Source organism: Streptomyces sp. NPDC059499 (assembly GCF_042749285.1).
Classification (GTDB): domain Bacteria; phylum Actinomycetota; class Actinomycetes; order Streptomycetales; family Streptomycetaceae; genus Streptomyces.
On sequence record NZ_JBHYTT010000006.1, the window covers coordinates 137,559 to 195,229 of the forward strand.

The window sequence follows — 57,671 nt, forward strand, 5'->3', positions numbered from 1 at the left end:
CCTCGGCCTGCGCGAGCAGCTCCGTGATCCGCAGCCCGAACCGTACGTCGCAGGGGTGTGCCACTCCCGTACGCGCCGCCTCCGCCAGTGCGTCCACGGCCGCCCGGAACCCACCGAGCGCGTCGTCGAACCCCGGAGGCAGGGCGGCCGTTCCGTGCTCGCCCCTGAACTCGACGTCCGTCCCCGCCGCACCCACCGGTGCGTCCAGTGCGAGCGTCACCGTGCTGGACGCACCGGAGGTGTGCCGGAGCAGCAGGTGTGTGGTGTCGGCCGGTCCGCGTGCCGCAACGAGCTCCGTCACATCCCCCAGCACCGGGATCAGCACCGAGAGGGCGTGCGGGCCGACGTCCCACAGGGCGCCCTTCTCGCGGCGCCAGGCCGAAGCGGCGAACTCGTTGCTCGTCCCCGGGGCGTAGAGCGCACCGATCCACTGGGCCCGGGCCGTGAACCAGCCGCCCGCCGCCGCCTGTTCGCCGATCCAGCGGGCCGTTCCGGTGGCGAACCGGAGGGTGCAGAAGACCACCGAGGCGACCTGGGCCCGCTCCGCGGCCTCGGCGACCTCGCGCGCGCCCGCCACGGTCGTGGCGACCGGCTTGTCCATCAGCAGGTGGCAGCCGGCGGCCGCGGCGCGGGCCGCCAGGGGTGCCTGGATGTCGGGCGGTACGGCGAAGGCGACCGCGTCGCTCACGGCCAGGAGCGCGTCGATGCCCTCGTCACCGGTGTACGCCTCGGTGCCGTGGGCGGCGGCGAGCGCCTCCGCCGCCTCGGCCCGGCGGCCCCACACGCCGCTCAGTACGACGCCGGGGTGTTCGGCGAGGGCGGGGGCATGGGTCATGCGGGCCCAGGGGCCCGCGCCGACGAGGCCGATCCGCATCGGGGTGCCCGGGGCGGGGCGGGGCGGTGTGGACGCAGATGGTGTGGTCATGCAGCCAGTGTGCCCGGCCCCTCATGAGCCGCGGACGGAGGCCTTACCGCGGCGTGGACCGTATCCAGTACGCCGTACGGTGAGACGCCTCAGGGCCCGGGGCACCTGCTGCAGGGCATTCACAGGAAACCTCGGTAACACGTGGTTCACATTCGGGCAACGGACGGGAAATCGCGCCTTGCCAAGCTGCGCACCATAGACCGCAGCACCCGCAAAGGATGGCGTCCGTGACGTTCAAGGCTGAGTACATCTGGATCGACGGCACCGAGCCGACCGCCAAGCTTCGTTCCAAGACGAAGATAATGACCGATGGCGCGGAGCTGCCCATCTGGGGCTTCGACGGTTCGAGTACCAACCAGGCCGAGGGGCACGCCTCCGACCGGGTTCTGAAGCCGGTCTTCTCGTGTCCGGACCCGATCCGCGGCGGTGACGACGTACTCGTCCTGTGCGAGGTCTTCAACATCGACATGACGCCGCACGAGTCCAACACCCGCGCCGAGCTGCGCCCGGTCGCCGAGCGGTTCGCGGGCCAGGAGCCGATCTTCGGCATCGAGCAGGAGTACACGTTCTTCGACGGCCACCGTCCGCTCGGTTTCCCCGAGGGCGGTTTCCCGGCGGCTCAGGGCGGCTACTACTGCGGTGTCGGCTCGGACGAGATCTTCGGCCGCGACATCGTCGAGAAGCACCTCGACAACTGCCTGAAGGCGGGCCTCGCGATCTCCGGCATCAACGCCGAGGTCATGCCGGGCCAGTGGGAGTTCCAGGTCGGTCCGGTCTCCCCGCTGGAGGTCTCCGACCACCTGTGGATCGCCCGCTGGCTGCTGTACCGCACCGCCGAGGACTTCAACGTCTCCGCCACCCTCGACCCGAAGCCGGTCAAGGGCGACTGGAACGGCGCGGGCGCGCACACCAACTTCTCCACGAAGGCGATGCGCGAGGGCTACGAGGCGATCATCACCGCCGCCGAGTCGCTCGGTGAGGGCTCGAAGCCGATGGACCACGTCAAGAACTACGGCGCGGGCATCGACGACCGTCTGACCGGCCTGCACGAGACCGCCCCGTGGAACGAGTACAGCTACGGCGTTTCCAACCGCGGCGCCTCGGTGCGTATCCCGTGGCAGGTCGAGCAGGACCAGAAGGGCTACATCGAGGACCGTCGCCCGAACGCGAACGTCGACCCGTACGTCGTCACGCGGCTGATCGTCGACACCTGCTGCACCGCGCTGGAGAAGGCCGACCAGGTCTGATCCGCACGGCATGATTCCACCGGCGAGGGCGCCCACCGACTGCGGTGGGCGCCCTCGCTGTCGGTGCGCTGTGCCAGAGTTCCGCCCATGCTCGACATCGCGGTGGAGACCGAGAACCAGCAGAGGCACCTGCGCGTCACCGAACAGGCCCTGAGCGCCCTGGTGCACCGGATCGGCGGGGAGCGCGACCGTTTCCTGGTGGTGCAGCGTGTTCCCGACCTGCCGGGCTTCTTCGTGCAGACGTGGCACGAGGAGGGCGGGAGCTACCGGCTGGAGTGCCGCGCCGGGAACGCCGCGAGTCATGTAGGGGTCGATCTCGATTCGCCGGACGAGGTGGCCGGGGTGATGGCCCGGTGGGCGCGCCAGGAGCCGGACTGGGATGCCGGGATCGGCTGGAAGAGCGCCGGAATGCCTCCGGAGGAAGAGGTGCCCGAGCCTGCCCGGGAGATACGCGAGCAGTTGGAGGCGCGGATCCGGCTGTCGCTGCGCGGCGGATACGGCACCGTGAAGTCGCTGACCGAGACGGCCGAGGATCATCTGGTCAAGGACGGCGTCCGGCCGGTCACCATGGCGCAGGCGCGCAAGCTCGTGGAGCGGCTGTGGCTGGAGCGGGTGGAGGAGCAGGCGGGGTGGACGGATGTGACCGGCGCGGACCGCGTCGAGCGCGCCTTCGCCGCGCTGGACGGACGCGGGATCACCGCACGGGAGAACTTCACCTGTTGCCGCTCCTGCGGGACGGGGGAGATCCGCTCCGAGGGGAGTGAGGGCGCCCGCGGTTTCGTCTTCTTCCATTCCCAGGGCACGGATGCCGTCGCCGAGGGCCATGGACTCGCGTTGTACTACGGGGGCTTCGACGGCTCGGCGGAGACCACCGCGGCGGTGGGCCGTGAGGTCGCCGAGTCCCTGCGCGCGTCGGGGCTCCCGGTGGAGTGGGACGGTTCGCCGGACTCGTCGATCCTGCTGCCCGTCGAGGACTGGCGTAAGCGCCTCGTGGGTTGAGGTGCCGGTGGGGCGGAAGTCGCAGGTGAGGAAGGTAACCCGGCGGGACCGTATCGACGGGTGAGAGGGCCCTGCTACACAGCCGCAATCTCTGCTTCAATGGGGGCATGGCCAGCTTCCAGTACACCTCGTCGGGTCGCAGCGACCTCGAGCCGTTCTGGCCCTCTCGTCAGCATCATGACTTCGACCGGGTGTGTTGCCGCGCGTGGAACGCGCAGGCCCTCTAAAGCCGCTCACCCCGGTCTTCGGCCCGCGCGCACGACGTACGTCCCTCGACGACTCCTCGCGCGAAAGAGCTGACCCTCATGGCGAACACTCGTACCCTCTCCACCGCTTCGGCTGCCACCGCGGCCTCTGCGGTGTCCGCTGCGGCCACCACCACCGCCCGCAACACCCTCTCCCCCAACCGCCACCGGCTGCGTGCCGTCGACCGTGACGAGGTCGTGGAGCTCGCCGATGTCGCCGGTTTCCTGCCGCCGGGCGCGACCTGGCTGCCCGCTCCGCAGCACACGCTTCCGGCACTGCCCGGCCGGCCGCCGATGATCGGCTACCTGGTGCTCGTCCCCGCGGACCAGCAGCCGGCGCTCGCCGGGGCCGTCGCCTCCTCCCAGCACCGGCAGTTCGTGCCGGAGCCGGTCTCCGAGGCTCCGGCCGGCGGGCCCGTCCGGATCGACTCCACGCGGCGCACCGCGGCCGTGGACGGGGTCACCCTCGACCTCACGTACCTCGAGTTCGAGCTGCTGGCGCACCTGGTGGCGCACCCGCACCGGGTGCACACCCGCGATCAGCTCGTGACGACGGTCTGGGGTTACGGACACGTGGGCGACGGGCGCACCGTCGATGTCCATGTCGCCCGGCTGCGCCGCAAGCTGGGTGCCGAGCACCGGCGCTCGATCCAGACCGTCCGGCGCGTGGGCTACAAGTACGCACCCTGACGGGCGGGAAGGAGGCCCCGGGTTCCGGGGCCTCCTTCTCCTCCTCCTGGAGCGGGGTCAGCCACGCGCTCCCGCCGTCATCTGGCCGGGGGTGGGCTCGGCGGGCTCGCTGTGCTCCAGGCTCGGCAGCCGGGAGAGTCCGCGCGGAACCCGCCAGTTCCGCTCGCCCAGCAGCAGCATGACCGAGGGCAGCAGGACCATCCGTACGACGGTGGCGTCCAGCAGTACCGCGACGGCGAGGCCGACGCCCATCTGCTGCATGTCCTGCATGGACAGGGTTCCGAAGACGGCGAAGACAGCCACCATGATCGCCGCGGCGCCCGTCACCGCTCCCGCGGTGCGCCGGATGCCCACGTCGATCGAGGCGCGGGTGTCCAGCCCGCTGTCACGGGCTTCACGGATCCGTGAGACGACGAACACGTGGTAGTCCATCGAGAGGCCGAACAGGACCACCAGGACGAACAGCGGCATCCAGGACTCGATCGCGCCGACACCCTCCGAGCCGATCAGTTCGGCGCCCCAGCCGTGCTGGAAGACGGCGGTCATAACCCCGTAGGCGGCGCCGACGGAGAGCAGGTTGAGCAGGATCGACGTCACCGCGATGACGTAGCTGCGGAAGCAGAAGAGCATCAGGAGGAAGGTGACGGCGGTGATGAAGGCGAAGACCGGGACGATGCCGCGCTTCAACTGGTCGTTGAAGTCGGCGGACGAGGCGACCTCACCGGTGACGTAGGCCTCGGCGCCCGTCCCGTCGAAGGCGTCCGGCACCCGCCGGTCACGCAGTTCGGCGAGGTCGTCCTTGCCGCCGGGCAGCGGGACCTCGATCTCCGCGACGTTCTGCTCCTTGTGGACGGTTACCTTGTCGAAGGACGCGAGTGCGGTACGGACCTCCGGTGCGCCGATGTCGTCGGCCCTGACGACGACGAGGGCGGGGTCCGGGCCGCCCGGGAAGCTGTCGGAGATGCGCCCGTAGTCGATCGCCAGCTGTGAGTCCGAACCGAACTGCTTCTCCAGGCCGAGCTGTTCGGTCTTCATGCCGACCGCGGGCGCGGCCAGGGCGAGGAGGACGAGGATCGCCGCCACGGCGAAGACCTTCGGTGCGGCCAGGACCGGTCCCAGCACCCTGCCCGCGATGCCGCCGCTCGCCTTCGCGCCCCGCTTGCCGCGCCGGTTGAGGAGCGGTACGCGTCCTGCGTCGATCCGGTCGCCGAGCCACGACAGCAGCGCGGGCAGCACGGTCACGGAGCCGAGCATCGCGATGAACACGACGATGATCGTGGCGAGCGCGAAGCCCTTGAACAGCAGCAGACCGGACAGGAACATGCCGGCCATCGCGACCATGACGGTCAGCCCGGAGACGAGGACGGCCCGCCCGCTGGTGGCGGCGGCGATGCGCAGCGCCGTCTCGGCGTCGCGTCCCGCGGCCCGCTCGTCGCGTTCGCGCCGCAGGTAGAAGAGGCAGTAGTCGACGCCGACGGCGAAGCCCATCAGGAACATCACGGAGTACGTGGTCTGGAAGAGGTGCAGTTGGTGGCTGGCGAGCGACAGCAGCCCGAACGCGGCCATGCAGGCGGTCAGCGCGAGGCCGACCGGCAGCAGCGCGGCCACAACGGCGCCGAAGGCGACCAGCAGGATGCCCAAAGCCAGTGGTACGGCGGTGAATTCGGCCTTGCGGAAGTCCTCGGAGAGCAGATCGCCGAGCCACTTCCCCGCACTGGCCTCGCCGAACTGGTGGATCGCGACATCGCTGTGGCGCTCACGTACACCGGACACCGCGTCCAGTACCGGCTGCACCCGGTCGGCGGAGGTCGCCGCGTCACCCCTCATCTCGAAGGTGATCAGCGCGTCCTTCCCGTCCTTCGAGGGAACCGGAGCCGCGAGGTTGCGGATCTCTCCGGTCGCGCTCAGAGCGGCGGAGATCTCACCGGCCGCCGTGCGCCAGTCACCGGCACCGGCCGCGGACACCATGACCAGCTCCCCGGCGGGGTGGCCGAGGCCCGCGTCGTCGAGGATCCGCTCGGCCCGGGCGGAGTCGCCGGCACCGTTCTCCGACTCGGACATCTCGACCATGCCGGACGCACCGCCGATCCCGGCGGCGAGCACGACGAAGAGCAACCAGCCGAGAACGGCCGTCTTACGGTGGTGTGCGCTCCACACACCGATGCTTGCCGCGAGGTTGCGCCTCATGCGGTTTCGCCCCCAGAAGTAACGTCGGACAGGATGCATCCGAATCTAGGAACGGAAGCTCCGCCGCCCCAGCCGCCGAGGCCCCCACTCGCGGAGCCGTAGCACCAGGTCGTGAGGGTGGTGCTGGGTACACCCCGACCGGGTGGTGGAACGGCTGACCTCCTCATGGGATGCGGGCGAGACTGTTCTGCGAACGGGGTCCGTCCGGGCCCCGGCGAGGGGAGAGCACGATGTACGCGTCACGCAGCCGGATCAGGGGCTCGATGCTTGCGGCCGGGCGGTCGTTCGTCCTGGGGTTCGCAGCGACGGCGGGGTCGATCACGCTCTTCGTGCTGTCGGTGCTCTCCATCGCCTTCGTCCTGCTGGGCATCGGGCTGATCACCACCCCGTATGTGCTGCATCTGGTGCGCAGGCACGCCAACCAGCGCCGGCTGCTGGCGGTGACCTGGTCCGACGTCCGCATCCCGGTCCCGTATCGGCGGTTCCCGCCGGACCTGCGCACCGGCTTCACCGGGCAGGTGGAGCGCACCCTGTTCATGCTGAAGGACCCGGCGACCTGGCGGGACCTGCGGTGGCTGCTGGTCGACATGACGGCCGGCTATACGCTGCTGGCCGTGTCGTTCGCGCTGATGGTCTACCCGGTGGAGGGGATCGTCCTGGCGGCGGGCCTGTGGCGGGTGTTCGAGGACAGCACGTACTGGTACGGATTCGTGCCGGTCAGCAGCCAGGCGACGGGGCTGGCGGCCGCGGCGCTCGGCATCGCGGTCTTCCACCTCGGCCTGTGGGCGAGCCGGCCCCTGCTGCGTCTGCACTTCGTCCTCACCCGGTCGGTGCTGGCGCCCACCCACGAGCAGGAGATGGCTCTGCGGATCGACCGGCTCACCGAGACCCGGCACGAGGCCGTGGACACGGCGGCGTCCGAACTGCGGCGCATCGAGCGGGACCTGCACGACGGGGCACAGGCCAGGCTGGTCGCCATGGGCATGAATCTGGGCACCATCGAGGCACTCGTCGAGAAGGACCCGGCGCAGGCGAAGAAGCTGCTGGCGATGGCCCGCGCGTCCTCCGCGGAGGCCCTCACCGAGCTGCGTGACCTCGTACGGGGAATCCACCCGCCGGTCCTCGCCGAACGGGGGCTCGGGGACGCGGTGAAGGCCCTGGCCCTGCGACTGCCGGTCGAGTCCGAGGTGACCGTGGAGCTCACGGGGCGGGCCGAGGCACCCGTCGAGTCCGCCGCGTACTTCGCGGTCAGCGAGGCCCTCACCAACGCGGTGAAGCACTCCGGCGCCGAACGCATCTGGGTGGACATGCACCACGCCGAGGGCATGCTGCGGATATCCGTCACGGACAGCGGCAAGGGCGGCGCGGCGATCGGAACCGGCTCGGGACTGAGCGGAATCGAACGCCGACTGGGTACATTCGACGGCGTACTGGCCGTCAGCAGCCCTGCGGGCGGCCCCACCATGGTGACCATGGAGATCCCTTGCGCGTTGTCCTAGCCGAAGATCTCTTCCTGCTCCGCGACGGCCTGGTGCGCATGCTCGAGGCCTACGACTTCGAGATCGCCGCAGCCGTGGAGACCGGGCCCGAACTGAGCAAGGCCCTGGCCGAGTTGGAGCCGGACGTCGCCGTCGTCGACGTCCGGCTCCCGCCGTCGCACACGGACGAGGGCCTGCAGTGCGCACTGGCCGCCCGCCGCAGTCGGCCGGGCCTGCCGGTCCTGGTGCTCTCGCAGCATGTGGAGCAGCTGTACGCACGGGAGTTGCTCGCCGACGGCAACGGCGGCATCGGCTACCTCTTGAAGGACCGGGTCTTCGACGCGGACCAGTTCATCGACGCGGTCCGCCGGGTGGCGGCGGGCGGCACGGCGATGGATCCGCAGGTCATCTCGCAGCTGCTGTCGCGGCGGTCCCAGGACAAGCCGATCGGCGGCCTCACTCCCCGGGAGCGCGAGGTCATGGAGCTGATGGCGCAGGGCCGTTCGAACGCGGCGATCGCGGGGCAGATGGTGATCACGGAGCGGGCGGTGGCCAAGCACACCTCGAACATCTTCGGAAAGCTCGGCCTGCCGCCGTCGGACGACGACAACCGCCGGGTGCTTGCGGTGCTCGCCTATCTGGACCGCGGCTGACCCCGCGACCGCGACCGCGCGAGCCGATCGCGCGAATCGACCGGCCGTCGTTCAGCCCGCGAACCACCTCTCCGCGTCCAGCCGGAACGCGTGCGCGGGCGCCATGGTGCGCAGGTCGGCCTCCAGCGCCCGCACCCGCTCCGCGCCCAGCGTCCGGACCCACTCGGCGCGGAGCCGGTCGAAGCCCTCGGCGGACCTGGCCAGCATGTCGATGCCGCGGGCGGTGAGCCTGACCAGTTTGCGCCGGCCGTCCTCGGGATCGTCGACCCGTTCCACGTAGCCGAAGCCCTCCAGCTTCTCGACGGTCTTGCCCGCGGCCTGCTTGGAGACCCCCAGCCGTCGGCCGATCTCGCTGGCACTCGCCCCGTCGAGCCCCACGGCCTGGAGTGCGAAGCCGTAGGCGGGACGTACGTCCGGGTGTCCGTGCGCGGCCAGCTCGCGGTGCAACTCGTCGATGATCGAACGGAATCCGGCGAACAACAGCATCGGCAGTTCGAAACCGGCTCCCGCCCTCTCCTCCTCCGGCTCAGCCATTGCGCACTTCGACAACGTGGTTTACCTTTTCGTCAATCACGTTGTCGAGTTTACCGCGAGAGGACCGTCATGCCCGTACCCGCGTTCCCCGACCACACCCTCCACTCCGCACCGCCCGCCGCCCGGCGCACGATGGAGGCCGTGGCGAAGAAGCAGGGCGGCCACCTCCCGTCCGCCGTCGCCCGCCTCGCCACCTCGCCGGAGCTGCTCAACGGCTTCCTCCAGGCGAGCGCGACCTTCGAGGCGAGCACGCTGGATCCGCTGGCGCGCGAGGTCGTCGTCATGACGATGGCCACCCGCAACGCGTGCCACATCTGCGTGGCCATGCACACGGCGAGGCTCACAGCGCTCGGCGCCGCCCCGGAACTCGTGGCGGCCCTGCGCGCCGCCGAGCCGCAGACCCTGCCGGACGAACGACTGGAAGGAGTACGCCGGTTCACCCTCGCCGTCCTCGCGACAGCGGGCGCGGTCGACGAGGACGCGCTGCAGGACTTCCTGTCGCTGGGCCACACCCCCCGCAACGCCCTGGAAGTGGTCCTCGGCATCGGCACCTACACGATGTCCACGCTGGCCAACCGGATGACGGGAGCACCGGTGGATGACCGATTGGCCGCCTTCGCCTGAGAGTCGAGTATTGACCGTTCCGGGCGTTCGGGTCGTTTTGGGCATGGAGATTCCCACGAATTCCCCGGCGTTCTGAACGGGCCGGGTGCCCGCTCCGTATGGGACGTCACGCTTCTCCCTCGAAGCAGAGGAGTTCCATGGGACGCACATCGCGCAAGAAACGTTCGACACTCGCCAACCGGGCGATTGTCGCTTCGGTCGCTCTCGTTCTGGGCGGAGGTGGGTTGGTCGCCGTCAATGTCTACGCAAGCGCGGGAGAAGGGTCGTGGGGCTCGCCCCCCGACCGCACCCGGAACGCCGGCCGGCAGATGTCCACCATCGACTGCCCCGACGCGGGAATCGCCCTCCCCGACGTGCCCGAACAGGCACGCCCGGAGGTCGACCGCGAACTCGCGGCAATGGATACGCAGATCACTGACGCGTACAGGCAATTCGCGGACCGGAAGGAGAAGATCGCACAGGACCCGAACCTTGCCGAGAATTCGGTGCTCGGCCCGCTGAGGAACAAGCGGGCAGCCAGTCTCGACCGGATCGGCATCGCCATCGAACGCAATGCGGCACAGCGGCCGCAAGGCCTGAACGGCCTCGCACCGTGCAGTCTGCGCGCCGATGACGACGACAACCAGGGCGACGGTCAGGGCAACGGCCAGGGCGACGGCCAAGGGGGTGAGGACGGCGCGGACCAGGGTCAGGACGGCGGCCAGGACGGCGGTCAGGACCAGGGCGGCGGCGACCAGGGAGCCGATCAGGGGGCCGACCAGGGCCAGGACGGCGGCGACGACCAGGGCGGGGACGGCGGCCAGCAAGGAAATGGCCCCGAAGCCTCCGACTTTGTCGACATCCAGTCCATCCAGCCCAATGTCGCCAGGCCACAAAACCGCCGGGGCGCCTCCCGCGGTACGTTCACCACCGACTGCGGCACGAACGAGAACGGCAAATTCAACCCTGACAACGTCATTGCCGCACCCGGAGTGAGCAACGGTGCTCACCACATGCACGATTACGTCGGAAATCAGGCCACGGATGCCTTCTCCAGCGATGACGATCTGGCCGGCGGTGAATCGACCTGCCGCAATCAGGGCGACAAATCCACGTACTACTGGCCGGTCCTGCGCCTGCAGAACGGACAGGACGAGAACGACGTGGGCGCCGACGGCGGCGGCAAGGACCAGAACATCGGAGAGATTCAGACCCCGTCACAGGTCACGCTGAAATTTGTGGGTTCCCCGGCCGGGAAGGTCACGGCAATGCCGCGCTTCCTGCGGATCATCACCGGGGACGCCAAGGCATTCGTCAACGGCGACGCCAACGCCAACGCGTCCTGGAGCTGCACCGGATTCGAGGACAGGCAGCTCAAGGACAAGTATCCGATCTGCCCGGAAGGCAGTCAGGTCGTGCGTTCCTTCGCCTTCCAGAGCTGCTGGGACGGCCAGAACACCGACAGTGCGAACCACCGCACCCATGTGGCGTTCGCCCAGGACGACGGGCGGTGCCCGAACGGCTTCCGGGCCATTCCGCAGCTGGTGCAGCGCATCGTGTACGACGTGCCGCCGGGCCCGGGCTTCGCCGTCGACTCCTTCCCGGAGCAGCTGCACAAGCCCGTCACCGATCACGGTGACTTCATCAACGTGTTCGACGACCAGCTGATGAAGAAGGTGGTGAGCTGCGTCAACGGCGGGCGCAAGTGCCGCTGACGCGGCCCTGACGCCCCCCGTTCCCCCCACACGCAGCGGCACCTTCCCCGTTCCTGCGCGGTCAGCTCCCGTGGTGACCGGAGTGCCCGCCCTCGCTCCCCCCATTGCCACTGCTCCCCGAGTGGTGAGGCGAGGCGGTCTCCACAGTCCCCCCGAGCCGGCCGCGCAGTGCTGCGACCACCTCCGCGTCACCGACCGCGACCCACCTGCGGCCGACCAGGTACGAACCGCCGTAGTCGTTGGCCTCGTTGATCCACTCCCGCTGGCCGCGGTCGGTCGCGAAGGTCGCCAGCACATAACGCCCGTCACCGGTGGTGCAGTTGGCCTGCCGGATCTCCTGGGCATCGGTCTGCAGGTTCGGCTCGCAGCGCGCCTTCGTCGCCAGCTGCTCCAACGTCCCGGTAGCGGTCGGCGGCACGGCGGGCTTGTCGTCGCCGTCCGCTCCCCCGCCGCAGGCGGCAAGCAGGGCAACCCCCGCAAGTACGGCCGCTGCGGCCCGGGGGCCCCGGCCTCGTCCTCGTCGCCACTCAAGCTGCTTCACCATCCGGCCATCGTGCCCCGGTGTTCCCTCGCGGTGCGGCGGAACTACGGATTGAGGCCAAGGGCACAACAGCGTGCGACGAACGGCCGGGCGTGCGCCCCCGGGCGTACCGGAGTGACCATCGCACCATTCGCTCGTTCTGCTGAACGTGCCCCCACTACGCGCAGTACCGTCGCCGGCCGCCCGCCCCTGCGCGGAACAGGCCGATACGGACCGGGCCGAGGCCGCGCTCGTCGAGCACTACGCGCGGCTGGTCAGGATCGGATATCTCGTGCTGCCGCCCTCGTTCGGCCGCAACCGCCGGGTACTGACGGCGCACTGGCTCGCCCAGCGCTCCCTGCCCCGGTCACGCAGCGCGCCTCCGGAGGCGGCTCTGCCGAGGCCGCGGCATGCCGCCGGAGCCGCCTCGGCCGAGCGGGGTTACGCCTATCTGCGGCTCCGGGTGGTGCGCTCCGCGCTGGAGGCGGGACAGCCGCTGCGGCGTTTCGCGCGGCCCCGGCGCGTGCAGCTGCCTCCCCTGCTGCCGCAGGTGTGGGGGCTGCGGCTCTTCCCGCACTCCTGCGGTGCGGAGGAACTGGCCCTGGAGCAGTCCCTGGCAGACGTCTCGGGACCCTGCCGGGCCGCCCATGTGCTGCGCGGCCTGGAAGGGCTCGCGGACGCGGAGGTGTGCCGGGTCCTCGGTGCGGCGGGGGTCGCCGACCCCCCGGCCGCCCTGCTGGAGGCGGACGCGCTCGCGGGGTCGCCCGCACTGCTCGCCTCGCCCGAGTTCGACCCGTGCTCCCTGCAGGCCCGGCCGACGGATCTGCCGCGCCGCCGACGGCGCGGGCGGGCCGTCGCGGCCGGGCTCGGCGCGCTGCTGGTGTGCGGGACGCTGCTGCTGATGCCGGGCGACGGCCTGGGTCCGGGCTCCGTCTCCGCGCCGCCCTACTCCCTCAACGCCGCCGCCGAACAGGCTCTGGATCCGGCCGCGTTGCGGCGGGTGCCCGCCGGGTTCTGGCGGAGCTCGGCCCGAAGGGACTTCACGGCCTGGCCGGCCCGGGGCGACCGGACCGATGACACCCGGCTGCTGGGCCGCGCCCTCGCCGCCTGGGCGCGGCCCGGCCGTGCGGTGGCCTCGTCGGCGACGCCCGGGACACCTGTCGGCCCGCCCATGGGCCCCCCGCAACTCCTGTACGCGGGCGAGGTCGACGCGGCGGCGGTGGTGCTGTTCCACGACGGGCTGCGGATCGTGCGCTACGCCGAGCCGCGCAACGCCGATCCGGCCGGGGGTGCCGCGCTCGACTTCGCCCGGGTGGACGGTGCCGACTCGGTGACCGCGGGCGCCCTCGTCGTGCAGCGCCGCGAGGGCCGGATCCGCTATCTGACGGCGCCCTGGGTGCGTGAGGCCGCCGTACGGGATCTGCTCGCGCCGCACGGCTCCGCGCGGCCCCTGCGCCGCGACCGGCACGGGGTGACGGCTGCGCTGGCCGGCCCCGCGGCCTCGGCGGGCTGCCACTCCTGGGACGCCCTGGAGGTGCGGGAGGGCACAGCGGTCCGGCTGTTGACGGATCTCGGCGAGCTCACACCGGTCCGCCTCACCTCGGGTGCGCCGTCGGCTCCCCACGATGTGTCGGGCCGGTCCGAACGGGAGAGCTGGGCACGCACTGCCTGTCTGCTGCCGGACGTGCGTTCGCACGGGGTCCGGTCGGTGAACTCCTGGCCGTACGCGAGACAGCCGCTGCCCGAGGGCGAGGGGGCGGCCCTGTGGCTCTGCACCCGGGCGGAGACCTGGCGGGGCACGGGCAGCAGGGTGCTGGCCCAGTTCCAGGCGCCGCCCGGGCCTTCGGGCGGGACCGGTACGCCCGGCGCGGTCGCGGCGCGCTCCGAGGACTCCCCCGACTGCGGAGTGCGCAGACCGCAGGTCCTCGCGGGCGTGCTGTGGAAGTCGGACGGCGGGCGCTGGTACGTACTGGCGGCCGGTTCCCGGCAGTTCGCGTCCCTGTCCGCGACGGGCGGGGTCAGGGGCCGGGCGGACGGGCGTCTGCTGGCCGTGCGGGCCCGGGCGGGCGACCGGGCGCGGCTCGACGGGCTGCTGACGGACGGCAGCCGGGTGAGGGCCCTGCGCTGAGCGGACGTGGTCCGGCCCCCGTTAGGCTGTGGGTATGACGACCGGTGTGCGGCGCAGGATGGGCGTCGACGAGCGCAGACAGCAGTTGATCGGTGTCGCGCTGGAGTTGTTCAGCCACCGCTCCCCCGACGACGTGTCGATCGACGAGATCGCGGCTGCGGCCGGCATCTCGCGTCCGCTCGTCTACCACTACTTCCCCGGCAAGCAGAGCCTGTACGAGGCGGCGCTGGGGCGTGCCGCCGACGAGTTGGCCGGCCGGTTCCTGGAGGCGCACGAAGGGCCTCTGGGAGCAAGGCTGCTGCGGGTGATGGGCCGGTTCTTCGACTTCGTCGAGGAGCACGGGCCGGGCTTCGCCGCGCTGATGCGGGGCGGCCCGGCAGGCGGCTCGTCGACGGCCGACGTCCTGATCGACGGGGTGCGGCAGGCGGCGTACGAGCAGATCATCGCGCACCTCGGCGTCAAGGCCCCGCCCGCCCGGCTCGAGCTCGTGGTGCGGTCCTGGGTGTCGCTGGCCGAATCGACGGCCCTGCTCTGGCTGGACGGGCGGCGCATTCCGCGCGCCGAACTGGAGTTGCAGCTGGTGCACGACTTCGCGGCACTGGCCGCGGTGAGCGCCGCGTACGACCAGGAGATGGCGGGCATCGTGCTGCGGGTGTTCGCGCAGGAGCCGGCGGACGGCCCCTTCGGAGATCTGCTGACGCGGCTCTCCGTCCTGGCGCCCGCCGCACCCGCCGTCCCGCCGCAGCGGCCGCAGCAGAGCTAGTACCTGCAGAAGGACGCGTCCAGCTCCCGGACCTCGACCGAGGGGTGGACGGTGAGGCCGTCGACGGGCTTCAGATGCCCGGTCAGCAACTCCAGTGCGGCTGCCGTCAGCTGTGCCTTGATCTCGGGGGTGCGGCCGGGCAGTATCGCGATCGAGACGTTCACGATGGCGTAGCCCGTCACGGCGTCGCCCACGACGGAGTCATCGGCCCGGAGGAACCGGGTCTTGCAGCCGTGGGCCTTGGTGGTCACGGTCTCCGCGATGAGCGGGTGAAGGGCCAGCGCGAAGCCGCGGCGGTCGAAGCTGTCGTCGAGCTCGGCGGAGTAGTCGACGGTGATCTGTGGCATCAAGCGCTCCTGGGTGCGGGTGCGGGCGTGTGCGCATACATGGACAGCGTACATACACATGCACGCATCAGCTTCGCGTGATCACGCCGTCCGCACAAGGGAGTCCCCCTGACGCGAAGCGGCCGGCCTCCTGCTCCGCGCCGATGGGGCGCGGAGCCGGAGACCGGCCGGGGGAAAGCGGGGGCGTCAGCGCAGCGAGAACACGGCGACCGTGCGTCCCGGGACGGTGAAGCTGCCCGACTTCCCTTCGTACGAGGACTTCTTGACCTCGGCGTCCGCGCCCGCCGCCTGGACGGGGTGCAGCGTGTACGCCTTGCCGGCCAGCTCGGGGATGTCCTGGCTCTGCGTCGCCGGGGTGGCGTTCATGACGACGAGCAGCTTGCCCAGGCGCATCGTGATCACCCCGGGTGTCTCGTCCTTCCCGGAGAGCGGGAAGGACAGGGCGCCCTGCACCTGTTCGGTGGTGGCGAGGTCGAACTCCTTCTCGGTCGTGCGGATGGTGAGCAGGTCCTGGTACGCGGCGGAGGCGCCGGTGATCTGCGCGCACCCGGGGGTGAGCGCGGCGGCGGTCAGCAGCGGCTTCCCGTAGGACCACTTGTCCTTGTTGTCGGCGGCGGGCGGCAGCCCGCGGCCGAAGCCGTTGCCCTTGCGGCAGTCCCAGTGCAGCGCGTTGAACCAGTCGCCGCTGTCGTACGAGTTGCGGTCGAGCGACTTGGAGCGCAGCAGGTCGGTGCCGGCCTGGGAGAGCGAGGGGCCCTGCGAGAGTGCGGCGGTCGCCATCGCGAGGACCTGCATGCGGGCCCGGTCGGCGGCCGGGGTGTCCGCGGGGAGCTTGAAGGCGAGGGCGTCGTACAGCGACTCGTTGTCGTGGGCGTCGGCGTAGGCGAGTGCGTCGCCGGGCACCGCCGCGTATCCGGCGGGGGCACCGTTGTAGTCGACGGCCGAGCCCTTGACCGTGCGGCCCTGGGTGTCGGTGAAGGTGTAGTCGGCGAGGTTGCCTGTCAGGCCGACCTTGATCAGGTCCTGGTAGTGGAGCAGCCGGGCCTTCTGCTCGGCCTCGGTGCCGTTGGCGGGTGAGGTGTTGGGGTCGGTGTAGAGGCCGGAGGCGAAGCCCTGGACACGGGGGTCCTCGTCGAAGGGGCCGCCGCCGCGAACGGCGTCGCGGGCCCGGTCGGAGAAGGTGGCGATGCCGGTGCCGGCCATGTTCTTCTGCGTGGCCTGGACGAAGCGGGCGTCATCGGCGATCTCGCCGAAGTTCCAGCCCTCCCCGTACAGGATGATCTTCTTCCCGTCGACACCGTCCTCGGCGACGGTCAGCTCGTCGAGTGCCTTGCGGACCGCGAGGATGTTGGCCTTCGGGTGGTGTCCCATCAGGTCGAAGCGGAAGCCGTCGACCTTGTACTCCTTGGCCCACGTGACGATCGAGTCGACGACGAGCTTGCCCATCATCGTGTTCTCGGGCGCGGTGTTGGCGCAGCACGTCGAGGTGGCGACGGTGCCGTCCTCCAGGAGCCGCTGGTAGTAGCCGGGCACGATCCGGTCGAGTACGGACTTGTCGTCCTGGCCGGAGGCGACGGTGTGGTTGTAGACGACGTCCATGACGGTCCGCAGGCCGGCGCCATTGAGGCCCTGCACCATCTGCCGGAACTCGACGGTGCGCTTCGTACCGTCGGGGTCGGAGGCGTAGCTGCCCTCGGGGACCGTGTAGTGCAGCGGGTCGTAGCCCCAGTTGAAGCCGTCCTTGGCGGCGGCCTTCGCCACACAGGCCTGCTGCTCCTCGGAGTCGGGGGCGTACACGGACAGGTCGCAGGCGGGCTTGTCCTGGTCGGACTTCTTCTCCGGGATGGTCCCGATGTCGAAGGCGGGCAGCAGGTGGACGTAGCCGGTGCCGGAGTCCGCGAGCTCCTTGAGGTGCTTCATCCCGTCGGATCGGGTGTCGGTGAAGGCCAGGTACTCGCCGGGGTGCTTCGACGTCCCGTCCGCGATCGAGAAGTCGCGGATGTGCAGTTCCTGGATCTGGGCGTCGCGCAGCGGGGCCGCGGCGGGCTTCTTCAGGCCGGACCAGCCGCTCGGGGCCAGCTTCGGGTCGTCGAGGTCGACGACGAGGCTGCGGGCGGAGTCGGCGGTCAGGGCGGTGGAGTAGGGGTCGGTGACCTTGTTGGTGACCATTTTCTGGACGGTGGGCGCCCAGACGTCCACGGCGTACCGGTAGGGCTTGCCGTTCCAGCTCCTGTTCCCGGCGGCCGACCAGACGCCGGTGCGGTCGTCGCGCCGCATCGGGACGCTCTTGCCGTCGAGTTCGAGCGAGACCTTACGTGCGGTGGGGGCCCAGACGGAGAGCGTGGGGCTGCCCTTGCGGAACACCGGGCCGAGGTCGGCGCCCTTGGCGGCGTTCCCGTACAGGCCGTCCAGGATTCCGGCGGTCTGCACCCCGGTGGCTGCGAGCAGGGCACCGTTGGCGGCGCGCTGGGTGGCGACGAGCTGGCCGCGCAGGGACTCCCGGACCCTGTCCCGGTCGCGGACGTCGACGGTGAAGGCCGGGAAGTCCTTGAGGTGCGGGTACTTCGCCTTCTGCGCGTCGGTGAGCTCGGCGGAGTTGAGCCGGAGCCACTGGCCCTCGTCGGTCAGGGCGCCGTCGACGACGGAGATCCCGCCGTTCTTCGCGTACACGAGCTGCTGGCTGGTGGCGTCGGTGGCCTTCACCTTCCAGACGACGGTGTCCGCGTCGATCCACTGGGCCTCGGCCTTGGCGAGGTCGGGCGTGGGCGCGCCACCGGTCTGGGGCAGCAGGTAGCCGGGCTTCCCGCCGAGCATCCAGACCTCGTGTCCGTACGAGGCGATGTCCAGGGACTGGTCGCTGGGGAGGTCCTTCTCGTCCCCCTTGTGGAGGATGTAGCTGAGCGAGGTGGCACCGTCGGTGAGCGGCACCTCGTAGGTGGCTCCGTAGGCGTCGGTCTTCACGGGCAGCAGGGGCTTGGCCCAGTCCGTGGGCGCGGCGGCCCCGGTCCAGGTGTGCAGGCCCCAGCCGTCGTAGTTGCCGTCGGCGCGGTGGTAGTGCAGGACGGCCTTGGAGGTGTCCTGCGGCGGGTTGGCTCCGTCGGGCGCCTCGGTGGCCTGCCCGTCCTTGCCCTGCTCGACCCAGACCTGGCCGGTCTTCGCGAGGTCGACGGTGCGCTCGGGCCCGTCGGCGGTGCCGGACTTCTCGACCGTGTACGGGACCGACGAGGTGCCCTCGGCGAGGTCGATCCAGGCGAAGGCGCCGTAGGCGTCGCGTCCGATGAAGTCGGCGGTGCTGTCGCCCGACTTCAGCTGCCATCCCTCGTAGTCGCCGTCCGCGCGCTTGTAGTGGACGACGACCTGGTCGCGCTCGACGGCGACCGGCTTGGGCGCGGGCGGTGCCTGTCCGGCGGTCGTCGTCGCGAGGGCGCTCGCGGTGCGGCCGGCGCGGTCGACGACCACGGCCTTGTAGCGCAGCGGGGTCCCGGCCTTGACGGAGTCGTCCAGGTGCTGGGTGACCTTGTACGGGGCGTGGTCGGCGGAGCCGAGGGTGCGCCACTTGCCGTTGCCGGTCTGTGCGGCGAACACGACCCGGTTGAGCTGGCCGCCGTCCACGTCCGCGGTGATCTCGACGGTGCCGGTGGCTCCGGCGGCGGGGGCCTTCAGGGTGAGCGAGGGCTTGGTGGCGGGGCTGCCCACGGTCTTGTCGGCGCGGAGCACGACGCTGGACAGCGCGGGCACCGTGACCTTGACCTTCTTGTCGGCACCGCTACGGACGGCGCCCGAACCGCCGTACAGCGTACGGAAGTTCATGTCGGCCGACTCGGTGGCGAGCTCGACGGTCTTCGCCTCGCCGCCGTTGTTGGTGGCGACGACGTACTCGTACGGCCGCTTGGCGTCGGTACGCGAGAAGGCGTACACGGACCCTTGCGCGTACCGCTCGGTCTGGGTTCCGTCCCGCAGCGCCGGGTGTTCCCGGGTGAGCGCGGAGAGGGCCGCTATGGACCGGTAGAGCGGGTGCCGGGTGTCGTACGCGGCGGAGGCGTGCGTGCGGTCGGTGCCCAGCTGGTCGTCGTCGAGGTAGTCGGCGGTCTTCGAGGGGAAGAGCGTCTGGCGGGCGTCCTTGTCGCCGCCCGCTCCGGTGAAGCCCTGCTCGTCGCCGTAGTAGATCACCGGGTTGCCGCGGCCGAGGAACATAAGCTCGTTGGCGAGGCGCGCACGGTCGAGGAGTTCGGCGTCGGAGGCCTTCGGGTTGTCCTGCTTCAGGAAGGTGCCGATCCGGCCCATGTCGTGGTTGCCGAGGAACGTCACCTGCTCGTAGGCGTTGGCCTTGTCCGTGGTGTAGCGGTAGTCGTCGCCGTAGACCGCGGCGAGCTTCGAGGCGGGAGCACCCTGGGAGGCGTACTGGCGGGCGGCTTCCTGGAAGGGGAAGTCGAGCGTCGAGTCGAGCCGGCCCCGGGTGACGTAGGGCGAGGTGATGGCGGTGTCGGCGGAGTAGACCTCGCCGAACATGAAGAAGTCGTCACGGCCGTGCTTCGCCGCGTAGTCGTCGAGGGCGGTGGCCCACTGGGTCCAGAAGTCGAGGTCGACGTGCTTGACGGTGTCGATGCGGAAGCCGTCGATGTCGAAGTCGCGGACCCACTTCTCGTAGATCTTCTCCATGCCGGACACGACCTCGGGACGCTCGGTCCACAGGTCGTCCAGGCCGGAGAAGTCGCCGTACTCGGTGGACTCGCCCGCGTAGGTCGAATCGCCCCGGTTGTGGTACATCGTGGTGTCGTTGAGCCAGGACGGGACCTTCTTGCCGGCGTTCACCGGCGTGTACGGGAAGGAGTCCTCGTCGGTCTTCGCGACGCCCTGCGTGTCGTCGAAGGGGCGGCCGTCCTCGTCGAGGTACGGGAAGGCGCCCTTGGGCTTGTAGCCGTACTTCTTCTCGGCGTAGTCGACGGTGTCGGCGGTGTGGTTGGTGATGACGTCGAAGAAGACCTTGATGCCCTTGCCGTGGGCCTTGTCGATGAGCTTCGTCAGGTCGGCGTTGGTGCCGAAGTGCGGGTCGACCTGGGTGAAGTCGGTGATCCAGTAGCCGTGATAGCCGGCCGAGGCGTTGTCGCCGGTGCCCTGGACGGGGCGGTTCTTGAAGATCGGGGCGAGCCAGATGGCGGTGGTGCCGAGGCCCTTGATGTAGTCGAGCCTGTCGGCGAGGCCCTTGAGGTCTCCGCCCTGGTAGAAGCCCTTGTCCGTGGGGTCGTAGCCGGTCTCCAGCCGTGAGCCGGTCAGCCCGCCGCGGTCGTTGGAGGTGTCGCCGTTGGCGAACCGGTCGGGCATCACGAAGTAGAACTGCTCACGGGTCAGGTCGTGCCTGGCCGGCTCCTTGGCGAGCGCGGCGTCCGAGGGCGGGGCCGGGGGTCTGGGTGCGGCGGCTGCGGTGGCCGCCGGTACGACGGGCAGCAGCGCCGCGCACAGTGCGGCAACGGCCCCCCGCCGGAGGGTGGTTCGGGACACGGGCGGGTTCTCCTCGACTTTCAGGGGTGGGTCCTGGTGGAGCTGGTGCGGGCCGGGGACGCACCGCCGCGCGTCCCCGGCCCGCCGAGCGGTGCGGTCAGCCGCGCCAGACGTCGGCGGTCAGCGTGACCTTGCCGGAGGCCGGCACGGTGGCGGTGCGGTTCGCACCGCTCTCCCAGGTGACGTTGCCGCTCGCGTCCTTGCGGAGGTACTTGTACTCGAACGCCGTGCCTGCGGGCAGGCTGACGTCGAGCTTCCAGACGGGGTACGTCGCCGGGTCGAGCTTGAGGGCACTTGCCGGGGCCCAGCCGCCGAGGGCGGCCTGGTTGCCGGTGACGTAGATGTTCTGGCCGAGCTGGGTGGTCGCGTTGACGCCGAAGGAGGCGCCGGACTGGCCGTTGCCCGGGTCCGGGTCGGGGGCGGTGCCGCCGGAGCAGGTACGGGCGTTGACGTGCAGGGCCACGGCGGTGCCGGAGCCGAGGGTGGCGGTGAACTGTCCCGAGCCGTTGACGGTGACGCCCTTGCCGGACTGGACGTCGCAGTAGTCACCGGCGGGCAGCGACGTCTGGAACGTGCGGGTCAGCGAGGAGCCCTCGTGGTTGATCGCGACGTACGCCTTGGCGCCGCGCCCGAAGGCGATCTGGTCGCCGCCGTTGTCCCACCAGTTCGAGACGCCCTGGCCGCGGGCGGCGTTGCGGAAGCCGACCATGGAGGAGATCTCGCGCCAGGCGTGCTGGCACTTCCAGCCGTCGCTGTAGCAGGCGTTCACCTGGCCGCCGTTGGGCGGGCCCGCGTCCTTGTCGGACCACTCGTAGCCGGAGTGGACGTCCGGGGAGCCGTAGGGGTAGGCGAGCATGAAGACGGAGGCCAGGGTGTACTTCGAGCCGTCCTTGTAGTTCAGCGTGTCCCCGCCGCGCTCGGTGTCGTGGTTGTCGACGAAGACGGCGGACTTGCCGGACTCCATGAAGCCCCAGCCCTCGCCGAAGTTCTTCAGGTTGGCGAGGTTCTCGTTGTTGAAGACCTGCTTGAGGCTGCGGCCGTAGCGGAACTCCTGGACGTCGCCGCTGCCGAGGTACTCGGACGGCGAGACGGCCTCGCCCGCTCCGTAGATCGCCTCGTGCTTCCAGTAGACGCCCGGGTTGCTCAGCCGGGACTTGATGTTGGAGAGGTCGCCGGCCGGTATGTGCTTGGCGGCGTCGATGCGGAAGCCGTCGACGCCGAGGGAGAGCAGGTCGTTGAGGTACGTCGCGATCCGGCCGCGCACGTAGTCCTCGCCGGTGTCCAGATCGGCCAGGCCGACCAGTTCGCAGTTCTGGACGTTGGCCCGGTCGCCGTAGTTGTTGATCTGCGACTGGCAGTCGTTCATGTCGCTGACCGAGTAGACGCCCGGGTAGTCGTACTTGGAGTACGAGGACCCGCCCGTGCCGGTGCCCGAACCGGCGGACATGTGGTTGATGACCGAGTCGGCGATGACCTTGACGCCCGCGCCGTGACAGGTGCTGACCATGTTGGCGAAGGCCGCACGGTCACCGAGTCGGCCGGCGATCCTGTAGCTGACCGGCTGGTACGAGGTCCACCACTGGCCGCCCTGGATGTGCTCCTGGGGAGGTGAGACCTGGACGAAGCCGTAACCGGCCGGACCGAGACTGTCCGTGCAGGCCTTGGCCACGGAGTCGAACTTCCACTCGAACATCACTGCGGTGACGTCCTTGTCGCCGGGCGGCGCGGCCTGGGCCGTACCTGTGACGCCGAGCCCGGTGGGGATGACGAGGACGGCAGCACCCGTGACCAGGGCGAGCGCGGCAGACAGTGGTCTGCGTGCCATGTCTTTCCTCCTGCGGTGGGGGAAATGCGGGGATGGCGGAGCAGCCTCACATGGCAACGCGCCGTGCCTCTCAAGGCTCATGAAGGTTCTTGCAGCAAGAATGCAAAACCAACGTGCGAGCAGACGGTACGAGCCTGACCTGGCCGGGTCAACCCCCTGGACATGGCGCAATTACATCCTGCTCACATCCGCGAAATCTTGGAGATTTCTTCCTGCAAGGTCTTTCGCAAGATATTGCGGGGCTGTTAAATTCATCCCGACTCCGGTCCGGTCGGCCGGGGGTTCCGGTACGCCGGACCCCACGCGCCCGGCCGGCCGGGCCGGTCACGCCAAGGAGAGGCCCCGACGTCACCTCCCCGCCGGCCCATCCCGGGCCGACTTCGGGGCCTCTCCTGCGCGTTGCACGGCTAGGATCACCGTCCCATGAGCACCGGACGCCCCCTGCGCACCCGTGAGCGGGTCTTTATACGTATAGCCGTCGCCTTCGTCCTACTCGTCGCCCTCGGCGGCGGACTGGGCCTGGCGGCCGAGGGATTCGAAGGCCGCACCGCCTTGCAGGACGGCCCTGTCGGCGTCCTGGCCCCCACCGACCGCCAGTGCGGCAAGGACTCCTGCAACTGGATCGGCACATTCACCAGCGCCGACGGCACGGTCACCGAGCGGGACGTCGACCTGAGGGACGACATCGAGGTCGGCCGCGGTGACGCCATGCCGCTCGCGATCGACGGCGTGCGGCTCGCGGAGGACGCGGAGACCGCCTACACCTCCGACTACGGCTGGCGCGCACCGCTCGCGAAGGGCGCCGCACTGGCCGTCGTGGGCCTGGCGATCGCAACGGGCCTGATCCTGATGCTGCGGCGCCGCGGAAGGGCGGCCGGGGTGCCGCGCTGAGGCCCGCCTTCACCGCATGAGGCTCCGCCCGGTCACCCGTGTCGCTGCCCCGGTGACACGTGCAGTTGTTCTCGTCCGGGACGGTGCAGCGCGGCGTCGAGGCGCAGGCGTGTCGGCGTCCGGTCCGGTTGAGTCATGGGCTGTCGCCTTCGGGACTCCGGAAGGGCGGACCGACCGAAGGGACCTGCGCTACCGGATGCCGGTTCCACACACCGCCGCACCGTCCGCAGAACCGGAGGGGCCGGATCCCCCTCCGGACCCGGCCCCCTCTCGTTCTCGTTCCCGCGGCGCCTCAGGCTGCGCGTACCGCCGCGGTTGATCCCCGTACCACCAACTCCGGCTGGAACACGTACTCCGTGCGCTGCACGGGACTTCCGGCGATCTCCTCCAGCAGCGCCCCCACGGCCGCGGCGGCCATCGCCTGCACCGGCTGGCGCACCGTGGTCAGCGGCGGGTCGGTGAACGCGATCAGCTGCGAGTCGTCGAAGCCGACGACGGAGACGTCGCGCGGGACGTCCAGTCCCCTGCCCCGGGCCGCCCTGACCACGCCGAGTGCCATCAGGTCGCTGCCGCAGACGATGCCGGTGCAGCCCGCGTCGAGAAGTGCGCCTGCCGCGACCTGGCCGCCCTCGACGCTGAACAGGGTCGAGCAGACGAGGAGTTCGGCCTCCTCCCGGCTCATGCCCAGCACGGAGACGGCCGCGTCGACAAAACCGTCGCGCTTGCGCCGGGAGGGCACGTAGCGCTGCGGTCCGATCGCCAGGCCGATCTTCCGGTGCCCGAGTTCGGCGAGGTGCCCGACGGCCATCCGAACGGCGGCCGTGTCGTCGGGCGAGACGAACGGGGCGCTGATGCGCTCGTTGTAGCCGTTGATCAGCACGAACGGCACGCCGCGGTCGCTGAGCGCGGCGTACCGTGCCGGGTCCGCCGACGTGTCGGCGTGCAGCCCGGAGAGGAAGACGATCCCGCCGACGCCACGCTCGACGAGCTGTTCGACCAGCTCGTCCTCGGTGGCGCCGCCGGGCAGTTGGGTGCAGAGCACGGGTGTGTAGCCGTGCCCGGCGAGGACCTGCTCCACGGACTGCGCGAACGCCGGGAAGATCGGGTTGGTGAGCTCGGGCGTCACCAGGCCGATCAGTCCGGCGCTGCGCTGCCGCAGCCGTACAGGGCGTTCGTAGCCGAGGATGTCGAGGGCCGCGAGCACCCGCTGGCGCGTGGTGTCCGCGACGCCCGGCTTGCCGTTGAGCACCCTGCTGACGGTCGCCTCGCTGACCGCGGCCTGACCGGCGATGTCGGAGAGCCGCAGCGCCGGTCCGGTCCTGGGTGCGGGGACGGTCACACCGTCCACCACACCGTGGTGTCCGCGGGCAGTTCCACCGTGTCGCCGTCGACGGCGACCGGGGCGCTGGCGAGCAGCAGTGTGCCGGGAGCCGTCAGCCGTACCGGGGCACCCGTGGTGTTGACCGTGCAGACGAAGCCGGAGCGGCCCAGCGCGAGCACGCCCTCGGGAGCGTCCAGCCAGTTCACGTCCGTGCCGGCGCCGAGCCCGGGGTGCTCGCGGCGGGCGGCGATCGCGGCGCGGTACAGCTCCAGTGTGGAGCCCTCCACGCCGCTCTGCGCCTCGACGGAGAGCTCGCCCCAGCCGGCGGGCTGCGGCAGCCAGCTGCTGCCGTCGCCGAAGCCGTACGAGCTGCCCTCGCGGGTCCACGGGATCGGCACCCGGCACCCGTCGCGGAAGCCGTCCTGGCCCTCGGCGCGGAAGAACGACGGGTCCTGGCGCGCCTCGTCGGGCAGGTCGGTGACGTCCGGCAGGCCGAGCTCCTCGCCCTGGTAGACGTACGCGGAGCCGGGCAGCGCCAGCATCAGCAGCGTCGCGGCGCGGGCCCTTCGCAGCCCCGTGACCGGGTCACCGGGCGTACGGATCTGGGTACCCAGGCCCGCCGGGTTGGCAAAGCGGGTGGTGTGGCGCGTGACGTCGTGGTTGGAGAGCACCCACGTGGTGGGGGCGCCCACCGGACGCATCGCGTCGAGCGAGGAGTCGATGACCTTGCGCAGCTCGGCGGCGTCCCAGGCGGTCGACAGGTACTGGAAGTTGAAGGCCTGGTGCATCTCGTCGGGGCGCACGTAGTTGGCGGTGCGCTCGACGGTGGGGGTCCATGCCTCGGCGACGAGAATGCGGTTGCCGGGGTACTCGTCGAGGATGGTGCGCCAGCTGCGGTAGATCTCGTGCACACCGTCCTGGTCGAAGAACGGCATGACATCGTTGCCCAGCAGCTTGAGCTGATCGTGCGTGCCGAGGTCGGGCAGACCCTCGGCCTTGACGAGGCCGTGGGCGACGTCGACGCGGAAACCGTCGACGCCCATGTCGAGCCAGAAGCGCAGGATCGAGCGGAACTCGTCGGCGACGGCCGGGTGCTCCCAGTTGAAGTCGGGCTGCTCGGGCGCGAAGAGGTGCAGGTACCACTCGCCGGGGGTGCCGTCCGGGTCGGTGGTCCGGGTCCAGGCGGGGCCGCCGAAGATGGACTCCCAGTCGTTGGGCGGGAGTTCGCCGTCGGCACCCTTGCCGGCGCGGAAGTGGTAGCGCTCGCGCAGTGCGGAGCCGGGGCCCTCGGCGATGGCGCGCTTGAACCACTCGTGCTGGTCGGACGAGTGATTGGGCACCAGGTCGACGATGATGCGCAGACCCAGGCCGTGGGCATCGCGGATCAGCGCGTCGGCGTCCAGGAGCGAGCCGAACATCGGGTCGATGGCCCGGTAGTCGGCGACGTCGTAGCCCGCGTCGGCCTGCGGTGACGCGTAGAAGGGGCTGAGCCAGACCGCGTCGACACCGAGGTCCCTGAGGTACGGGAGCCGTGCGGTGATGCCCGCGAGATCGCCCATGCCGTCGCCGTTGCCGTCGGCGAAGCTCCGTGGATAGACCTGGTAGATCACCGCGTCCTGCCACCAGCCGATGCGGTGGCCCGGGGCGTCGTCGGACGTGCCGGTGGAGGGGGCAGCGAGGTGCTGGGTCATGTCGTCCCTGGGGTGTCTGGGTGGGGGGCGGCGCCGGGACCGGGTCGGGGAGCCGGCGCCGCCGTGACGTTGCGTGCGGTCGTGCGGACTGGGCGGGTCAGCCCTTGACGGCTCCGGCGGACATGCCGGTGACGAGGTGCTTCTGCGCGAAGAGGAAGACCAGCGCGGCCGGGATGGCGATGAGCACGGACGCCGCGGTCATCGGGCCCCACTGGGCTCCGTACTGGTTGACGAACTTCTGCAGTCCGCCGGCGAGTGTGAGGTTCTCGTCGCCGACCATGAAGGCGGAGGCGTACGCCACCTCGCCCCAGGCGGTGATGAAGGAGTAGAAGGCGGTGACGGCGAGGCCGGGCTTGGCGAGCGGCAGGATCAGCCGCCAGAACGTGCCGAACGGGGTGAGGCCGTCGACCTGCCCCGACTCGTCGATCTCCATCGGGATCGTGTCGAAGAAGCCCTTCATCATCCAGGCGCAGAACGGCACCGAGATGGTGAGGTAGGTGATGACGAGTCCGGCCGGCTGGTTGAGCAGACCGATGCCCGCCATGATGTTGTAGATCGGCACGATCAGGACGGCGACCGGGAACATCTGGGTGATCAGCAGCGTCCACATCAGCCCGCGCTTGCCGGGGAAGCGGAAGCGGCTGACGGCGTAGCCGGTGGTGGCGGAGACGAAGACACCGATGACCGTGGAGAGCCCCGCGACGACCACGGAGTTGCCGAACCAGCTCAGGAACTCGGTGTCCTTGATCAGGTTCGTGTAGTTCTCGAACGTCGTCTCTTTGAAGAAGTCCGTCGTCGTGGCGAACTTGGCGGGCTTCAGCGAGGTCAGCAGGACCCACAGCACCGGGAAGACCGCGATCACGGACGCGACGATCAGGGTGACGTGCAGGGCCACGGACGCGGCCGGGGAGCGGTCGCCGCGCTTCCTGGGCCTGCGGGCGGCGTGCCGGGCGGAGGTTTCCGTGAGAGTGGTCACCAGTTGTCTCCCTGCGTGCGGAGCACTCGCCGGTACACCATGGCGAAGAGCATCAGGAGTACGAGGATCAGCACGCCCCAGGTGGAGGACTGCGCGAAGTCGCGCGGGCTGATCTCGAAGGAGAATTTGTAGGCCTGGGTGACCAGGATCTGGGTGGCCTCACCGGGTCCGCCGCGGGTCAGCAGGAAGATCACCGGGAACATGTTGAAGGTCCAGATGGTGGAGAGCAGGATCACCGTGGTGGACACCGGGCGCAGGCCGGGGAGCGTGATGTGCCGGAAGCGCTGCCAGGCGGTGGCGCCGTCCATCTCGGCCGCTTCGTACTGCTCCGAGGGTATGGACTGCAGTCCGCCGAGCAGGGCGACCATCATGAACGGCACGCCGAGCCAGACGTTGACGGCGATGACGGAGAACTTGGCCCAGGTGGGGTCGTTGAGCCACGGTATGCCGTCGATGCCGCCGCCGCCGAGGATCTTGTTGAGCAGCCCGCGGTCCTCGTTGTAGAGGAAGCGCCAGGCGAAGACCGAGACGAAGCCGGGAATGGCCCAGGGCAGGATCAGGGCCATGCGGTAGGCGGAGCGTCCCGCGATACGGCGGTTGAGGATGTTGGCGAGGCCCATGCCGAGGCAGAACGTGACGCCTACGCAGGAGACCGTCCACACCAGCGTCCAGCCGAGCGTGCCGAGGAACTGGGTACCCGTCAGCGCGTCGACGTAGTTGTCCACGCCCACGAACTTGTAGGTGGCGGGCAGTTCGTTGACACCGATGGACCGTGCGACGTTGCGCTCGTTCGCGTCGGTCAGCGACAGCCAGATGCCGCGGCCCAGCGGATAGCCGATGATCACGCCGATGACGATCACAACGGGGGCGACCATGGTCCAGGCGTACCAGTGGACCGACATGGCCCGCCGGAGCCTGCTCGGTGGCGGGGGGTTACCAGTACCGCGGCTCCGGCCGCGGGCGACAACGTCGCCCGCGGCCTTCGCCACCGACTGGCTGGTGTGGACAGCCATCAGTCGGCCTGCCTTCCTGAGTTACTTCCAGCCCTTGAGGAGCTTGCGGTAGGAGTCGCCGGTCGTGGACGCGGCCTTCTCCGGCGTGGTCTGGCCGGTGAGGACCTTGGTGTACTCGGTGACGAGAGGCGCGAAGAGGCTGCCGGTCTCCGGGATCCACGGGCGCTCGACGGCGGTCTCGACGACCGGCTTGAAGAAGCCGACGATCTCGCTGTCCACGGCCTCCTGCTTGGCGTACGCGGAGGTGCGGGTCGGGAGCAGGTTCAGCTCACCGGCGGTCTGCGCCTGGGTCTCCACCGAGGTCATGTACTCGACGAAGGCGTAGGAGGCGTCCAGGTTCTTGGAGCCCGCGTAGACGGCGAGGTTGTGGCCGCCCTGCGGGGCGCCCTGCGAGGCCGAACCGGCCGGCACCGGGGAGATACCCAGGTTGGCCTTGTCGGCGAACTCCTTGCCGGTCAGCGTGTCGGCGACGGCCCAAGGACCGTTGATCATCATCGCGACCTTGCCGTCCTTGAACGACGACTGCATGTTCTCCCAGCCGTCGGTGGCGTCGGTCTTCGCGGCACCGGAGTCGACGAGGTCCTTGACGGTCTGGAACGCCTTGACGCCCTCGGGCTTGTCCACCGTGACGGACTTGTTGGAGGCGTTGACCAGGTCGCCGCCCTCGCCGTACAGGAAGGAGAGGAACCAGTACGCGTCGTCGCCGCGCAGGTAGAGGCCGGTCTTGCCGGTCTTCTCCTTGATCTTCTTGGAGACGGTCTTGAGGTCCGCGATGGTCGCGGGGACCTCGACACCGGCCTCGGCGAAGATCTTCTTGTTGTAGAAGATGCCCATGGAGTCGATGACCTGCGGGACCGCGTACGTCTTGTCCTTGTACTTGGTCGACGCGGCGGCCTGCTCGAGGAAGTCCTTCTCGTTCTTCAGCGCCGCGGTGCCGTCCAGCGGCGCGAGGTAACCGAGATCGGCGAACTCGGGGGTCCAGGCGACCTCGGAGCGGATGACGTCGGGAGCACCGGCGCCGGCCTGCGCCGCGTTCTTGAACTTGTTCTGCGCCTCGCCGAAGGGAACGTTGACGTACTTGACGTCAACCTTCGGGTGCTTCTTCTCGAAGCCCTCGGCCAGCTTCTTGAAGACCTTGTCCTCACTGCCGACCGTGGAGGTGTCCCACCAGGTCACCGTGCCGGAGAGCTCGCCCGAGCTCTTGCTGCCGCCGGTCTCGTCATCACTGCCACAGGCGGTTGCCGCAAGCGCCAGGGCCGCGACCAGGGCGGTGGCCGTTATGCCACGTCGCATCTGAACTCCTTCAACTGCCGTACCGCTCCGTCGCGGCGCCGGGTCGACGTGAACGTAACAAGGATGAAAGACGACCGAAAGACTTTGCGGAAGATTTCTGCAAGCTCCGACGATCGTTACATTGGCGTGTCCGCAAGGTTGCCGTCAAGCCTCTTGACGGGAGCCTCGCAACCCTGCCCACACCAGGCCAGGGCCCATCTTCGCACGGTATGACGATCCGACCGCGAGCAGCCGACTGCGCCCGCAAGGCCTTGCAAGATGTTGCTGCGGAGACCCCGACAGGCCCGGGCTCCGGGGCCCGGGTGCCCGAATCCTGCACATGGTGGGCAATACGACACGCGCCCGGTACAGTCCCCTCATGACCGCACGGCTTGCCGATATCGCAACTCAGGCGGGGGTCAGCGAAGCTACGGTCAGCCGCGTACTGAACGGCAAGCCCGGTGTTGCAGCGACCACCCGTGAATCAGTCCTCGCGGCGCTCGACGTCCTCGGGTACGAACGCCCGGTCCGGCTGCGCAGGCGCAGTGCGGGTCTCGTCGGCCTGATCACGCCCGAGCTCGAGAACCCGATCTTCCCGGCACTGGCCCAGGTGATCGGCCAGGCGCTGACCCGGCAGGGCTACACCCCCGTGCTGGCGACCCAGACGCCCGGCGGCTCCACCGAGGACGAGCTCACCGAGATGCTCGTCGACCGCGGCGTCTCGGGCATCATCTTCGTCTCCGGTCTGCACGCCGACACCTCGGCCGATATGCAGCGCTACGAACAACTGCGCGCACAGGGTGTTCCCTTCGTCCTGGTCAACGGCTTCTCGCCGAAGGTGCAGGCGCCGTTCATCTCCCCCGACGACCGCGCCGCGATGCGGCTCGCGGTGACGCACCTGGTGTCACTCGGGCATCAGCGCATCGGTCTCGCGGTCGGCCCGAAGCGCTTCGTTCCCGTACTGCGCAAGATCGAGGGATTTCACGCCACGATGCGGGAGCAGCTCGGCCTCACCGCGGAAGCGGTGGAGGAACTGATACAGCACTCCCTGTACACGCTGGAGGGCGGCCAGGCCGCCGCCTCGGCGCTGATGGAGCGCGGCTGCACCGCGGTGGTGTGCGCGAGCGACATGATGGCGCTCGGCGCGATCAGGGCCGCCCGCCGGATGTCGCTGGAAGTGCCGCGCGACCTCTCGGTGGTCGGCTACGACGACTCGCCCCTCATAGCGTTCACCGATCCGCCGCTGACCACGATCCGTCAGCCCGTGACAGCGATGGGTCAGGCGGCGGTGCGTACGCTGCTGGAGGAGATCGGCGGTACGCCGGCCCCGCACAGCGAGTTCGTCTTCATGCCTGAGCTGGTCGTTCGCGGCTCGACGGCTTCGGGGCCCGGCCCCGGCCCAGGATCCCACCCTCGTCGTTAAGGTGCAGAATGTGCGACCGGAACCCGACCGGAGGATCATCGGGCCCAGGGAGACGTATCTGGCAGACTCTGCGCCTATGGGTGATTCGCACGTGACCACACAGGAAGACCGCATGGCGGCCAACCCGTCACCCATCGTCGACGAGGCGGCGGCCACCGGATCGACGCAGGCCGTCGGCCCGACGCGATCGTGGTCCTTGCGTTCGCTGCGCTCCCCGCGCCGCCCTCGCCTCTGGTTCGAGATCCTGCTGATCGCGGTCAGTTACTGGCTCTACTCGCTGGTCCGCAACGCCGTACCCGAGCAGCAGGCCGCGGCCCTGCGCAACGCCGACTGGATCTGGTCCCTCGAGCACACGGTGGGGCTCGCCTTCGAGGAGACGGTCAACCGGGCCGTCAACTCGGTGACATGGCTGATCGTGTCGATGAACTACTACTACGCGACGCTGCACTTCGTCGTGACCATCGGTGTGCTGATCTGGCTGTTCCGCCGTCATCCCGGCCGCTACGCGGCATCCCGGCTGATCCTCTTCTCCACGACGGGCGTCGCCCTGCTCGGCTACTACCTGTTCCCGCTGGCACCTCCGCGCCTGATGAGCGGCGGGGGCTTCATCGACACGGTGATGCTGCACCAGACCTGGGGTTCGATGGCCTCGGGCAACTTCAAGCACATGTCGAACCAGTACGCGGCGATGCCGTCGATGCACATCGGGTGGTCGCTGTGGTGCGGCCTGACCGTCTTCGCCCTGGCCACCGTCCCGTGGGCGCGGATCCTCGGCCTTCTCTACCCGGTGGCGACGCTGGTCGTGATCGTGGCGACCGCGAACCACTTCTGGCTGGACGCGGTGGGCGGCATGGCCTGCCTGACGTTCGGCTACGCGATCTCGTACGCCTGGTACGGGCGGCTGCCGCACCGGCTGCCACGTCGGCCGGCGACCGCGGGGGGCCGTGGCCGCGTGCGCTCGCTGCTGCCGGTCCTGGCACGCCGCACCCGCCGTGACGTGCCGCACCCGTCCACCCGGCCGAGCCCGGCCCCTGCCTCATCAGCCCCGCGGAACTCCGGCTGACCCCCTCCCGGGGTTCCGCCCCGGACCCCGGGACTCAGCCACCGGAGGGGCTTGGTCGGCCCGGCTGCAACCGTGCCCCCGGCCGCCGCACGGCGCGCCCGCACCTCACCCCGCCGCCCCGTAGAACCGCTCCTCCACCACCGCCCGCGCCCGCCGCGTGATCCGCCGGTAGTCCTCCAGCATGTCCCCGACGTGCCCCGGCTCGTACCCCAGGTACCGCCCGACCGCCGTCAGCTCCCGCGGGTTCGAGGGGAACGTGTCGCCCGGCCGCCCCCGTACCAGCATCACCGCGTTGCGCACCCGGGTGGCCAGCACCCACGCCTCGTCCAGCGTCTGCGCCTCCTCCACCGGGATCAGCTCCGCCGCGCACGCCGCGGCCAGTGCCTCACGCGTACGAGTCGTCCGCAGGCCCGGCTCCGCCCAGCCGTGCTGCATCTGGAGCAGCTGCACCGTCCACTCGACGTCGCTCAGCCCGCCACGGCCGAGCTTCATGTGGAGGGTCGGGTCGGCGCCCCGCGGTATCCGTTCGGACTCCATGCGCGCCTTGAGCCGCCGGATCTCGCGGACGGCGTCCTCACCCAGCCCCTCGGCGGGGTAGCGCAACGGATCGACCAGGTCGATGAACGCGCGCCCCAGTTCCTCGTCCCCCGCCATGGGCTCGGCGCGCAGCAGGGCCTGGCTCTCCCAGACCAGCGACCAGCGGCGGTAGTAGACCTCGTACGACTTCAGCGTGCGGACCAGCGGGCCGCTCTTGCCCTCGGGGCGCAGGTCGGCGTCGATGATCAGCGGCGGGTCGGCGGTCGGCAGCTGCAGCAGCCTGCGCATCTCCGTGATGACGGTGTTCGCGGCCCGGGCGGCCTCCTCGTCGCTCACACCCTCCCGCGGAGCGTGCACGAACAGGACGTCCGCGTCGGAGCCGTAGCTCAGCTCGTGCCCGCCGAAGCGGCCCATGCCGATGACCGCGAACCGGGTCGGCAGGGTGTCGCCCCACTGCTCGCGTACGGCGGCACGCAGGGCCCCCGAGATCGTGGCGGCGTTCAGATCGGTGACCGCGGGTCCGACCCGGTCGACGAGCGCGCCCGGATCCTGTTCCGCGGGGTTCTCCTCGGTGCCGTACGAGCCGATCAGGTCGGCGGCCGTCGTACGGAAGAGTTCCCGGCGCCGCACCCCGCGCGCCACCGCGACCGCCGCCTCGGCGCCCGCCGCACGGCCCACCGCGGCCAGCACCTCCTGTTCCAGATGGTCACGGGTGCGCGGCTTCAGCCCTTCCGGGTCGCCGAGGATGGCGACGGCCTCCGGGGCTCGCATCAGCAGGTCGGGGGCGAGACGGCCGGCGGACAGGACCCGGGCGAGGTTCTCCGCCGCCGCGCCTTCGTCCCGCAGGAGCCGCAGGTACCAGGGGGTCTTGCCGAGCGCGTCGGACACCTGCCGGAAGCCGAGGAGCCCGGCGTCCGGATCGGCGGAGTCCGCGAACCAGCCGAGCAGGACCGGCAGCAGCGTGCGCTGGATGGCGGCCTTGCGGGACACCCCGGACGACAGGGTCTCCAGATGCCGCAGCGCAGCCGCCGGATCGGCGTATCCGAGGGCTTCCAGCCGGACGATGGCGGCCTTCGCGCTGAGCCGGGTCTCGCCGGGCGCCAGCTGGGCGACGGCGTCCAGCAGCGGCCGGTAGAAGAGCTTCTCGTGCAGGCGCCGCACCACCGAGGCATGCCGCCGCCACGCCTTGTTGAGTTCGGCGACGGGGTCCGTACGCAGCCCCAGGGAGCGCCCGAGCCGCCGCAGGTCCGATTCGTCCTCGGGGACCAGGTGCGTGCGGCGCAGCTTGTAGAGCTGGATGCGGTGCTCCATGGCGCGCAGGAAGCGGTACGCCTCGTCCAGCTGCGCCGCGTCCGCCCGTCCGACGTATCCACCGTCGGCGAGCGCCCGCAGGGCGGCCAGGGTGGAGCCCGCGTGCAGGGTGGCGTCGCTGCGCCCGTGGACCAGCTGGAGCAGCTGTACGGCGAACTCGACGTCCCGCAGCCCGCCGGGCCCGAGCTTGAGCTCACGGTCGACCCGGTCGACGGGGATGTTGTCGACGACGCGACGGCGCATCTTCTGTACGTCGCCGACGAAGTTCTCCCGGTCGGCGGCCTGCCACACCAGCGGGGACACCGCCTCGACGTACTCGGCGCCGAGCGCGGGGTCACCGGCGACCGGCCGGGCCTTCAGCAGGGCCTGGAACTCCCAGGTCTTGGCCCAGCGCTGGTAGTAGGCAAGGTGCGAGCTCAGGGTCCGTACCAGCGGCCCGTTGCGGCCCTCGGGGCGGAGGTTCGCGTCGACCGGCCAGATGGTGCCTTCGACGGTGGTGTCGGCGCAGATCCGCATCATGTGGGCGGCGAGGCGGGTGGCGGCCTGCATGGCCCCGTTCTCCTCCTCCCCGTCTACCGGCTCCCCCACGAAGATCACGTCGACGTCGGAGACGTAGTTCAGCTCGTGCCCGCCGCACTTGCCCATCGCGATGACGGCGAGCCGGCACCGGGCGGCGTCGGCGGGGGCGGCGGTACGGGCGATGGCGAGCGCGGCTCGCAGGGTGGCCGTCGCCAGGTCGGCCAGCTCGGCGGCGACCTGGGCGAGTTCGGTGGTGCCGCACACGTCGCGGGCCGCAATCGACAGGAGGGAACGGCGGTAGGCGACCCGCAACGAGTCGGGGTCGACCGCATCAGCGAGCATGCGTTCGAATTCAGCGACGCCGGGGTGCAGATCGGTGGCCTCGTACGTGACGAGCACCTGCCAGTCGCGGGGGTACCGCGCCAGGTGGTCCCCGAGCGCCTCGGAGGCACCGAGCACGCCGAGGAGCCGGTCCCTCAGCGGCTTGGCGGTGACGAGCGTGTCCAGCAGGACCTGCCGTTCGTCCGCCTCCTCCGCCTCGACGAGCCGGACGAGGCTGTGCAGGGCCAGGTCGGGGTCGGACGTGGCACCGAGTGCGTCGAAGAGGACGGGATCGGACCGTACGGAGGAGAGCTCGGGCAGTTCCAGGAGCCGTTCGGCTGCGGACGGATCGGTGAAACCGTGCCGCAGCAGTCGGGTGAAGTTGCTGCTCCTGCGCCCAGGCACCGTCGTCATCCCGTGTTCTCCTGCCCGCGGACCCACACAGGTCCGCTCTTCGAGCCTAGCCGTGCGCCGATGAATTCGGAGCGGCGGCGGAGTCCGTACTTCGCAGGCACGATGAACGGAACGATCACGCCGAAGGCTCTCAGGAGGCCCGTCATGCCGGACGAGAACGCCACCCCGGACACCGCCCTGGACTCCCGGTACAGCGGCGAGAACGCCACCGCCCGCCCGTGGCCCGAGGCGGTCGCCCTCCTGACGGACGCCGAGCTGTACTGGCTCTCCACGGTCCGCCCCGACGGCCGCCCCCACGTCACCCCGCTGATCGGGGTCTGGTCGGACGGGGCCCTGCACTTCTGCACGGGCGCGGCGGAGCGCAAGGCACAGAATCTGGCCGCCAACCCGGAGGTGGTCCTGACCACCGGAGCCAACACGCTCGACGAGGGCTTCGACGTGGTGGTCGAGGGCCGGGCCGACCGGGTGACGGACGAGAAGCGCCTGATCGCGCTGGCCGAGGCCTGGGAGACGAAGTACGGCGTCGACTGGCACTTCGGCGTCACCGACGGCATGTTCTCCAACGGCGCCGGCGGCCGTGCGGAGGTCTTCGCGGTGACCCCCCGCACGGCCTTCGGCTTCGCCAAGGGCGACCCGTACGGCCAGACACGCTGGCGCTTCGCCTGACGTGCCCGGCACCTCGCCCACCGCTCCGGGAACGCGCGGAGCGGGTCCCGGCCACCGGCTACACGGGGCGGGTCCCGATCACCACCGTGGCGTACAGCTCCTCCGAGACGACCACGCGCGCCCTCAGCCCGCTGCCGCCCACCGTCTCCGCGGCGCGCCCCGCCTGCCGCTCGCTCGTCTCGACGAGGAGACTGCCACCGGGTGCCAGCCAGTCCGGTGCCGCGGCGGCCACGCGCCGCATGACGTCGAGGCCGTCCCCGCCACCGTCGAGCGCCACGCGCGGCTCGTGTATGCGCGCCTCGGCCGGCAGCAGTTCGACGTCGTCCGTGGGCACGTACGGCACGTTGGCGAGCAGAACGTCGACGCGCCCGCGCAGCGAACCGGGCAACGACTCGAAGAGGTCGCCCTCGTAGACCCGTCCGAGCTCACCGACATTGCGCCGCGCGCACCGCACGGCGGCGGGTTCCACATCCGTGGCGTGCAGTTCGACGTGCGGCAGTGCCGCCGCCAGCGCCGTACCCAGCGCCCCTGAACCGCAGCAGAGGTCGACGACGACGGCCGGCTTCCGCCCGGCGAGCGCCACGGCCTGGCGGACGAGGAACTCGGTACGGCGGCGGGGCACGAAGACCCCGGGGTCCACGGCGACGCGCAGCCCGCAGAACTCGGCCCAGCCGAGCACGTGTTCAAGCGGCAGACCGGCGACGCGGCGTTCGACCATGGCGGCGAGTTCCGCCGCACCGGTGGCGGTGGAGAGGAGGAGCTCGGTCTCGTCCTCGGCGAAGACGCAGCCGGCGGCACGGAGCGTGGTGACGATCGAGGAGACGGTGTGCGGTGAAGCGAATTCCTGCATGCGGAGGAGCCTTTCGGGAAAACCGATGGGCGCTCCGCGATCGCTTATGCCGTGTCGGGCACGCGACGGCGAGTGGTGAGCACCCAGCCTGCTGAAGCGGTAATGGGTCTCACCTCCTGGGTCGGTCCCGGTCTCGGGACGGGTCACATTACCCGAGTCGGGCCGTTCACCACACGCCCTGCTCCCGGGACCGGTGCGTTCCGGTCATGTACCCGTAGGCCAGGCGGAAGTCGTCGATGGAGGCGCGGTACGTCACCGGGTCTCGACGTAGCACGTGACCACCGGATCGGCACCGACGCCCCACCTGGCCTTCCCGGGCCAGGTGTACCGGAAGTGACCCTTCTCGGTTCCCTCCCGGGTCCAGTCGGCGGGCGCCGACCCGTACGCCTCCCGGCACGCGTCGCCGGCCATCCGCTTCGCCTTCCTGTAGCCCGGGTACGCCGCGTCGAACCGCGCGTGGGCGAAGACGCGGGCCTCGTGGGGCTGCGCACAGGGGACGGACACCACCAGGTCGAGGGTGCGGGTGCCCGTGGTGAGGTCGGCGCATCCGCCCTTCTTCACGTCACCGACCGCCGTGACGGCCCCCTTGGCGTCGAGCGTCTGCTCCGCGGCTGCCGGCATGACGGGCGCGGACTTCCCGAACCCGCTCACCCGCAGAACGGCTCGCAGGCCGGTCACCTCGTCCAGGGCGCTGCCCTTCTTGTCCAGCAGGGCCGAGAAGTCCGCCTCCGCCCGCGTGACCCTCCCGTTGGCGTCCGCGGACATGCTGAGCGACACGGGCGTCTCCGTACCGTTCGGGTCGATGTCGGCGATGAGTTCGGAACCCAGGTCCTTGGGGAACAGGCGCAGGGCGTTGAAGGCGGTGAGTTTCGCCAGGTAGGTGCGGCCGCCCTTCTTGGCGGCCGGCGATTGCTTCACGTCCTGGGCCCCGCTCAGAATCTCCAGGAGCGTGCCGCCGAAGGCGGACTCGGCTCCCCGCAGCGCGTCGATCGCGGCGCCGGCGCCGAACGCCTCCGAGGGCCCTTCGTAGCGCAGCCAGTAGCCGGCCTCGCCCGCACGCAGCCGGATGCTGTCGGGCTCGACCGCCACCCGGGTACGCGCGGGGGACCGGCCCTCCCCCAGCCGGACACCGAGCAACGCGTCCTGGGCCTCGTCCGGCAGGTCCTCGGCGAGTGCCCAGTCGATCGAACCGACGGCCCGGCCGCCCGGGAAGTCGAGCCGTCCCGAGGTCTTCTGCACCGTGTCACCCGACGGAGAGGTGAAGGTCAGGGTCTGGGTGAAGCTCGCGGTACGCGCTGCCTGGGTCGCCAGGAGCGCCTGGCGGGGCTGCTGCTCGACCGGTACGCCGAAGACCGGGTGGGCGGGTTCGTCGTCCGCGGAACCGCCGGCACAGGCGGTCAACAGCAGGGTGGCCGACAGGGCAGCGGCGCACAGGGGGAGGAGGCGTCTTCTGATCACGTCGGTTCGACCGTGAATCCGTCTCCGCGGTTGCCCTCCGCGGGGTAACGGAACGATCACCCGCTCCCGGCATCGGCCCGCCCCACCCGCATCGAAAGTTTCGCCCTACATTCCGAAAGTGGCCGAAAGCCCCTGTTGCGCCGAGCCCCTGACGGCGGTTCGCATGACCGCCTTTCACCTTTACGTACCGGTTCGGCGAACACGGTACGTACCCAGAAGCGTGCGAGAACGGCCAACCTCAGGTGCCCCAGGTCCACCCGTTGTCACGCCCTGACCCCCCTCCCTAAGCTCGGGAGCGCTCCCACACCTGGTGCCGCATCCGACCGGCCCCCACACCGGGAGTCCTCACGCTGCCGTCCCTGTCCGGCACTCCCGGCGGTCCCCCGCCAGACCGGATCCGCACTCCGCACCCGCCTTCTGGAGGTCCCCCATGCGCTTTTCCCTTCGGTACCGGTACAGATCAAGGGCGGTGGCAGCCGCAGCCGCCCTGGTGACAGTCGCGAGTCTGGCGACCGCGTCCCTCGCCCCGCAGGCGAGCGCCACCGGCAGGCAGGCCGCCGCGGTGCAGGCCGATCCCGCTGTCGAGGACGACGGGGCCGACTGCGCCGTAACCGACCCCGGAGCCTCGCCGGCCAACTCGAAGCTCCCCGATCCCTTCAGGAAGCTGGACGGGACGCGCGTCTCCACCATGTCGGAATGGCGTTGTCGTCGCGCGGAGATCAGGGAGCAGGCGGAAAGGTCGGTCTACGGCCAGAAGCCGGCCAAGCCCGCGGGCGTCACGGGAACGGTCTCATCGACCGGCATCACCGTGAACGTGACGGACCAGGGCAGGAGCGCAGCCTTCTCGGCGAAGGTCGAGCTGCCGAGCGGTTCCGGCCCCTTCCCGGCCGTCGTCGTCCTGGGCGGACTCGGGGCGGACACGGCCACCATCAAGGCCTCGGGTGCGGCGGTCGTCAATTTCGACCCGTACACGGTGGGGCGGGAAGGAACGCCGCGTAACAGCAAACAGGGCGCGTTCTACAGCGTCTACGGCTCGTCGAGCAGCACGGGGCTGCTGATGGCCTGGGCCTGGGGCGTGAGCCGCATCATCGACGTCATCGAACAGTCGGGCGGAAACCTGCTCAAGGCCGACGCGACCGGCGTCACGGGCTGCTCGCGGTTCGGCAAGGGCGCCTTCGTGGCCGGTGCGTTCGACCAGCGCATCGATCTCACCATGCCGATCGAGTCGGGTTCCGGTGGCGCCCCCGCCCTCCGCGGGATTCCCGGAGAGAGCGGCGGACAGCCGCTGAGCAGCGCCTACTCGGAACAGCCGTGGCTGGGCGACGCGTTCGGCTCCTTCACGGGCAACCCGGCCACGCTGCCGGTGGACACCCACGAGATCGTGGGCATGGTCGCGCCGCGGGGCCTGTTCCTCATGGAGAACCCGCACGTCGACTGGTTGAGCGCCAGGTCGGGGAGCGTCGCGGCACTGGGCGGGGCGGAGGTCTACAAGGCCCTCGGCGCCGGGTCCCACATCAGCTACTGGTCGGACGTGCAGGACGGCACCCACTGCGCGGCCAGGTCCGAGTGGAAGGGGCCGCTGCAGCAGAGCATCAGCAGGTTCCTCCTGAACACGGGTACCGCTCCGGGCGTGTTCAGGGTCTCCCCGCGCAAGTCCGGTGACCTGTCGGCCTGGAAGGACTGGCAGACCCCGGTCCTGACCGGCGTCGGCGACCCGGACGACGGCGGTGACCCGGACGACGGTTCCGACGCCACGTGCACCGCCGGCTACCGGACCGTCCAGAGCTGGTCCGGCGGCTTCCAGGGCGAGGTGTCGATCCGGAACAACAGCAGCAGCACGGCGCTGAGCGGATGGACGGTCGGGATGACCCTGGCCGCCGGCCAGTCGATCAGCAGCCTCTGGAACGGAGTGAACACCGGAACCAGCGGGTCCGTCACGGTACGGAACGCCCCGTGGTCGGGCACCACCGCCCCCAACGGCACGACCACGTTCGGCTTCACCGCCACCGGCAGCCCCACCACCGCACCCGGCAGCCTCACCTGCGCCTGAGAGGACTTCGGGCCGACGGCACGGTGCCGTCGGCCCGGAACCGATGTCTGGGCCTAGGGCCGTTGGTGGTGAGCGAGCAGCCGGGTGAGCAGATGGGTCAGTGTCTGCCTGTCTTCTGCCGAGAGCGGCTCCAACAGGTCGTCCTGCACCCTGTCGAGCACTAGGTCCATGCGTCGCAGCTGCTGACGACCCGCCGCGGCGAGGGTCACCCTGTTCCGCCTCCGGTCGTCCGGGTCCGGCGTCCGCTCGACGCAGCCCTGCTGGGCCAGTTCGTTGATCGCCGCCACGACGTCGCTGCGGTCCATGCTGCACCGGCGACCGAGCTCCGCCTGGCTGGCCACCCCGAACTCGTCCAGCGCGGCCAGGATCCGGTAGTGGTATCCGCGCGCACCCACCTCACCGAAGCCCTCGGACGCCAACCGGTGTGCGTGCACGGCCGCCTGGGTGATCAGCCAGCTCGGCTTCGCGGTCAGGTGTGCGGGGGTCGCGGGGGTCTCTTCCACGACAGCCACCCTACATCGTTGGCGCAGCCAACGAATTTCTCTGTATAGTTGGCGACGCCAATGTTGGGAACGCCAACGAAATGGGGATCCATGTCCACGCACAGTCCGGTCGCCGACCGCATCGAGATCACCGACCTGTTCACCCGCTTCGCACGCCTGCTCGACGAGAAGCGGTGGGAGGACGCAGGCACCGTCTTCACCGACGATGTCGTGGGGCACTCGCCCCGCTCGGGCGAAATCCGCGGCCTCGACGAGCTCGTCGGCTTCCTGCGCCGGGCCGAGGTCGAGGGGGAGCACACCCAGCACCTGACGACCGACCTGCTGGTGGACGTGAACGGCGACCGGGCGGCCGCCTCGGCGAACTCCCTCGTGTACTTCTTCCGCGACGGCGAGGCCCCCCACCTGACAAGCGGCCTGCGACTTGACTGCACCGCAGCGCGGACCCCGGCGGGCTGGCGAATCCGCGAGACACGGACCACGGTCGCCTGGATGCGCGAGAAGTGACCCCAGCGAGAGGCCCCGTCGGTCCAGGCAGAAGCAGGTCGGATCCCCTGCCCGGAGCGTTCCTTCACCGGCCGGTACCGGCCCGGCCCGGTGGCCCTGCGGATCAGTCGCCCGAGTGACCCCAGACGTGGGGGAAGACGTCGAAGTCCTTGACGTGAGCGCGGGTCAGCGTGTCCGTGCCGAGTAGCTCGCGTGCCTCCTCGGCGAGGACGGGTTCCACGGTCCGGTAGTCCGAAGACGCTCCGTGGACCGGAAGTTGGGCCCCCCATTTGGGCCCGAGGGCCCACCTGGAAATCGCTCTGGTGACCTACTCTCGCCGCTGGGGGGTGGATGAGTATGTCTTTTCATGCTGATGTCGCCGGGGCGGGCGGAGTCGCGCGACGCGCGATGCCGCAGCAACTGGTGGTCGCGCGCTGGCTCGTGTACGTGCTGTTCGGGGCGACGGTCGTGGGTGGCTTCGGCCTGCTGCTCTCCGCCGCCCAGGTGGACGCGCTGGGCGGCCTGTTGCTCGGCATGCTGCTGTACGCGGCGGCGCCCGGTGTCACCGGGTGGCTGCTCGCACGCCGGGCGTGGACGGGCGGCAACGGGGTCCGCTGGGGGCTGATCGCCGTACAGGCCTGGCTGATATCCGGCGGCCTGGCCAACCTGCGGGACGGCTCGGTCCAGGGCCTCACCCAACTCGTGCTGCCCGTCGTGATCCTGGTCTTCCTGTGCACGAAGGACTCGCGGGAGTGGTTCCGTTCGACGCCGTCCCATCGGCAGGAGCGGCCGCCGTTCTCCCTCCCCCACATGATCACCTGGCGCCGGGACCGCGGTCAGTCGGCGGTGGAGTACACCGGCCTGGTCGTGATGGTGGTCGCCATCATCATGGCGCTGGTACTGAGCGGGGTCGGCGGAGAGATGTCCGCTCGGCTGAAGGAGGCCATCTGCTCCGTGGTCGGCCAGTCCTGCCCGGCCGACGGTGGCGGTGAGACAACCCAGTCGGGCGACGAAACGGGCGACGGCGCGGACGGTTCCATCGACGGAGGCGTGACCGGCGGCGGCACAGAGGGCACCACCGGCGGCACGAACGGCACCACCGGCGGCACGAACGGCACCACCGGCGGCACGGGCGGCACCACCGGCGGCACGGGCGGCACCACCGGCGGCACGGGCGGCACCACCGGCGGCACAGAGGGCACCACCGGCGGCACAGAGGGCACCACCGGCGGCCAGAACGGCCCCGGTGACGGCCCACCCGGCTCCGAGGACGACGAGGACGGCGACCCGACCGACCCGTACGAGCAGATCGGGGACGGGGCGTCGCAGGACGGCGATGACGGCGATGACGGCGGCGACGAGAAGAAGGAGTGCTCCGGCTTCTGGGGCTGCACCCTGGACCAGCTCGGCCAGGTCGGCGAGGGCATCGTCGTGGACGGCCTGTGGGGCGATGTCACCGACACCTGGGACACGATCATTCACCCGATCGACAGCGTCACCGGCCTGTGGGACTACGGCAAGACGCTCGATGACCCCTGGCACGAGGGCACCAAGGAAGCCGGTGACAAGTGGGACAGGGGCGACTACTGGGACGCGCTCACCGACTGGGGCGGGAGCGGCGTCGACGTCGTCGTGAAGCCGCTGGACGACATGTTCGTCGGTGACGAGGTACGCGACAGCTGGAACCGCGGCGAGGAGACCCAGGCGGTCAGCAACGTCATATGGAACGTCGGCTCGCTGTTCATTCCCGGCTACGGCGAGGTCAAGGCCGCCGCCAAACTCGGCAAGCTCGGCCGCCTCGGCAAGATCGCCGGAGCCGTCACCGAGGCCGTGGACAAGGCCAAGGACGCGGCGGGCCGCGCCCGCAAGGCCGTGGGCGCCGGTGACACCAAGGGCGCCCGGGACGCCGCGGACGAAGCCCAGGACGTCGCCGACGATGCGAGGAAGAAGGTCGAGGAAGCGGGCGAATGCAAGCTCGCCGCTCTGGGCGGCGCGCGCCTCGTCCCGTACGGCGGAGGCGCCCCACGCCCCCTCGGCGGGTCCGGCGGCGGCACCGTCGTCCTCGCGGCCGCGCCCGCTGCGGTTCCGGTGGGCTTCTTCGCGGAGAACGGCGAAGGCTGCAAGGGCGCCGAGGCGGACGATGCCCGCGAGGCGCAGGAGCAGGCGGACGAGGCGGACAGGGTGGCCGACGCGGCCGAGCTCGGAGATGTGGCCGCCAAGGTCAAGCAGACGATCCTCGATGCCCGCGACAAGAGCAAGACGCCCAAGTCGGACCGCCTCAACCTCAACGAGAAGGCCATCGACGACCTGGTCGCGAAGGCCAAAGACAATCCCGACTACAGCAAGGGCGAGTACAGCAAGGAGGAGCTGGCCGCCGTGCTGGATGACCTCGACGGCATGCTCAAGGACACCTCCATCGACACCCAGACGCGGGGGTCGCTGGCGTCCGAGGTGCTCAAGGCCGGCAACCGGCACAAGCTGGCCGAGTCGATGGCCGAGGTCAGCGCCGCCCGGCGCGCGGTCGGCGAGGCCGCCGAGGGCACCAAGGTCTACGGCGCGGTCGGTGGCAAGAAGGGCCGCCAGACCGTCGACATGGGCGACGGCACCACGGTCGATGTCAGCGCTGTGGACGACGTCGACGTCCTCTACAAGGGGAAGGACGGCAACATCCACGCCGTCGAGGTGAAGAACACCGCCAACGCCGCCACCAAGTACACCGTCCCGGCCCAGGCGAAGCGGCTCGCGGACTGGGCCAAGGAGGACGGCGCCACCCCGCCGAGGGCAGCCCGCTACGAGATCGAGCAGAAGAAGGACTGGCACAAGATCTTCGACGGCTACCAGACGGACAAGAAGAACAACGTCACCCCTGGGGGCACTCCGGCGCAGACCTTCGCCGAGAACGGGCTCGGAGTCCGTATCGCCGGCCAGGACTTCACGCCGCAGCAGATCAAGGCCATGGACGACGCGTGGAACGCCAAGAGCGACGCCGACAAGCGGGCGGCGCTGGACTCCGGCAAGATGAACGACCCCAAGAGCGCGATGGACTACCTGGGAGTCTCGTGACCGCCACCGATGAAACCCCGCTGCTGGCGGGGGTGCTGCTGGCCTACCCGTACCCGTGGGACAACGACTTCATCTGGACCACGGAGAAGGAGGACGAGGAGACCCTCGCCTACGCGCGGGCCGTGCTGGAAGCCTGCCTCCCGTCCGAGCCGCTCGCCGGTCCGGAGCCGCCGCAGGAGACGGTCCTCCACGACTCCGGCGACGACGCGTACCCCGAGTGGACCGAGATCCGTGCCGTCCTGCGCGAGCGCATGCCCTACGCCCGGCACGTGACGGCCGGACGCATGGCCGAGGCCGAGGCCGAGTGCGCCCGTCGCGGGCTCGCCACGGCCGGCTTCCAGGAGATCTGGACCCGCCGCATCACTGCCTGGATCGCCGAGCGGACCCTGTACTGGTGCGGCCTCATGGTCGACGACGAGGCCGCCCTCACACCGTGGCTCATGGACCTCGCCGAGCTCTACGTCCAGCGCGGCATGGCCGCCGAAAAGGCAGTGGGCGCGCTCAGTTGCACCAAGTCCGTGCCCGAGAGCCGCGCCGCCCTCGCCCGGCTCGCCGCGTACGACGGCCTGCCCGGGGAGATCCGGGAAGCGGTCGCGTACGAACTCCGCTGACGCCCCGTGCCCCCTCCCGACACCCGTGTCGGGAGGGGGCGGCATCAAGCGTGAAGGTTCGCGTATTCGCGCAGGAACAGTGCCTCGACGAGAGCCATGTGCTCGATCTCTGTCGGGTCCACGCTTTCGTTGGGTGCATGGATCAGACACCGTGGCTCCTCGACCCCCATCAGGATGATCTCGGCTCGGGGGAAGGTGTCGGCCAGTACGTTGCAGAGCGGGATGGAGCCACCCTGCCCCAAGAACTCCAAGGGGCGGCCATACGCCTGGTTCATCGCCCTGCCGAGCGCCGCATAGGCGGGTCCGTCGGTGGCAGCGCGGAACGGCGAGCCGGTGGCCTCGGCTGCCACCGAGACCTGCGCTCCCCACGGGGCCGCAGTCTCAAGATGTGCGGTGAGCGCCGCGCGCGCGGCCTCCGGATCCGTACCGGGTGGCACCCGCAGGCTGACCCGGGCACGCGCCTCGGCCGGCACGGCGGCGGCCGACCCGACGACAGGTGCGCAGTCGACCCCGAGCACGGTGACCGCGGGCCGGGCCCACACGCGGTCGGCGACAGACCCTGAACCGGTGAGTCGTACGCTGTCCAGAACACCGGCGTCGGCCCTGAATTGCGCCTCGTCGTACGGGACTCCGGTCCAGGTCCCTGAGCAGTCCAGGCCCTTGATCCGGGTGCCGCCATCGGGGTCCCGCAGCGAGGCGAGCATGACGATGAGCGCCGCGAGGGCGTCGGGGGCGGGGCCGCCGAACATCCCGGAGTGGACATCGCCGCGCAGTGTGGAGACGGTGACGACGACATTGGCGAGCCCTCTCAACGAGGACGTGGCCGTCGGCCGGCCCACGGCGGCGTTGCCCGTGTCGCAGATCAGCAGCGCCTGCGCGTCGAACTCCTCGGGATGCTGGACCACATAGCGCTCCAGGCCGCCCGTTCCCTGCTCCTCGGAGCCCTCTGCGACGAACTTCAGCCCGACGGGAAGGTCGGCGCCGAGCGCGCGCAGCGCCGTGAGGTGCATGACGATATTGCCCTTGCAGTCCGCCGTGCCTCGCCCGTACCAACGACCGTCGCGCTCGGTGAGGGCGAACGGCGGCGAGGTCCATGCGTCGTCGTCGAGAGGGGGCTGCACGTCGTAGTGGCAGTAGAGCAGGACCGTGGGCGCACCAGGCGGTGGCGGCCGGTGCCCGAGCACGGCGTGGCTGCCGTCCGGGGTCTCGGCAAGACGGACATCGGAGAGTCCGGCCTCACTGAAGGCGTCGGCGACCCACTGGGCGGCTCTGCGGCACTCCTCCGGCGGCTGCTGCCGAGGATCGGCGACGGAGGGGATGGCGACCAGTTCGGCGAGATCGGCCTTGGCGCGAGGCATCAGCGCCGCGATCGCGTCGGCGAGCCCGTCGGAGTGCGGGCCGCCGGAGTCAGGCGGAGCGTCAGCCATTGCTCTCACCCTCCACCGTGTCGTCGGTCTTCAGCTCGTCGATCCTGTCCCGGACCTTCTCCAGCTTGTCCGGGCAGTAGACCCCAAGGATGATCGCGCCCGCTTCCACGGCTCTGCGGTCCGCGATGACCGGGCGCTGCCCAGGTCCGGTCGCGCCGTTGGAGAGGTTGATCTTCCACAGGGCGGTCTTGAGTGCGGACGCGGGGTCTTCGCAGACGTGGCCGCCGTCGGTGCCGAGCGTGCGGGCCACCTGGTCGATGTCGGGCCGTGGGTAGCCCGCCTGTTCCAGTTCGTCAGCGAGCTGATTGGCCTTTCTCGTGGACTGGTTGGTGGCGCGCAGGCTCCCGTAGGTGATGAGCCCGACCACCACCAGCGCCACGAGGATCACGATCGCGCCGATGTAGATCCATCTGTCTTGCGAGGATTTCGTGCCGGTACTCATGACGCGTCTCCCGTCGTGCTCTCGGCGGTCTCGACCGAGCGCCAGCTGGGCTTGCGGAAGTGAAGGAACAGCCAGGGGATGACGAAGCCGAGGAGGAGCAGTCCGGCTGCGATGAAGCCGACGTACGCCAAGACACTGCCGCCGCCGAACTGGGAGGAGGGGATGAACCCGATGACGAGGGCCGCCGCCGAGGCCGCGAAGCCTACGACGCAGATCAGGGTGAGGGCCGGGGCGCGGTAGCCGCGGGGGTGGTCCGGCTGGGTCTTACGGAGGCGGACCGCGGCTGCGAACATCAACAGGTACATGACCAGGTATACCTGTGTGGTGATCACCGAGAAGATCCAGTACACACTTGAGACGTTCGGGATCAGGGCGTACATCAGAGCGATCACCGAGGTGACGATGCCCTGCGTGACCAGGATGTTCTGCTGGACGCCGCGACCGTTGAGCTTCTGGAGGTAGGGCGGCAGGTAGCCCTCCTGCCGGGAGATCAGGAGCAGGCCCTTGGACGGCCCGGCGAGCCAGGTGAGCATGCCGCCCAGCGACGCGGAGACCAAGGCAACGGCCGCGATGGGGGTCAGCCAGCCGATGTCGAAGTACGCGAAGAACGCGTCGAACGCCTGCATGACGCCTGCGGTCAGGGAGAGCTGGTCGGCGGGCACGACCCAGCTGATGGCGAGTGCGGGAAGGATGAAGATCAGCAGCACCATCCCCATAGCCAGGAACATCGTCTTCGGGAACTCGCGGGGCGGGTCCTTGAGCGAGGAGACGTGGACGGCGTTCATCTCCATGCCCGAATAGCTGAGGAAGTTGTTGACGATCAGCACGAGGCTGGCAATGCCCACCCAGGGCGGGAGGATGTGGCCCGCGTCCATGGGCGCGGCGGAGGGGTTGCCCTGGCCGAGGAAGACCATGCCGAGGACCACCAGAAGCGTGCCCGGAACGAGGGTGCCGATGACCAGGCCCCAGGACGCGAGGCCGGCGAGTGCCTTGGTGCCGCGGGAGGAGATCCAGACGCCTGTCCAGTACAGGACCATGATGACGATGGCCGTGTAGACACCGTTGGAGGCAAGGGCCGGGTTGATGACGTAGGCGAGCGTGCTCGCGACGAAGGCCAGCAGGCTCGGGTAGTAGAAGATCGTCATCGCGAACTGGCACCAGACGGCCAGGAAACCGAGCGGCTTCGTCAGGCCCTCGCTGACCCAGCGATAGACACCGCCGGACCAGCCGGAAGCCAGCTCCGCCGACACCAGCGAGGTGGGCAGCAGGAAGCAGATGGCTGGGACGAGGTACAGGAACACACAGGCGAGTCCGTACACCGCCATGGTCGGTGCGGCCCGCAGGCTGGCCACCGAAGCGGTCGTCATCATGGCCAGAGTCACCCAGCCCAGGAGTGGCGTGCCCGCTCTCGCCGCCGGTGCCGCCGCCTTTGCTGCGCGTGGCGCCTCTTCGGGAATGTCCATCGCGCTCACATGCGCCTCCTGAGTGGGAATGCCCGTTCCGCTCACCTTCCGGCGCTGCGCCAGATCCGGCACCGTGAATGCGTCGTTCGAGTGACGAGGTGATCGGCTGCACCTGGTCAGGTCAGCGTCTCTCCCGGCAACAGGCGGCTCGAAGTGCGGCCTGGCGGGGCGTCGGTGCTCCTGGACGCCGATGAGGACATCAAGGCAACGAGCACCTGCCTCGGCCGCAGCACCCCACGGTTCACGAAGGCTGCGGGTTCCACACGCACCTCGCGCCGTGCTGTGGAGGCCGCACCCGGACGGTCTCCGGACGGTACGTACGAGGCCGTCGGCGCCACACCGCACGGCCCACAGACGGCCCAGCACATCCGAAACGGCTTCGGGCCGACGGTACGAAACCGTCGGCCCGAAGCGTGCGTTCACCGGAACAGAACGAATGATTATGATCGATAGCAGACATAGGTTCGCAGAGCAGGCCATGTCTTGCTGCCGACGATGCCGTCGGTCGCGAGGGTGTAACCGTACGAGTTGTTCATCATGGTCTGGAATCGCTTGGCAGCGGCACGGGAGTTGGACCCGAAGACACCGTCGATCGTGCCGGGGTCGAACCCTGCCCACTTGAGCAGGCACTGCGCCTCGATGCCCGAACTCGACACCCCACTGGAGCTCGGAACGACCGTCATGCCCTCGTAGTAGCCGGCGTACGCATAGGGCTCCATGGCGTTGAAGCCGCAGCTGTACGCCTGAGCGGCGGCGGTGCCGGCGAAGGCGGCCGGCGCGGCAACGGTGCCGGCAATCAGTGTGGCGACTGTCAAAGCCGTCGCAATGCTTCTGCGCATGTCGTCCCGTCTCCCTCATGTCGTGGTCCGGCAGTTCCGAGCCGTGGACGCTGACGGCTGCTCAGGCGTTGTACATGGCGTACCACCGCAGCGCAGGCCATGTGTCCTGGCCGACGATGCCGTCGATGTCGATGCCGTAGCCGAACGCGTTGTTCATCAGGGTCTGGAACTGCCTGGTAGCGGCTCGGGAGTTGGGCCCGAAGACACCGTCGATCGTGCCGGGTTCGAATTTTGCCCTCTTGAGCAGGCACTGCGCCTCGATGCCGGAACTCGACACCCCACTGGAGCTCGGGATAACCGTATTGCCGCTGTAGTAGCCGGCATACGCCCTGTCTCCCGAAACGGAGTAGTGACAGGTGTACGCCTGAGCGCCACTGGCCCCGGCGAAGGCCGCGGGTGCGGTTACGGTGCCGGCGATCAACGTCGCGGCCGTCAAGGCAATCGCGATGTTCCTGCGCAAAGTCGTCTCGTCTCTCTCGTGCCGTGATCCGTTGATGATCACCGCAGACCGACTGCTCCTCGTGGCACGCGCTTCAGCCTTGAGGGATACGGGTACTGCGGCCCTCCCGTGATTCCTCGCGTCCTCGCATCGCAGCTCTCCCACAGCATCAAGGCCCCGGACACTGTGGCCCACCAGACTGTGGCAATCAGGCCTTCCACCGCGACGGTGTTCGATCAGGTTCGAAAGCACGGGCGCAGGCCCAGCGCACCGGACAGCGAGACCCTGGGGTCTGCGACGGGCACGTCGGGTACACGGCCCACAGACGGCCCAGCCCTCTGACACAGCTTCGGGCCGACGGAATCACACCGTCGGCCCGAAGCCACGCCCACACGCCCTAACGGCGCCGACCTGCGATTACAGCACCGGCAGGAGCGCCTTCAGCTCGAAGGCCGTGACCTCGCTGCGGTACTCCTCCCACTCCTGCTTCTTGTTGCGGAGGAAGAAGTCGAAGACGTGCTCGCCCAGCGTCTCCGCGACCAGCTCGCTCTTCTCCATCAGCGAGATCGCCTCGCCCAGGTTCTGCGGCAGCGGCTCGATGCCCATCGCGCGGCGCTCGGCGTCGGAAAGCGCCCAGACGTCGTCGTCGGCGCCGGCCGGGAGTTCGTAGCCCTCCTCGATGCCCTTGAGGCCCGCGGCGAGCAGTACCGCGTACGTCAGGTAGGGGTTGGCGCCGGAGTCGATGGAGCGGACCTCCACGCGGGCCGATCCGGTCTTGCCGGGCTTGTACATCGGGACGCGGATCAGCGCGGAGCGGTTGTTGTGGCCCCAGCAGATGTACGAGGGCGCCTCGCCGCCCGCTCCGGCGGCGCGGGTGGAGCCGCCCCAGATGCGCTTGTAGGAGTTGACCCACTGGTTCGTCACGGCGGAGATCTCCGCGGCATGCTTGAGCAGGCCCGCGATGAAGGAGCGGCCGACCTTGGAGAGCTGGTACTCGGCGCCGGACTCGTAGAACGCGTTGCGGTCGCCCTCGAAGAGGGAGAGGTGGGTGTGCATGCCCGAGCCCGGGTACTCCGAGAACGGCTTCGGCATGAACGTCGCCTGCACGCCCTGCTCCAGCGCGACCTGCTTCATGACCAGACGGAAGGTCATGATGTTGTCGGCGGTGGAGAGCGCGTCCGCGTACCGCAGGTCGATCTCCTGCTGGCCGGGTGCGCCCTCGTGGTGGCTGAACTCGACCGAGATTCCCATCGATTCGAGCATGGTGATCGCCTGGCGGCGGAAGTCCATGCCGACGTTCTGCGGGGTGTGGTCGAAGTAGCCGGAGCTGTCGGCGGGGGTCGGGCGGCTGCCGTCGACCGGCTTGTTCTTCAGCAGGAAGAACTCGATCTCCGGGTGGGTGTAGAAGGTGAAGCCCAGGTCGGAGGTCTTGGCGAGGATGCGCTTCAGCACGTAGCGCGGGTCCGCGAAGGAGGGCGAGCCGTCCGGCATCAGGATGTCGCAGAACATCCGGGCCGTTCCGGGGGCCTCCGCGCGCCACGGCAGGATCTGGAACGTGGCCGGGTCCGGCTTGGCGATCATGTCCGATTCGTATACACGGGCGAAGCCCTCGATGGCCGAGCCGTCGAAGCCGATGCCCTCGTCGAAGGCCTGTTCCAACTCGGCGGGGGCGACGGCGACGGACTTGAGGTAACCGAGTACATCGGTGAACCACAGCCGTACGAAGCGGATGTCTCGCTCCTCAAGCGTCCTGAGGACGAATTCCTGCTGCTTGTCCATAGCCACATCCTTGCAGTTCAGACGGTCCGTGCACCACCGCCCGGGGTAGGGGAGACACTCCAGTATCACGACCCGGGATTTCACCCAGATTACGCACACGGTGTGAGAGAGAGCACTCGGCCACCCACTACGATCGGCGGCCATGGTGTGCAAGGGGCGTGGAGGCCTTTCGACAGCCTTGCGCGCACCCGCTTTTCCGGCCCGTTCCGTCCCTCCCTCCCCTTGGCAGAAGGACCCGACGACATGAGCTTCGAGCGCAGGACCCGCATAGAGCAGATGCGCAAGGCAGACCGGGCGCGCGATCGCCGCAACCGTGTCCTCGCCATAGGCCTGAGCGCCGTCGTGGTCACCGGTCTGCTCGGTTTCGGCACGTACATGCTGCTGGAGAGGTCGGAGGCGAGCGACCGGAACGCGGAGAGCCGGGCCCAGGACGCCAAGCAGACCGAGCAGGAGAAGGAGAAGCTGGCCGCCGAGCCGGTCGCGGGCGAGAAGTCCTGGGACGCGAAGAAGCTGACCCGCAACCACGTCACGACCGAGGTGGCGTACCCCATGGAGCCGCCGGTCGGTGGAGACCACCATCCGGCCTGGCTGAACTGCGACGGCGTCGTATACGAAAAAACCGTCCCGAACGTCAACGCCGTGCACGCCCTGGAGCACGGCGCGGTGTGGGTGACGTACAACGACAAGGCGGCCGACGCCGATGTGAAGAAGCTCGCGGCCCGCGTCGACAGCACCCCGTTCTCGCTGATGAGCCCGTACGAGGGACAGGCCGGCCCGATCATGCTGAGCGCGTGGGGCAAGCAGGTCACGGTGGACGGTGCGGACGACCGGCGGGTCGCCCAGTTCTTCGCGAAGTACGTCCAGGGCAAGCAGACGCCCGAGCCGGGTGCGCCCTGTACGGGTGGGATCGACGGGTGAGCTCGGTACGCACGCGCCGTACGCGGTGGGTGGCCGGCTCCGCCGTGGCGCTGGCCCTGCTGTTCGCCGGGGCGGCAACGGTCGCCGCCGCCCGGGACGACGGGGCGGCCCCGGCACCCCGTACCCCCTCTGCGGAGTCGGCGGACGCGGGCTTCGCACGCGACATGGCCGTGCACCATCAGCAGGCGGTGGAGATGTCCTTCATCGTGCGTGACGGTACGCGGGACGAGGACGTACGGCGCCTCGCGTACGACATCGCCAACACGCAGGCCAACCAGCGGGGCATGCTGCTCGGCTGGCTGGACCTGTGGGAGCTGCCGAAGACGGCACCCGCCGGGCAGGAACCGATGGCGTGGATGTCCGGCCACCGGCACTCCGCGCACCGCACGGGGGGCTCGGAGACCGGATTCGAGGCCCACGACGGAGCCCTCATGCCGGGCATGGCCACCAGGACGGAGCTCGACGGGCTCCGCGCGGCCCGTGGCAAGAAGGCCGAGATCCTCTTCCTGCAGCTGATGACCGACCACCACAAGGGCGGCGTGGACATGGCGCGCGGCTGCGCGGAGCAGTGCACGGTGCCGGTGGAGAAGCGCCTCGCCCAGGGCATGGCCGAGGCCCAGCGGTCCGAGCTCGACCTGATGGCGGACATGCTCGCGGCGCGGGGGTCGGCACCCCGTCCCTGAGCGTCCGGCGCCCTCGGCGTGCACCCGAACGGGTGACAGCGCTCGCGTACTCCGAACGGACCCATGACGATGGGTTCGCTCGGGCCGTACGGCCGTGCCCACCGGCACGCAGGAGGAATCCCCATGACCACCGCCAAGGACATCATGCACACCGGGGCCCACTGGATCCCGGCACACGAGACGCTCGACCGCGCGGCGCAGATGATGCGCGACCACAAGGTGGGCGCGCTGCCCGTGTCCGCCAATGGTGAGCAGGACAGGATGGTCGGCATCATCACCGACCGCGACATCGTCATCAAGTGCGTGGCTTCGGGGCACGATCCGTCGAAGCTGACGGCGGGCGAGCTCTGCGACGGCACACCGCGCTGGATCGAGGCGACCGCCGACGTCGACGCGGTGCTCGAGGAGATGCAGAGCCACCGGATCCGCCGGCTGCCGGTGATCGAGAACAAGAAGCTCATCGGCATGATCAGCGAGGCGGACCTGGCGCGGCACCTCTCGGACGAGCAGGTGGCCGGCTGGGCGGAGCAGGTCTACTCCGGCTCCTGACCCCGCCCCCCTGACCCTCGTCGCACTCTGTCCCCCCGCCCTCCCGTCCGCCCGTTCCCGGGTTGCCGCGAGGCGGAGCGTCCCGGCCCGGCGCCCCTCCCCCGAGGGTCGTCGGGCCTTCGGGCGTCCGGGTCGTCGGGTTCCGGAACGTCGCGGTTCGTGGCCGCCCTCAAGGACATCGCGTCAGAGAGACGATTACACTGGGCGGCGTGCCTCAACTACGTCTCGCACTGAATCAGATCGACGCGACCGTCGGTGATCTTGCCGGCAACAGCGAGTCGATCGTCCACTGGACCCGGCACGCCGCCGAGCAGGGCGCCCACCTCGTGGCGTTCCCCGAGATGGTGCTGACCGGATACCCCGTCGAGGATCTGGCCCTGCGGTCGTCCTTCGTCGAGGCCTCGCGGGAGGCGCTGCGCGCGCTGGCCGCCCGTCTCGACTCGGAGGGCTTCGGCGAGCTGCCGGTCGTCGTCGGGTACCTCGACCGCTCCGAGCACGCCGCACCGCGCTACGGGCAGCCCGCGGGATCCCCGCGCAACGCCGCCGCCGTGCTGCACCGTGGCCGGGTGGCGCTGAACTTCGCCAAGCACCACCTGCCCAACTACGGCGTGTTCGACGAGTTCCGGTACTTCGTGCCGGGCGACTCGATGCCCGTCGTGCGGATCCACGGCATCGATGTGGCGCTCGCGATCTGCGAGGACCTCTGGCAGGACGGCGGCCGTGTGCCGGCCGCCCGCGCCGCCGGGGCGGGACTGCTGCTGTCGGTCAACGCCTCGCCGTACGAGCGCGACAAGGACGACACCCGGCTGGAGCTGGTCCGCAAGCGTGCCCAGGAGGCAGGCTGCACGACCGCGTACCTGGCGATGATCGGCGGCCAGGACGAGCTGGTCTTCGACGGCGACTCGATCGTCGTCGACAGGAACGGCGAAGTGATCGCCCGCGCGCCGCAGTTCGCCGAGGGCAGCGTGATCCTCGATCTGGAGCTGCCCGCCGCCGCGGCCGAGGCGCCGTCAGGGGTCGTGAACGACGGACTGCGCATCGACCACGTGGTCATCTCCGAGGAGCCCCTGCCCGCGTACGAGGCGGAGCTGGCAGGCGGTTACGCCGAGCGGCTCGACGACGACGAGGAGCTGTACTCCGCCCTGGTCGTGGGGCTGCGCGCGTACGCTGCGAAGAACGGTTTCAGCGGTGTGCTGATCGGCCTTTCCGGCGGCATCGACTCGGCACTGGTCGCGGCCATCGCCTGCGATGCGCTGGGGGCCCAGAACGTCTACGGCATCTCGATGCCGTCGAAGTACTCCTCGGACCACTCCAAGGGCGACGCGGCCGAGCTGGCCCGGCGTACCGGGCTGAACTTCCGCACCGTGCCGATCGAGCCGATGTTCGACGCGTACATGGGGTCGCTGGGGCTCACCGGTCTCGCCGAGGAGAACCTCCAGTCGCGACTGCGCGGCACGATGCTGATGGCCGTCTCCAACCAGGAGGGCCAGATCGTGCTCGCGCCGGGCAACAAGTCCGAGCTGGCGGTCGGTTACTCCACGCTGTACGGGGACTCCGTCGGCGCGTACGGACCGATCAAGGACGTGTACAAGACGTCGGTGTTCCGCCTCGCGAAGTGGCGCAACCGGGCCGCCGAGGAGCGCGGGCAGATCCCGCCGATCCCGGAGGCGTCCATCACCAAGCCGCCGAGCGCCGAACTGCGCCCGGACCAGGTGGACACGGACTCGCTGCCGGACTACGACGTGCTGGACCGGATCCTGGAGATGTACGTCGACCGGGACCAGGGCATGGAAGCGATCGTGGCGGCCGGTTTCGACGCGGAGCTGGTGGCGAGGACCCTGCGGATGGTGGACACCGCGGAGTACAAGCGCCGGCAGTACCCGCCGGGCACGAAGATCTCGCCGAAGGGCTTCGGCAAGGACCGCCGCCTGCCGATCACGAACCGCTGGCGCGAGTCGGGCTGACCACGCGCGTGGGGGGCGTGCACCGGGTCGGTCCGGTGCACGCCCCCCCCAAAGGGCCGGGGTGCGCGGTCAGCGCACCCCGGCCTTCTGCTTGTTGTGCGCCGAGGACCCGCCTGTCACGACACGGGAGACCCCCGGCGTACGGTCCAGCAGACCCGCCGTGGCCGCCACCGCGAGACCGACGACCGCCAGCACCGCACCGACCAGGGCCGGTGACGTCCAGCCCCAGCCCGCCGCGATCGCCACGCCACCGAGCCATGCGCCGCCCGCATTGGCCAGGTTGAAGGCGGAGTGGTTGGACGCGGACGCGAGCGTGGGGGCGTCCTTGGCCTTGTTCATCACCAGCATCTGCAGCGGCGTGGTCGTCATGAAGCCGATGCCGCCGAGCAGCACCACCATCACCAGCGCCGCCCACTGCACGTGCACGGTGAAGGGGAAGACCACGAGTACGACGGCCAGGGCGGCCAGCGATCCGTAGAGCGTGGGCCGCAGCGCCCGGTCGGTCAGCGGTCCGGCCGCCAGGGCGCCCAGGGTCATCCCGATGCCGAAGAGCGCCAGGACGAGCGTCACCGAGGACTCGCCGAAGCCCATCGCCTCGGTCGTCATGGCCGAGAGGTACGAGTAGACGGCGAAGACACCCGCGAAACCGAGGACGGCGGTGAGCAGGCCGAGCAGCACCTGCCGGTTGCCCATGGCCCTCATCTCGCGCCCCAGGCCCTGGTGGGAGTCGACGGGCATCTGCGGTACGAGCCGGGCGAGCGCGGCCATGGCACCCAGCCCGATCACCGAGACCACGACGAACGTGGCGCGCCAGCCGAGGTGCTGGCCGAGCAGGGTCGCCGCCGGCACGCCGACGATGTTGGCGACCGTGAGCCCGAGGAACATGGTCGCGACGGCGCGGGCCTGCCGCCCGTCCGGGACGAGCCGCGCGGCGACGACGGCTCCGACCCCGAAGAACGCCCCGTGCGGCAGCCCGGCCAGCAGCCGTCCGGCCAGCAGCCAGCCGAAGTCGGGGGCGAACGCCGAGGCGAGGTTGCCGATGGTGAAGAGGGCCATCAGCAGCAGGAGCATCCGCTTGCGCGGAACCCGTGAGCCGATGGCGGTGAGCAGCGGGGCGCCCAGGACGACGCCGATCGCGTACGCGGAGACGAGGTAGCCGGCGGTGGGCACGGACGTTCCCAGATCGTCCGCGACGTTGGGCAGCAGGCCCATCATCACGAACTCGGTGGTGCCGATGCCGAAGGCGCTCACAGCGAGGGCGAGCAGGGCCAGGGGCATGGAGGGGGCCTTTCGGAACGAGGGAGGGAGCGTCGGCTTCATTGCCGGTCCGGATTAAGTATTCAGCCGGAACAAAGTGTCGCAGACCTTTTATGCCCGGAGGTGAACGAGCCGTTGCGGCGAGGTGCGGCGCGGACACCTCCGCCGCTGCCCGGTGACGTCGGCACGGCTGGTCAGGATACGTGCGGTGACCCGCCGGCCCGGGTCAGGGACTAGGCCCCCTCCTCCGCCCGGTGAAGAAGATCACGGCTGGAGTCGTGCAGCGCCCGGGGCAGGGAGCGGGACCGCTCGCGTGACAGCGCCCCCGCCCCCGCGAGCGCCAGGCACATCAGCAGGGCGCTCACCCAGACCGGTGCGCGGAAGCCGAACCCCGCTCCGAGGAACAGACCGCCCAGCCAAGGGCCCAGCGCGGCCCCCACGTTGAAGGCAGCCGTGGCGAAGGAGCCCGCCAGCGTCGGGGCGTCGGGGGCCCGGTGGAAGACCCGGGTGATCAGCGCCGTACCCGTACCGAAGGCGAGCGCGCCCTGGAGGAGGACCAGGGAGAGCGCTGCCACCGGGTTCCCTGCGGTCAGTGCGAGGGCCGCCCAGCCGGCGGCCAGCGCGACCATGCCGACGGCCACGACGGCGCCGGGCCTGGCGTCGGCGATCCGGCCCGCCAGGGTGACGCCGGCGAACGAGCCCACGCCGAACAGGGCGAGGACGGCGGGGACCCAGCCTGCGCCGAGGCCGGTGACCCGGGTGACCAGCGGCTCCAGGTAGGAGAACGTACAGAAGGTCGCCCCCTGTACGAGCGCCATCACCAGCAGGGTGAGCAGCAGACGGGGGCGGCCCAGGGCCCGCAGCTCGCTACGGGCGCTCACCTGCGCCACGTCGTGCGGGCTCCCGCCGGGAATCGTCCACAGCAGTGCGAGGAACGCCGGTACGGAGACGAGGGCCACGGCCCAGAACGCCGAGCGCCAGCCCCACAGTTCGCCGAGCAGCGCACCGGCCGGCACCCCCACCACACAGGCGACGGTCACCCCTCCGACGACCACGGCGGTGGCCCTCGCCCGCAGGTGCGGTTCGACCATGGCCAGCGCGGTGACCAGCGCCACCG

At 70.2% G+C, this 57,671-nt stretch carries 45 protein-coding genes (2 of these 45 cut by a window edge); 21 read left to right on the plus strand and 24 right to left on the minus strand.

Going from position 1 to position 57,671, the window contains the following annotated elements; all coding sequences use genetic code 11:
• A protein-coding gene (locus tag ACFW9O_RS16580) for a Gfo/Idh/MocA family protein (protein ID WP_384609891.1) crosses the window boundary here: on the minus strand, positions 1-925 show its 5' portion. Its footprint begins 32 nt before the window's first position; the window shows 925 of its 957 coding nt (coding positions 1-925); the start codon lies at positions 923-925; its stop codon lies beyond the left edge, outside the window.
• A 227-nt stretch (positions 926-1,152) separates the two neighbouring features.
• Here ACFW9O_RS16580 and glnII point away from each other — a divergent pair, with 227 nt between their 5' ends.
• The 3 genes from glnII to ACFW9O_RS16595 all read left to right on the plus strand — a co-directional run bounded on the left by glnII (position 1,153) and on the right by ACFW9O_RS16595 (position 4,106).
• A complete protein-coding gene (glnII, locus tag ACFW9O_RS16585) occupies positions 1,153-2,172 on the plus strand; it encodes a glutamine synthetase (protein ID WP_351176059.1) in 1,020 nt (339 codons plus the stop codon).
• Positions 2,173-2,259: 87 nt separating this feature from the next.
• A complete protein-coding gene (locus tag ACFW9O_RS16590; protein WP_384609894.1) occupies positions 2,260-3,171 on the plus strand; it encodes a DUF6891 domain-containing protein in 912 nt (303 codons plus the stop codon).
• A gap of 305 nt (positions 3,172-3,476) precedes the next feature.
• Positions 3,477-4,106, plus strand: a complete 630-nt coding sequence (locus ACFW9O_RS16595) for a winged helix-turn-helix domain-containing protein (RefSeq protein ID WP_351176055.1) — start codon at positions 3,477-3,479, stop codon at positions 4,104-4,106.
• A gap of 57 nt (positions 4,107-4,163) precedes the next feature.
• Here ACFW9O_RS16595 and ACFW9O_RS16600 read toward each other — a convergent pair whose 3' ends face one another.
• Positions 4,164-6,293: an MMPL family transporter gene (locus ACFW9O_RS16600; protein ID WP_384609897.1), complete on the minus strand. Its 2,130-nt coding sequence runs from the start codon at positions 6,291-6,293 to the stop codon at positions 4,164-4,166.
• A 230-nt stretch (positions 6,294-6,523) separates the two neighbouring features.
• Here ACFW9O_RS16600 and ACFW9O_RS16605 point away from each other — a divergent pair, with 230 nt between their 5' ends.
• Both ACFW9O_RS16605 and ACFW9O_RS16610 read left to right on the plus strand, forming a co-directional pair.
• Positions 6,524-7,792, plus strand: coding sequence for a sensor histidine kinase (locus ACFW9O_RS16605; protein WP_384609899.1), 1,269 nt, complete (start codon positions 6,524-6,526; stop codon positions 7,790-7,792).
• Positions 7,777-8,424, plus strand: a complete 648-nt coding sequence (locus ACFW9O_RS16610) for a LuxR C-terminal-related transcriptional regulator (protein WP_384609902.1) — start codon at positions 7,777-7,779, stop codon at positions 8,422-8,424. The genes ACFW9O_RS16605 and ACFW9O_RS16610 overlap by 16 nt, the downstream gene beginning before the upstream one ends.
• Before the next feature lie 51 nt (positions 8,425-8,475).
• Here ACFW9O_RS16610 and ACFW9O_RS16615 read toward each other — a convergent pair whose 3' ends face one another.
• Positions 8,476-8,958, minus strand: coding sequence for a MarR family winged helix-turn-helix transcriptional regulator (locus ACFW9O_RS16615; RefSeq protein WP_384609905.1), 483 nt, complete (start codon positions 8,956-8,958; stop codon positions 8,476-8,478).
• Positions 8,959-9,027: 69 nt separating this feature from the next.
• Between ACFW9O_RS16615 and ACFW9O_RS16620 the strand changes: the two genes are divergently transcribed.
• Together ACFW9O_RS16620 and ACFW9O_RS16625 are read left to right on the plus strand one after the other, a co-directional pair.
• Complete coding sequence (locus ACFW9O_RS16620) at positions 9,028-9,582, plus strand: carboxymuconolactone decarboxylase family protein (RefSeq protein WP_351176048.1); 555 nt, start codon at positions 9,028-9,030, stop codon at positions 9,580-9,582.
• Positions 9,583-9,719: 137 nt separating this feature from the next.
• The gene (locus ACFW9O_RS16625; RefSeq protein ID WP_384609907.1) at positions 9,720-11,276 is read left to right on the plus strand and encodes a DUF1996 domain-containing protein; all 1,557 of its coding nucleotides are present in this window, start codon (positions 9,720-9,722) and stop codon (positions 11,274-11,276) included.
• 61 nt (positions 11,277-11,337) lie between these two features.
• Here ACFW9O_RS16625 and ACFW9O_RS16630 read toward each other — a convergent pair whose 3' ends face one another.
• Positions 11,338-11,820, minus strand: coding sequence for a hypothetical protein (locus tag ACFW9O_RS16630; RefSeq protein WP_351176044.1), 483 nt, complete (start codon positions 11,818-11,820; stop codon positions 11,338-11,340).
• A 145-nt stretch (positions 11,821-11,965) separates the two neighbouring features.
• Between ACFW9O_RS16630 and ACFW9O_RS16635 the strand changes: the two genes are divergently transcribed.
• Both ACFW9O_RS16635 and ACFW9O_RS16640 read left to right on the plus strand, forming a co-directional pair.
• Positions 11,966-13,924, plus strand: coding sequence for a hypothetical protein (locus tag ACFW9O_RS16635; RefSeq protein WP_384609910.1), 1,959 nt, complete (start codon positions 11,966-11,968; stop codon positions 13,922-13,924).
• A 34-nt stretch (positions 13,925-13,958) separates the two neighbouring features.
• On the plus strand, positions 13,959-14,687 hold the full coding sequence (locus ACFW9O_RS16640; RefSeq protein WP_384609913.1) for a TetR/AcrR family transcriptional regulator: 729 nt from the start codon (positions 13,959-13,961) through the stop codon (positions 14,685-14,687).
• Here ACFW9O_RS16640 and ACFW9O_RS16645 read toward each other — a convergent pair.
• From ACFW9O_RS16645 to ACFW9O_RS16655, 3 genes are all read right to left on the minus strand, one after another.
• Positions 14,684-15,034, minus strand: coding sequence for a 5-carboxymethyl-2-hydroxymuconate Delta-isomerase (locus tag ACFW9O_RS16645; protein WP_384609916.1), 351 nt, complete (start codon positions 15,032-15,034; stop codon positions 14,684-14,686). The genes ACFW9O_RS16640 and ACFW9O_RS16645 overlap by 4 nt on opposite strands.
• 186 nt (positions 15,035-15,220) lie before the next feature.
• Positions 15,221-20,533, minus strand: a complete 5,313-nt coding sequence (gene pulA, locus ACFW9O_RS16650; RefSeq protein ID WP_384609918.1) for a pullulanase-type alpha-1,6-glucosidase — start codon at positions 20,531-20,533, stop codon at positions 15,221-15,223.
• Between the two features lie 97 nt (positions 20,534-20,630).
• The gene (locus ACFW9O_RS16655; RefSeq protein WP_384609921.1) at positions 20,631-22,358 is read right to left on the minus strand and encodes a carbohydrate-binding module family 20 domain-containing protein; all 1,728 of its coding nucleotides are present in this window, start codon (positions 22,356-22,358) and stop codon (positions 20,631-20,633) included.
• Positions 22,359-22,781: 423 nt separating this feature from the next.
• Here ACFW9O_RS16655 and ACFW9O_RS16660 point away from each other — a divergent pair, with 423 nt between their 5' ends.
• Entirely contained in the window at positions 22,782-23,249 is a 468-nt protein-coding gene (locus tag ACFW9O_RS16660) for a hypothetical protein (protein ID WP_384609924.1), read from the plus strand.
• 292 nt (positions 23,250-23,541) lie between these two features.
• Here ACFW9O_RS16660 and ACFW9O_RS16665 read toward each other — a convergent pair whose 3' ends face one another.
• The 5 genes from ACFW9O_RS16665 to ACFW9O_RS16685 all read right to left on the minus strand — a co-directional run bounded on the left by ACFW9O_RS16665 (position 23,542) and on the right by ACFW9O_RS16685 (position 29,543).
• Positions 23,542-24,600: a LacI family DNA-binding transcriptional regulator gene (locus tag ACFW9O_RS16665; RefSeq protein ID WP_384609927.1), complete on the minus strand. Its 1,059-nt coding sequence runs from the start codon at positions 24,598-24,600 to the stop codon at positions 23,542-23,544.
• Positions 24,585-26,261 (minus strand): glycoside hydrolase family 13 protein, encoded by a 1,677-nt coding sequence (locus ACFW9O_RS16670; RefSeq protein ID WP_351180338.1) that lies wholly within the window; start codon positions 26,259-26,261, stop codon positions 24,585-24,587. Before ACFW9O_RS16670 ends, ACFW9O_RS16665 begins: the two co-directional genes overlap by 16 nt.
• Before the next feature lie 97 nt (positions 26,262-26,358).
• Positions 26,359-27,237 carry a carbohydrate ABC transporter permease gene (locus ACFW9O_RS16675; protein WP_351180341.1) on the minus strand — a complete coding sequence of 293 codons (879 nt, stop codon included), beginning with the start codon at positions 27,235-27,237 and terminating at the stop codon, positions 26,359-26,361.
• A complete protein-coding gene (locus ACFW9O_RS16680) occupies positions 27,234-28,250 on the minus strand; it encodes a carbohydrate ABC transporter permease (protein ID WP_384609930.1) in 1,017 nt (338 codons plus the stop codon). The genes ACFW9O_RS16675 and ACFW9O_RS16680 overlap by 4 nt, the downstream gene beginning before the upstream one ends.
• Positions 28,251-28,271: 21 nt before the next feature.
• Positions 28,272-29,543, minus strand: coding sequence for an extracellular solute-binding protein (locus ACFW9O_RS16685; protein WP_384609933.1), 1,272 nt, complete (start codon positions 29,541-29,543; stop codon positions 28,272-28,274).
• A gap of 358 nt (positions 29,544-29,901) precedes the next feature.
• Here ACFW9O_RS16685 and ACFW9O_RS16690 point away from each other — a divergent pair, with 358 nt between their 5' ends.
• A complete protein-coding gene (locus ACFW9O_RS16690) occupies positions 29,902-30,945 on the plus strand; it encodes a LacI family DNA-binding transcriptional regulator (RefSeq protein WP_384609935.1) in 1,044 nt (347 codons plus the stop codon).
• Between the two features lie 76 nt (positions 30,946-31,021).
• Complete coding sequence (locus ACFW9O_RS16695; RefSeq protein WP_384609938.1) at positions 31,022-32,008, plus strand: phosphatase PAP2 family protein; 987 nt, start codon at positions 31,022-31,024, stop codon at positions 32,006-32,008.
• A gap of 105 nt (positions 32,009-32,113) precedes the next feature.
• On the opposite strand, the gene ACFW9O_RS16700 is transcribed toward ACFW9O_RS16695, so the two are convergent.
• On the minus strand, positions 32,114-35,110 hold the full coding sequence (locus tag ACFW9O_RS16700) for a bifunctional [glutamine synthetase] adenylyltransferase/[glutamine synthetase]-adenylyl-L-tyrosine phosphorylase (protein WP_384609941.1): 2,997 nt from the start codon (positions 35,108-35,110) through the stop codon (positions 32,114-32,116).
• A 144-nt stretch (positions 35,111-35,254) separates the two neighbouring features.
• Between ACFW9O_RS16700 and ACFW9O_RS16705 the strand changes: the two genes are divergently transcribed.
• Positions 35,255-35,776, plus strand: a complete 522-nt coding sequence (locus ACFW9O_RS16705; RefSeq protein ID WP_351178334.1) for a pyridoxamine 5'-phosphate oxidase family protein — start codon at positions 35,255-35,257, stop codon at positions 35,774-35,776.
• 58 nt (positions 35,777-35,834) lie between these two features.
• On the opposite strand, the gene ACFW9O_RS16710 is transcribed toward ACFW9O_RS16705, so the two are convergent.
• Both ACFW9O_RS16710 and ACFW9O_RS16715 read right to left on the minus strand, forming a co-directional pair.
• Positions 35,835-36,626, minus strand: a complete 792-nt coding sequence (locus ACFW9O_RS16710; RefSeq protein ID WP_384609944.1) for a putative protein N(5)-glutamine methyltransferase — start codon at positions 36,624-36,626, stop codon at positions 35,835-35,837.
• Between the two features lie 252 nt (positions 36,627-36,878).
• On the minus strand, positions 36,879-38,084 hold the full coding sequence (locus tag ACFW9O_RS16715; RefSeq protein ID WP_384609947.1) for a hypothetical protein: 1,206 nt from the start codon (positions 38,082-38,084) through the stop codon (positions 36,879-36,881).
• A 469-nt stretch (positions 38,085-38,553) separates the two neighbouring features.
• Here ACFW9O_RS16715 and ACFW9O_RS16720 point away from each other — a divergent pair, with 469 nt between their 5' ends.
• On the plus strand, positions 38,554-40,134 hold the full coding sequence (locus ACFW9O_RS16720) for a cellulose binding domain-containing protein (protein WP_384609950.1): 1,581 nt from the start codon (positions 38,554-38,556) through the stop codon (positions 40,132-40,134).
• A gap of 53 nt (positions 40,135-40,187) precedes the next feature.
• On the opposite strand, the gene ACFW9O_RS16725 is transcribed toward ACFW9O_RS16720, so the two are convergent.
• A complete protein-coding gene (locus ACFW9O_RS16725; protein ID WP_384609953.1) occupies positions 40,188-40,637 on the minus strand; it encodes a MarR family winged helix-turn-helix transcriptional regulator in 450 nt (149 codons plus the stop codon).
• Positions 40,638-40,727: 90 nt separating this feature from the next.
• Here ACFW9O_RS16725 and ACFW9O_RS16730 point away from each other — a divergent pair, with 90 nt between their 5' ends.
• From ACFW9O_RS16730 to ACFW9O_RS16740, 3 genes are all read left to right on the plus strand, one after another.
• The gene (locus tag ACFW9O_RS16730) at positions 40,728-41,141 is read left to right on the plus strand and encodes a nuclear transport factor 2 family protein (RefSeq protein ID WP_384609956.1); all 414 of its coding nucleotides are present in this window, start codon (positions 40,728-40,730) and stop codon (positions 41,139-41,141) included.
• A 336-nt stretch (positions 41,142-41,477) separates the two neighbouring features.
• The gene (locus tag ACFW9O_RS16735) at positions 41,478-44,183 is read left to right on the plus strand and encodes a hypothetical protein (protein ID WP_384609958.1); all 2,706 of its coding nucleotides are present in this window, start codon (positions 41,478-41,480) and stop codon (positions 44,181-44,183) included.
• Entirely contained in the window at positions 44,180-44,794 is a 615-nt protein-coding gene (locus ACFW9O_RS16740; RefSeq protein WP_384609960.1) for a hypothetical protein, read from the plus strand. The genes ACFW9O_RS16735 and ACFW9O_RS16740 overlap by 4 nt, the downstream gene beginning before the upstream one ends.
• 44 nt (positions 44,795-44,838) lie before the next feature.
• Here ACFW9O_RS16740 and ACFW9O_RS16745 read toward each other — a convergent pair whose 3' ends face one another.
• From ACFW9O_RS16745 to glnA, 6 genes are all read right to left on the minus strand, one after another.
• Complete coding sequence (locus ACFW9O_RS16745; RefSeq protein ID WP_384609963.1) at positions 44,839-46,221, minus strand: dipeptidase; 1,383 nt, start codon at positions 46,219-46,221, stop codon at positions 44,839-44,841.
• A complete protein-coding gene (locus ACFW9O_RS16750; RefSeq protein WP_384609966.1) occupies positions 46,214-46,663 on the minus strand; it encodes a hypothetical protein in 450 nt (149 codons plus the stop codon). Before ACFW9O_RS16750 ends, ACFW9O_RS16745 begins: the two co-directional genes overlap by 8 nt.
• Complete coding sequence (locus ACFW9O_RS16755; RefSeq protein WP_384609968.1) at positions 46,660-48,135, minus strand: APC family permease; 1,476 nt, start codon at positions 48,133-48,135, stop codon at positions 46,660-46,662. Before ACFW9O_RS16755 ends, ACFW9O_RS16750 begins: the two co-directional genes overlap by 4 nt.
• A gap of 431 nt (positions 48,136-48,566) precedes the next feature.
• Entirely contained in the window at positions 48,567-48,965 is a 399-nt protein-coding gene (locus ACFW9O_RS16760; RefSeq protein ID WP_384609971.1) for a peptidoglycan-binding protein, read from the minus strand.
• 61 nt (positions 48,966-49,026) lie between these two features.
• Complete coding sequence (locus ACFW9O_RS16765; RefSeq protein WP_351182511.1) at positions 49,027-49,467, minus strand: peptidoglycan-binding domain-containing protein; 441 nt, start codon at positions 49,465-49,467, stop codon at positions 49,027-49,029.
• Between the two features lie 354 nt (positions 49,468-49,821).
• Complete coding sequence (glnA, locus tag ACFW9O_RS16770) at positions 49,822-51,183, minus strand: type I glutamate--ammonia ligase (RefSeq protein WP_351181830.1); 1,362 nt, start codon at positions 51,181-51,183, stop codon at positions 49,822-49,824.
• A gap of 243 nt (positions 51,184-51,426) precedes the next feature.
• On the opposite strand from glnA, the gene ACFW9O_RS16775 reads away from it, so the two are divergent.
• The 4 genes from ACFW9O_RS16775 to ACFW9O_RS16790 all read left to right on the plus strand — a co-directional run bounded on the left by ACFW9O_RS16775 (position 51,427) and on the right by ACFW9O_RS16790 (position 55,297).
• Entirely contained in the window at positions 51,427-52,101 is a 675-nt protein-coding gene (locus tag ACFW9O_RS16775) for a DUF3105 domain-containing protein (protein ID WP_384609975.1), read from the plus strand.
• On the plus strand, positions 52,098-52,784 hold the full coding sequence (locus ACFW9O_RS16780; protein WP_384609977.1) for a DUF305 domain-containing protein: 687 nt from the start codon (positions 52,098-52,100) through the stop codon (positions 52,782-52,784). Before ACFW9O_RS16775 ends, ACFW9O_RS16780 begins: the two co-directional genes overlap by 4 nt.
• Positions 52,785-52,907: 123 nt before the next feature.
• Positions 52,908-53,333 (plus strand): CBS domain-containing protein, encoded by a 426-nt coding sequence (locus ACFW9O_RS16785; RefSeq protein ID WP_351181821.1) that lies wholly within the window; start codon positions 52,908-52,910, stop codon positions 53,331-53,333.
• A gap of 209 nt (positions 53,334-53,542) precedes the next feature.
• Entirely contained in the window at positions 53,543-55,297 is a 1,755-nt protein-coding gene (locus tag ACFW9O_RS16790) for an NAD+ synthase (protein ID WP_384609980.1), read from the plus strand.
• A 69-nt stretch (positions 55,298-55,366) separates the two neighbouring features.
• Here the strand turns inward: ACFW9O_RS16790 and ACFW9O_RS16795 are convergent, their stop codons facing one another.
• The gene (locus ACFW9O_RS16795; RefSeq protein ID WP_384609983.1) at positions 55,367-56,575 is read right to left on the minus strand and encodes an MFS transporter; all 1,209 of its coding nucleotides are present in this window, start codon (positions 56,573-56,575) and stop codon (positions 55,367-55,369) included.
• Positions 56,576-56,787: 212 nt separating this feature from the next.
• A protein-coding gene (locus tag ACFW9O_RS16800) for a Cmx/CmrA family chloramphenicol efflux MFS transporter (protein ID WP_384609984.1) crosses the window boundary here: on the minus strand, positions 56,788-57,671 show its 3' portion. 328 nt of this gene lie beyond the right edge of the window; only the last 884 of its 1,212 coding nucleotides appear in the window; its start codon lies beyond the right edge, outside the window; its stop codon occupies positions 56,788-56,790.

What these genes read in the sequence shown, in the direction of transcription:
- ACFW9O_RS16785 (WP_351181821.1), top strand. Translation starts at nt 52,908, where the DNA reads ATGACCACCGCCAAGGACATCATGCACACCGGGGCCCACTGGATCCCG.
- ACFW9O_RS16795 (WP_384609983.1), bottom strand. Translation starts at nt 56,575, where the DNA reads ATGCCCCTGGCCCTGCTCGCCCTCGCTGTGAGCGCCTTCGGCATCGGC.
- ACFW9O_RS16680 (WP_384609930.1), bottom strand. Translation starts at nt 28,250, where the DNA reads ATGGCTGTCCACACCAGCCAGTCGGTGGCGAAGGCCGCGGGCGACGTT.
- ACFW9O_RS16600 (WP_384609897.1), bottom strand. Translation starts at nt 6,293, where the DNA reads ATGAGGCGCAACCTCGCGGCAAGCATCGGTGTGTGGAGCGCACACCAC.
- ACFW9O_RS16730 (WP_384609956.1), top strand. Translation starts at nt 40,728, where the DNA reads ATGTCCACGCACAGTCCGGTCGCCGACCGCATCGAGATCACCGACCTG.
- ACFW9O_RS16700 (WP_384609941.1), bottom strand. Translation starts at nt 35,110, where the DNA reads ATGACGACGGTGCCTGGGCGCAGGAGCAGCAACTTCACCCGACTGCTG.
- ACFW9O_RS16595 (WP_351176055.1), top strand. Translation starts at nt 3,477, where the DNA reads ATGGCGAACACTCGTACCCTCTCCACCGCTTCGGCTGCCACCGCGGCC.
- ACFW9O_RS16640 (WP_384609913.1), top strand. Translation starts at nt 13,959, where the DNA reads ATGACGACCGGTGTGCGGCGCAGGATGGGCGTCGACGAGCGCAGACAG.
- glnA (WP_351181830.1), bottom strand. Translation starts at nt 51,183, where the DNA reads ATGGACAAGCAGCAGGAATTCGTCCTCAGGACGCTTGAGGAGCGAGAC.
- ACFW9O_RS16590 (WP_384609894.1), top strand. Translation starts at nt 2,260, where the DNA reads ATGCTCGACATCGCGGTGGAGACCGAGAACCAGCAGAGGCACCTGCGC.
- ACFW9O_RS16745 (WP_384609963.1), bottom strand. Translation starts at nt 46,221, where the DNA reads ATGGCTGACGCTCCGCCTGACTCCGGCGGCCCGCACTCCGACGGGCTC.
- ACFW9O_RS16705 (WP_351178334.1), top strand. Translation starts at nt 35,255, where the DNA reads ATGCCGGACGAGAACGCCACCCCGGACACCGCCCTGGACTCCCGGTAC.
- ACFW9O_RS16760 (WP_384609971.1), bottom strand. Translation starts at nt 48,965, where the DNA reads ATGCGCAGAAGCATTGCGACGGCTTTGACAGTCGCCACACTGATTGCC.
- ACFW9O_RS16655 (WP_384609921.1), bottom strand. Translation starts at nt 22,358, where the DNA reads ATGGCACGCAGACCACTGTCTGCCGCGCTCGCCCTGGTCACGGGTGCT.
- ACFW9O_RS16645 (WP_384609916.1), bottom strand. Translation starts at nt 15,034, where the DNA reads ATGCCACAGATCACCGTCGACTACTCCGCCGAGCTCGACGACAGCTTC.
- ACFW9O_RS16750 (WP_384609966.1), bottom strand. Translation starts at nt 46,663, where the DNA reads ATGAGTACCGGCACGAAATCCTCGCAAGACAGATGGATCTACATCGGC.
- ACFW9O_RS16630 (WP_351176044.1), bottom strand. Translation starts at nt 11,820, where the DNA reads ATGGTGAAGCAGCTTGAGTGGCGACGAGGACGAGGCCGGGGCCCCCGG.
- ACFW9O_RS16685 (WP_384609933.1), bottom strand. Translation starts at nt 29,543, where the DNA reads ATGCGACGTGGCATAACGGCCACCGCCCTGGTCGCGGCCCTGGCGCTT.
- ACFW9O_RS16735 (WP_384609958.1), top strand. Translation starts at nt 41,478, where the DNA reads ATGTCTTTTCATGCTGATGTCGCCGGGGCGGGCGGAGTCGCGCGACGC.
- ACFW9O_RS16710 (WP_384609944.1), bottom strand. Translation starts at nt 36,626, where the DNA reads ATGCAGGAATTCGCTTCACCGCACACCGTCTCCTCGATCGTCACCACG.
- ACFW9O_RS16615 (WP_384609905.1), bottom strand. Translation starts at nt 8,958, where the DNA reads ATGGCTGAGCCGGAGGAGGAGAGGGCGGGAGCCGGTTTCGAACTGCCG.
- ACFW9O_RS16775 (WP_384609975.1), top strand. Translation starts at nt 51,427, where the DNA reads ATGAGCTTCGAGCGCAGGACCCGCATAGAGCAGATGCGCAAGGCAGAC.
- ACFW9O_RS16670 (WP_351180338.1), bottom strand. Translation starts at nt 26,261, where the DNA reads ATGACCCAGCACCTCGCTGCCCCCTCCACCGGCACGTCCGACGACGCC.
- ACFW9O_RS16660 (WP_384609924.1), top strand. Translation starts at nt 22,782, where the DNA reads ATGAGCACCGGACGCCCCCTGCGCACCCGTGAGCGGGTCTTTATACGT.
- ACFW9O_RS16605 (WP_384609899.1), top strand. Translation starts at nt 6,524, where the DNA reads ATGTACGCGTCACGCAGCCGGATCAGGGGCTCGATGCTTGCGGCCGGG.
- ACFW9O_RS16625 (WP_384609907.1), top strand. Translation starts at nt 9,720, where the DNA reads ATGGGACGCACATCGCGCAAGAAACGTTCGACACTCGCCAACCGGGCG.
- ACFW9O_RS16620 (WP_351176048.1), top strand. Translation starts at nt 9,028, where the DNA reads ATGCCCGTACCCGCGTTCCCCGACCACACCCTCCACTCCGCACCGCCC.
- ACFW9O_RS16690 (WP_384609935.1), top strand. Translation starts at nt 29,902, where the DNA reads ATGACCGCACGGCTTGCCGATATCGCAACTCAGGCGGGGGTCAGCGAA.
- ACFW9O_RS16695 (WP_384609938.1), top strand. Translation starts at nt 31,022, where the DNA reads ATGGGTGATTCGCACGTGACCACACAGGAAGACCGCATGGCGGCCAAC.